Below are 57,671 nucleotides of genomic sequence, written 5' to 3' on the forward strand. Positions count from 1 at the left end.
GCGGCTTAATGTTAAGTTGCGCGTAGCCTATGCTACAAACTAATAATAAAATAACGAAAATATATTTGGAGGAAATAACAATGGCATTGAACATTGAAAATATTATTGCTGAAATTAAAGAAGCTTCAATCCTTGAATTGAACGATCTTGTAAAAGCTATCGAAGAAGAATTTGGTGTAACTGCAGCTGCTCCTGTAGCTGTAGCTGCTGCTGGCGCTGGTGAAGCTGCTGCTGCAAAAGATTCATTTGACGTGGAATTGACTGCAGCAGGCGACAAGAAAGTTGGCGTTATCAAAGCTGTTCGTGAAATCACAGGTCTTGGTCTTAAAGAAGCTAAAGAACTTGTTGATGGAGCACCAACTGTTGTTAAAGAAGGTGTTGCAACTGCAGAAGCTGAAGAAATCAAAACGAAATTGGAAGAAGCTGGAGCTTCAGTTACTCTTAAATAAGAAGCACATAGCAATTTGAGAGCGGAATCCCGATTTACCAGTCTTTTAGAGCTCATAGCGATTTGAAGAAACTGATAAATTGATTCGGTTTCCTGCCAAAAATCCTGCCAAAAAAATCTTTGGCAAGATTTTTGTTTTTTGAAGAATGATTTATCTCAAGCGAGAACCATAAAAATAGTTCTCGCTTTTTTTATTTTCAGGAGGAAACGATGCAAAAGAAAGAACAATCATCACGATAAATTGTGATGTGTCATCTCATACTTGTTATGGGAATTAATGTTGATGAAGCAAATCAGCTAGTTGCTGAAATGGAACAGGCAGGTCTGATCTAATTTGAACAATCAGGAAATTTAGGTGTTTTAATGTTGGAGGGATAATTATGAAACGCATTACCGCAAATCAATACCAAACGTCCGAGCGTTATTATAAGCTCCCTAAACTCTTATTTGAGAGTGAGCGCTATAAGGATATGAAGTTGGAAGTTAAGGTGGCCTACGCTGTCTTAAAAGACCGATTGGAATTGTCTCTGAGTAAGGGCTGGATTGATGAGGATGGGGCTATCTATTTGATTTATTCTAACTCTAAATTGATGGCTTTGCTTGGTTGTTCTAAGTCCAAGCTCTTGTCTATAAAGAAGACATTGAGAGAATATGGTCTCATTGATGAAGTTCAACAGTCTTCCAGTGAAAAAGGTCGCCTGGCCAATAAGATTTATTTAGGGGAATTGGAACATGACATGACCCTAGTGTTAAATTCAGCCGGGGGTGGTGTTCAAAAAACACCAGGGGAGTCTCAAAATCATCCGGGGCCAGTCTTAAATTCAGCCCCTAGTGAGACTGAAGAGAGTGAGACTCATATTAGTGAAACTGAAAAGAGTGATTTAATCGCTGAGGACGAGGAGGAGAAAGAGAGGCAAGAAGAACAAGAGAAAGAAGTTTTACATCGCAAAGTGGACAAAGCGATGTTCGCTTGTTATCAGAGCAGGAAGAGGAAGTATCTGACAAAATAGAAGAAAGTCAAGAAACAATTCAAAAAAATAGAAAGATTATTTCCTTTTCGAAAGAATACAACAACATAGAGAAAGAGAATATTCCGATTTATAATTTTGATTGATGATAAAAGGAGGAAACATGGATCAAATAAATGAGAAATTTCAACAGTTCTTATCTGGGAAAAAACTTCGTTTTAAAGAAACAGGAAACAGATCATTCGTGGATCTATCAAGGGAAGTTACAAATAACTGAATTTCACATGGTGGATTTTGCTATTCAGTTAGATAAAGAGGATAATCAAATACATTTGCCTCTGTTCAAAATTCAGTGGCTCCAACTAATTTGGGTTACAGATCAAAAGTTCCGTTTTCAAATGTTCAATCAGTGGGATCTAAGTTTACCTCTGTTGGAACTGCGAATACTAAATTACCAAAAACAGGCACTAAAGAATTTCCATTCTTGCCTTTAATAGGCTTAGTCGGTCTAGCGTCTTCAGCTACTTTAATTGGTAAGTCATGGAAGAGAAAGGAAGAATAAAATGTAAATGTATTGTTAAGTTATCTCCTTTAGAAATGGGATGGGAATACTCCCATCTCATTTTCTTTTATAAATAGACAAGGTAAGGGTGTTCTATTTTATAAGATTTTAGAATTATAAAAGTATAAATTCTATTTTCAAATGGTCACTCGGAAATTTTAAAATTTACCTCTGTTAGTTTAACTATCTTAACTGCCATGATTGGCAACTATGGAAAAGAATGACTCTATGTATTGATAGTTTTTTAGTGAGTGGGATAAAAACATTTTTGTTCAGCTCACTCATTTTTATAAAAATAGGAAGTAGTGATTTAACTATCTCTTACTAAAAGATGAAAAGTAGGTACCTTTTAAGAGTAGTTTTTTCATTGTTATGGAGAGGTTTTGGAAGTGGAAAATGTTGATATCATGTTAAAAAAGATTGAACTAATTATCGAATTACTGCGTGCTAAGAAAATCTCAGCTTACAGAATGTGTAAAGAAACGAATTACTTAGTTTCTCAAACTAGCTTATTTTATCTTAGAGATGGTAAAGTAAAGGTACAGAGTATTAAATTTACAACAGCGCAGGCCTTATTAGAATGGTTTGATGCAAATTATGATAGATATAAATAATATAATAATAGTTCAAACTAGTATTTAAATCGTGGTTCAAAAATTGATAAACAGTAATTATAGAAAAACAATTACTTACAGGTTGGTTAAGCTTGAAAGCCAAGTTTTAAAGTCTGATGTTAATTGTTGAGGCGATAAAAAGTGAGGGACAATTATCGCTCTCCATCCCCTATTAAGATTTGTCTTAGTAGGGGTTTTTGTTTTCTTGAGAATTCCCTTTATTCATGATAAAATAAAAAAGATAATGCTAGTACTTGGAGAGAAAATGAACTATTATAATGTTGGAAAGATTGTGAATACGCAAGGTTTGCAAGGTGAAATGCGTGTACTATCGGTGACGGATTTTGCAGAGGAACGTTTTAAAAAGGGAAGTATGTTGGCCCTTTTCGATAAGAAAGATAATTTTGTCATGAATGTGGAAATTTCCAGTCATCGTAAGATGAAAAATTTTGATATTATCAAATTCAAAGGAATGTACCATATCAATGACATTGAAAAATATCGTGATTTTACTTTGAAAGTGGCTGAAGAAGATTTATCGGATTTAGATGAAGGCGAATTTTACTATCATGAAATTATTGGCTTGAATGTTTATGAACAGGATATTTTGATTGGAACAATTAAAGAAATTTTGCAGCCCGGTGCTAATGATGTCTGGGTGGTAAAGCGCAAAGGCAAGCGTGATTTACTGTTGCCTTATATTCCGCCTGTTGTATTGAATATTGATCTTGAAAATAGTCGAGTAGATGTGGAAATTCCGGAAGGACTGGACGATGAAGATTGATATTTTGACCCTATTTCCGGAGATGTTTGCCCCTTTAGAGCATTCAATAGTTGGCAAGGCGCGCGAAAAAGGATTACTAGAGATTCACTATCATAATTTTCGAGAAAATGCAGAGAAATCGAGACACGTTGATGACGAGCCTTATGGGGGCGGTCAAGGAATGCTGCTCAGAGCGCAACCAATTTTTGATGCTTATGATGCGATTGAAAAAAAGCAGCCACGAGTCGTTTTGTTGGATCCTGCTGGTCGAACATTTAATCAAGCCTATGCGGAAGAACTTTCTCAAGAAGAAGAATTAATCTTTATCTGCGGGCATTATGAAGGTTATGATGAGCGGATTAAAAGTTTGGTGACAGACGAGGTTTCTCTTGGAGATTATGTTTTGACCGGTGGAGAGTTGGCTGCTATGACGATGATCGATGCAACGGTACGACTGATTCCTGAAGTTCTTGGTAAGGAAGTTAGTCATACTGATGACAGTTTTTCATCAGGTCTTTTAGAATATCCTCAATATACGCGCCCTTATGAGTTTCGTGGAATGGTTGTGCCAGATATTTTGATGAGCGGTCATCATGAGAATATTCGAAAATGGCGTCTGTATGAGAGTTTGAAAAAGACTTATGAACGTCGTCCAGATTTATTAGAAAAATATGAATTAACAGCCGAAGAAGAAGGAATGCTAGAAGAGATTCATAGAGAAAAGAGCAATGATATAAAAGATTAAAAGTTTTCTAATTTAGAGGGCTTTTTCTTATTGTGATAAATTGCAAGAATAAGTGCAACATTTACTCTAACTCATCCACTAGAGCTTCATAAGCCGTTCTGTAAGCTAAACATTTTCGTGGTCGGTGATTGATATCATATAAGGCCTTGTTCAAAGCCTCATCAGAGATAGCAGCTAAATCTGTTTTCTTTGGGAAATATTCTCTTAGTAAGCCATTTGCGTTTTCATTACTTCCTCTCTGCCAAGATGAATAGGCGTCCGCAAAGAAAAAGGAAATTCCTAAATTCTCTACTAGAGGATAGCAGGCGAACTCTTTTCCCCTGTCTGAAGTGAAGGTTTTAAGAGTCTCTTTTGGAAATAGCCTACAAAGTTGTTCGATGGCTGAAAACATGGCTTTGGCTGTTCTATCTGGTATCTTGAAAGCTAAGTAAAAACGAGTTTTTCGCTCTAGAAAAGTCGCTAAACACCCCTTGCTTTTGCCTCTGGAAGACACTACAGTATCAAGCTCCCAGTGGCCAAAAGTTTCACGATTCCGAACCTCTTTAGGACGTTTGGCAATCGGCGTGCCAATCCTAAATGTCCCACGTGTTTCTTTGGGTTGTCGAGTTCTTCCTTTACGACGGAGGACGCTTAAATCCAGATCAATCAAACCAGCATAGAGCCAGTTATAGATGGTTTTAAAAGCTACCATTGGCTTTTGTTCAAGCTGATAGCGCCCACAAATCTGTTCAGGCGACCAGGAGGATTTTAAACCGTTCTCAATTTCCTTTTTCAACTTTGGTGTTAAACAAGACTTCCGACCTTTTTGCTTAGCCCTGTGGTCGTACTGTTCCTGTGCTAAGACTGCGGAATAACCATTTTGACATCGTCTTAACTCTCTTGAAATGGTAGACTTATGGACGCCAAGTTTACTTGCAATTTGGCAAGGTTTTAAACCTAATTCCAAGTAGGTTTCTATCTTTATTCGGTCGGTTATGGTAAGATGGGAGTAGCTCATAGTTTTTCCTCGGGTTCTGTTTGTGTGGTTACTTACAGTTTACACCAATGAAACGCTATGAGTTTTTTGGTTGAACTATATTTTACAATTTATCTTGTTAAAAAAATAGATAAAAAATTCTTGACAGTTAATTTCTATCGTGGTATCATATTAACCGGTTAATAAACTGGTTAAGGAGTGGTTTATGAAATTAAAGAAATATTTATTTTCTATTTTTGTGGTAGGATTGACTTTGTTGTTGACGGCGTGTGGAACAAGTACAAAAAAACAGAGTAAAGGTCTGAAAATTGTAACAAGTTTTTATCCGATTTATGCTATGGTCAAAGAAGTATCAGGCGATTTAAATGATGTTCGGATGATTCAATCAAGTAGCGGTATTCATTCCTTTGAACCATCAGCCAACGATGTAGCAGCTATCTATGATGCAGATGTCTTTGTTTATCATTCTCATACGTTAGAATCTTGGGCTGGAAGTTTAGATCCGAGTTTGAAAAAATCTAAAGTGAAGGTACTTGAAGCTTCAGAAGGGATGAAGCTGGAGCGTGTGCCGGGATTAGAAGATGTAGCTGCTGGTGAAGGAGTGGATGAAAAGACTCTTTACGATCCACACACGTGGTTAGACCCAGAAAAAGTGGCAGAAGAAGCACAGATTATCGCTGATAAACTTTCGAAGATTGATAGTAAAAATAAAGAAACCTATCAAAAAAACGCGAAAGAGCTGGCAGGTAAGGCAAAAGAATTGACTAAAAAATATCAACCGATTTTCAAAGCTGCAAGGCAAAAAACATTTGTGACTCAGCATACTGCCTTTTCTTATTTGGCGAAGCGATTTGGATTGAAGCAGTTGGGGATTGCCGGGATTTCTCCAGAGCAGGAACCAAGTCCGCGCCAATTGACGGAAATTGAAGAATTTGTCAAAACTTATAAAGTTAAAACCATTTTTGTGGAAAGTAATGCTTCATCAAAAGTTGCGAAAACTTTGGTCAAATCTACAGGCGTTAAACTAAAACAATTAAACCCTTTGGAAGCTGATCCGCAAAATAATAATACTTATCTTGAAAATCTAGAAGCCAATCTAGCGACATTGGCAAAAGAATTGAAAAAATGAGGAGAATCATGAAGAAAAAATATCTTATCGGTTCTGTTGCAGTTGTTGTCCTAAGTTTGTGTAGCTATGAGCTGGGGCGTCATCAGACAGTATCTAGCAAGGAAAATAACCGTGTTGCTTATGTAAATGGAAAATCTAAAGCAAACAAGGGCAAGCAAGCAGAGAATTTGTCGCCTGATGAAGTGAGCGCGAAAGAAGGGATCAATGCGGAACAGATTGTTGTCAAAATTACAGACCAAGGTTACGTAACTTCTCACGGTGATCATTATCATTATTATAATGGGAAAGTCCCTTATGATGCGATTATCAGTGAAGAGCTGATTATGCGGGATCCAAACTATACCTTGCAGCAGTCTGATATTATCAACGAAGTGAAAGATGGCTACATTATCAAGGTAAATGGGAAATATTACCTTTACTTGAAAGATCCAAATCATACCAGTAATGTTCGTACAAAAGAAGAAATTGCTCGCCAAAGGGCAGAATATAGCGGCAAAGGTCATAAGGGAGCGAAAGGTGGTGCTGTAACAACAGCTGTCAAAGAAGCTCGTGCACAAGGTCGTTATACGACGGATGACGGCTATGTTTTCAATCCGACAGATGTGATAGAAGATACTGGAGATGGCTTCATCGTACCGCATGGTAATCATTTCCATTATATTCCAAAGAAAGATTTGTCTCCTAGTGAGTTAGCTGCTGCTCAGAGCTATTGGGACAACAAACACAAATCTGGCGGTACGCCATCAACTCCGAGTCCAAGTCCAACGCCATCAAGACCATCAAATGGCGGAACTACACTACCTTCTATCCATTACCAACCATCAACGCCGGGAACACAGACTCATCAGGGCAATAATCATCATGCGCAGCCATCACAACCAAGTCATCAGAATACTCCATCTGCTCATCAAGAAATCATCAATCTGTTAAAACAACTGTACTTGATGCCGTTAAACCAACGTCATGTGGAATCTGATGGTTTGATATTTGACCCGGCACAGATTACTAAAAAATCTTCTAGTGGGGTGGCAGTGCCACATGGTAATCATTATCATTTCATTTACTATAGTCAAATGTCGCCACTAGAAGAAAAAATTTCGCGGATGATTGTTCCTGGTACGGACTATTCAGAAGCGAAAAAGCTAGCTGGTCAAAGTAATCAACAGACAAACCCAAGTAAACCGAACCAAGATACGGGCAAGGACCAAACACAGCCAAACAAACCTAATGATGGCAAGCAAACTGAGCCAAGCAAAGAGCCTGAAAAGCCAAAAGAAGAACCATCTGAGACAGAAGTGACGGATGAACAGATTCAAACCTTTATCAATAAGGCTGAAAGTTTGATGAGTAAGGTGACAAATGCTAGTCAAAAGGCAAACTTTGAAGAGCAACTCGCTGGTATCAAATCTGGCTTCACTCTTGGAACAGAAGAAAAAGCAACAGTGCTTCAAAAAGTGAAAGATTTGTTGTCTGAAATCGTCAAGGCGGTTGATCCGAAAACACAAGCGGGACTGACAAAGAAAAATGCTGAAATCGTTGCTGCTTTCAAGAAAGTCTTAACACCAATTCGTCAAACGCTTGAAAGCAAAGGGGATAAAGCACAACTGGCAATGGTTGAAAACCTCATGCAACAGGCTGCCAATCCGAATGTGGATAAGCTTGCCTTATTGGATAAGGTTTTGAAATTGTCAAGTGAGGTACAGCACCCTGACCGCGCAGGCAAAGCAAATTCGCAAATTGTTTATACGGCTGATGAAGTAGCATTAGCTAAAGCTGCAGGTCGTTATGCAACATCAGACGGCTATATCTTTGATCCACATGATTTGACGGAAGACCAAGGCGATGGCTATACAGCTCCGCACATGAATCACAGTCATTATATTCCTAAGAGCGATTTGTCCAAGTCAGAAAGACAGGCGGCAGAAGCTTATATGAAGAATAAAAAGCCTCAAAAATCTGAAGATAACCAAACGAATCCAAATAAGGAAACAGCTTTGTCTATTTACAATCGTGTAACCCCAGCTAAAAAGGTGCCGGTTGAAGCGATGCCTTATAACACAGCCTATGTTGTAGACATGAAAAACGGTCAGCTCATTATTCCGCATCATGACCATTATCATAATATCTCTCTTTCTTGGTTTGATCAGGGACTTTACAAAGCACCTGACGGCTACAGTATGGAAGATTTCCTTGCGACCGTGAAATATTACGTCACTCATCCAGAAGACCGTCCGCATTCTGACAATGGTTTTGGTAATTCTAGTCAGCATGGTAAGAAAAATCAATCAGATAACGGAAAGAACTATGCACCAAATGAAGAGCCAAAAGAGAACGAAGGCAAGTCTGCAAATAAAGAATCGGATGCTCAAAAGGAAAAATCTGAGGAAACAGAAGAGCGGCCAACTGTTGATCCTGAAGAAGCGGCAGAAGAAGCAAGAGCAAAAAGCTACGGTTTATCAGTACAAGAATTTAAAAAGAAACTGATTAAAATTGCTTTCAAATATAATGTTAGCTTAGAAAATCTCAGCTATCAACCAGCCAATAAAACAGTTAGCTTTACAGATGCTTCAGGTACAACAAAAGTTGTCAATATCCTCACAGCTGAAGTGGTTTCTTAATATGCACCCCTCAAGAGTTGAAAACTTGTTTTTCAGCTCTTTTGCTTATTCTATGTTTATAGAGGGAGATTTTATCGTGTCCGTTGGGCAGCTAGGATAAATTAAAAGCGATTCATTCCGTCCGAGGGTCAGCTTGTTTCAACTAAAAGTGATTCGCTCCATCCGAGGGTCGGACGATCTTCTATAAATTGACAAATCTATCATTTTTGAGGAATTACTTTACTGGTGGTATAATAGGTCATAGAGAAAGAAAAAAAGGGATACATGCAATGAAAGATAGACCAGATTTTACAACGATGAAAACCTATCAAGAGTTTTCACACTATTATTGGTATCGTACAGAATTAGCAGATATTTGTAAACAATTGGGATTGGAGTATTCAGGTATCAAAACAGAGCTAGAAGAGGAAATCAAACAGTATTTTGCAGGGAATGTTGTTCAGAAGAAAGTTCCTTTAAAAACCAAGAAAAAGCAAGGTATAGAGCTTACTTTAGACACGCCCTTGTTATCCTGTGGTTTTGCCTTTAATACCCGCTTTCGGGAGTTTTTCGCCCAGCAGACAGGTGTTAGTTCATTCAAGTTTACAGCGGACATGGCGGCAGCTTGGCGGAAGGTCAAAGCAGAAAAGGATGTCGAGTTTACACTGCGAGATATGTTAGCAATTTATCAAGGTCAATCAACTTACGCTAAGTATGACAATACCAGCTGTCAATGGAATCAATTTGTCAAAGATTTCTGTGCTGATAAAAATAATGCTGCTTTCCAACAAAAACTTAAAGTTGCAGCTATTCTTTGGCAGAAAGTGAAACATTCAACTGCTTCTAAAGTCTATCACCAGCAGCTAGTAAAGAACTATTGGGATGATATTTTTATGTATCTGAAAGGGAAATAGGAGGTAGTACTTGTCCATTTGCGAAAAAACAGTCACGAGGCTGTTTTTTTGGTATAATAGAGAGTATGAATCAATCAGAAAAAATTTCAAATTATCAATTACTTTTAGCACAGCTTGAAGCATTACTTGAGGGTGAAAGCAATGCTTTAGCTAATCTGTCAAACAGCTCTGCTTTGCTAAATCAAACCTTGCCACATTCCGTTTTTACCGGCTTTTATCTTTATGACGGAAATGAGTTGGTTTTAGGACCTTTTCAAGGTGGTGTATCCTGTGTGCACATTGCGCTAGGAAAAGGAGTCTGCGGAGAAGCTGCCGCCAAACGGCAGACGGTGATCGTTGAAGATGTTACTCAGTATGGTAACTACATTTCTTGTGATAGCAGGGCACGTAGTGAGATTGTGGTGCCTATGGTAAAGGATGGTCGCTTAGTAGGAGTTTTAGATTTGGATTCTCATCTGCTGGGGGACTATGATGAGATTGATCGGGAATATTTAGAAAATTTTGTAGCCGTCTTGCTAGAGAAAACAAATTGGAATTTTGAGATGTTTGGAGACAAAGCCTAATGTATCAAGCTTTATATCGGAAATACAGAAGTCAAACTTTCGGTCAGTTAGTTGGGCAGAAAGTTGTAGCAACAACTTTACGGCAGGCAGTTGAACAGGATAAAATCAGCCATGCTTATCTCTTTTCAGGTCCTAGAGGAACAGGAAAGACCAGCGTAGCCAAGATTTTTGCCAAAGCTATGAATTGCCCTCATCGAAAGAATGGTGAACCTTGTAATGAGTGCTATATTTGTCAAGCTATAACAGAAGGAAGTCTAGAGGATGTTATTGAGATTGATGCGGCTTCCAATAATGGTGTGGATGAAATCCGAGATATTCGAGACAAATCTACTTATGCTCCTAGTCTAGCAAAACATAAAGTTTATATCATTGACGAGGTTCATATGCTCTCAACTGGAGCTTTTAACGCTCTTCTCAAGACTTTGGAAGAACCGACAGAAAACGTGGTCTTTATCTTAGCAACGACAGAATTGCACAAGATACCAGCTACTATTCTGTCACGGGTGCAACGCTTTGAGTTCAAGTCAATTAAGACCAAGGATATTGTTGCTCATATTGAATGGATTTTGCAGCAGGAAAATATTGGATTTGAAAATGATGCGGTGCAGATTATCGCTAGGCGGGCAGAAGGTGGGATGCGGGATGCCTTATCTATCTTGGATCAAGCTCTCAGTCTCACTCAAGACAATCAGCTGACAACAGCTATTTCAGAAGAAATTACTGGCTCTATTAGTCTAGGTGCACTGGATGCTTATGTGACAGCTGTGTTGATGCATGATACATCAGCAGCATTAGAAAACCTTGATGTGATTTTTGATAGTGGCAAAAATATGGCTCGTTTTGTCACTGACCTGTTACAATATCTTAGAGATTTGCTCATTGTTAAAACAGGTGGTGGAAATACGCATACGAGCGAAAGTTTTTTAGACAATCTCAATACACCACAGGAGAGATTGTTCGACTTGATTGAGATTGCAACGAGAAGTCTTGCGGAAATTAAGAATAGCTTGCAACCCAAGATTTACACAGAAATGATGACCATTCGACTGGCAGAAGGGCAAGAAAAAGCAGAATTACCATCCAATCTAGTAAGCGAGATAGAAACACTAAAAGATGAAATTAGCCAGCTTAAGGGTCAATTGGTAAGTTTACAGTCAAGTTCTGCACCTAGCAATCCGGTACAGGGAACACAATCAGCCAAAACAAGCAAAGGATACCGAGTAGATCGTCATAAAGTAAATGCGATTCTGCAAGAGGCAGTTGAAAATCCTAGTCTGGCTCGGAGTAATTTAACTAAGTTGCAAAATGCTTGGGGAGAAATTATTGAAAGTTTAGCTGGTGCAGATAAGGCACTTTTAGTTGGTTCGCAACCTGTTGCGGCTAATGAAAACCATGCAATTCTTGCATTTGAGTCGAGCTTTAATGCAGAACAAACCATGAAACGGGAAAATCTCAATACAATGTTTGGGAATTTACTCAGCAATGTGGCTGGATTTTCTCCGGATATCTTAGCTATTTCGATGACCGACTGGACAGAGATTCGGGCTGAATTTTCCGCTAAGGCGCGTGGAGAAAATGTCAATCCAACAGAAGAGACAAAGGAAACCATCATTCCAGAAGGTTTTGCTTTCTTAGCAGAAAAAATTAGCATTCAAGAGGACTGAATTTAGATTTTTCTATTTTTTCATGCTATAATAGAATTATGACAAGACAACAATTTCTTACAACAGCTTTTTTCACAGCAATTGAAACCTATTTTTTTAACGAGGCAATGATGTCAGGACACTATTTATTTGCTGTTTTTTGGGCATTTCTAGTCATTCGCAATTTACAAGTGAGCTACGTCATGGGAAAAATAGTAGACGAAATCGATAAACATATCAAACGAAAAAAATAAGCAGAAAGGTTGTGACAAAAATCCTCAACCTTTTTTCTTTTGTTTGATTTAAAAAATCTGCACATGGTAGAATAAAAGGAATTGATTTTGTGCTGAAAAAAAGAAGGAGAAAGTTGATGGTTACTCAACCTTCTCCTTCTTTTATTTACCAACTTGTTAAAGAAACTTCACCGCTGTTTAGCCACATTTCTTGTCCGGTATCTAATTGGATCAATAGCTGCCCGGTATCTGATATTTCCTTGGCAACTCCTTTGTATTCTTTGTCATTCTGGCAAAAAGTGATTGTCCGACCTAAGATAAGAGAATGCTGTTTGTAAAGGTAAATCAGCTCGTCTGGATCACATTCATAAAAATCTTTCCAAATTTCAGCAATGAGTTCATTGCGTGTGATAGGTTGCTTTTCGTGGAAGAGAGAGGCAGCACTATTTTTTAACTCTTTCGGAAAATCAGAGATTGCGAAATTGATGCCCACTCCAATAATCACATCAGTGACTAAGCCCGTCTCGACAGAAGTAATAGCTTCGGTTAAAATGCCGGCTATTTTCTTGCCCTTGTAGTAAATGTCATTGACCCATTTAATGTCCATTTCCATTAAAGTGAGGTCTTTAATAGCCTTATAAATGGCTCCAGCAGTCAGGATAGTATAGGCGGGAATTTGTTGAAAAGGGAGATTGGGTTTCAGATGAAGGGACATATAAATCCCGCCTTGATCTGGAGCAAAATAATTTCTGCCAAAGCGTCCACGACCAGCTGATTGATAGGAAGCAAGATAGAGCGTATTGGCAGGCTTAACAGCTTCAATACCAGCTTTGGCATCTAACTGAGTGGATTGGCAGTTTGGATTGAAGGAAACGTGGATGGGAGCAGCTTCTTCTATTTTTTTAGTAATCAGCAAGTCACCAGAGATGAGTTTATAACCTTTATTTTTTATGGATTCAATACGAATCCCTTCTTTTTCCAAACGCTGAATAGCTTTCCAGATAGAAGTGCGTGAAATTCCTAACTCCTGTGCTAATTTTTCACCGCTGATATAGTCAGATTCTCGACTTAAAATGTCGAATAAAATTTCGTATGTTTTCATTTCTATAAGCTGCTCTTTCTAAGGGTTAGTTTGGTGGCAAGTGTTACCATACGTGGAATGGTCGAGCCAGGATGTTGAAATTCCTCGTGCAGCAGTTGAAAGCCTTGTCTGCCCATTTCCTCTGTAAAGACAGTAACCGTGCTGAGTGGCGGATAGACGTACTTGGCAATAGACGTATCGTTAAAAGCAATTACATTAACACGATCTGGCACAGGAATATCTGCTTCTTGCAGTGCTCGAAGTGCACCCACAGCTAAAGCATCACTTGCTATGAAAAATGCAGTCGGAAGTTGTTTGCCTAAATTTTCAATCAATTCTTTCATCATAGAATAACCTGATTCAGATGAAAAGTTTCCTATTTTGACATATTTTTCTTGATAGAGTTGTTTTTCAGTTAGAAAATTTTTAAAGGTTACTAAGCGTGGATCAGATAGGATAGTGGTTTTGTCAGAAGTCTGTTCTTGCCCAATCAGCAGTCCAATTTGTTGGTGTTGCTTTTCTAAAAAGTGATTAAGAACAGCTATAACAGAATTTTCAAAGTCAGCCATCACACAGCTATGTCCATAGGCAAGTGTATTGCTATCAATAAAAACAAGGTGTTTTGTATAGAGTTCTAGTTCTTTAATTTTTTGAGTGCTAAATTTTCCAATCGCGATGATGCCGTCAACTTGATCGAGATGATTTAATTCTTCATTATTGAAAAAGCGCATAACATCATAGGCCAATTCTTGAGCTTTTTTCTCTACCCCAAGACGAATGGCATAGTAGTAGAGGTCGTCTAGTTCCTCCTCTTCTGTGTACCATTCTACAATCGCAATTCTGCGGTTTTGGGAATTTCGCTTGCTTCCTCTTTTTGTTTTTTTATATTCTAATTCTTCTGCAATGTCAAATATCTTTTGGCGAGTCTCGTCACTCACAGACATGGATTGGTCGTGATTTAAAACGCGTGATACAGTTGCTGGAGAGACACCAGCACTTTTTGCAATATCTTTAATTGTTGCCATGATTGTTTCCTAATTTCTTTAAAGAATATGTCTATTATATCTTAAAAATTAGTAAAATACAAAAATATTTAGTAAATTTCCTAAAGTTTAGTATGAAAGATTGATGAGTATTATTTTTTACAACTTGATTGATAAAATGTTGGTAAAATTTTACTAAAATACTTGAAATTTTACTAATGATATTTTATAATAAAGATAATAAAACGGTTACAAGACCTAACAAAACAAAAGGAGACTTTTTATGTCAACAACTCTTTCTATTCAACAATTGCGTTCAAACTTTGCAACAATTTTTGGGGCAGAAGCAGATCACACATTCTTTTCACCGGGACGCATTAACCTGATTGGTGAACATACAGATTACAATGGTGGTCACGTCTTTCCGGCAGCTATTTCGCTAGGAACTTATGGAGCTGCGCGCAAACGTGACGATAATTTACTTCGTTTTTACTCAGCAAACTTTGAAGACAAAGGAATTATTGAGGTGCCACTAGAAAATCTTCGTTTTGAAAAAACGCATAATTGGACAAATTATCCAAAAGGGGTACTTCATTTCTTACAAAAGGCAGGGCATGTCATTGATAAAGGAATGGATATCTATGTCTCTGGGAATATTCCAAATGGTTCAGGTCTCTCTTCATCAGCTTCATTGGAACTATTGACAGGAATTATTGTAGAGAAACTGTTTGATTTAAAATTGGAACGTTTAGATTTAGTAAAAATCGGTAAACAAACGGAAAATGAATTTATTGGTGTGAATTCAGGAATCATGGATCAGTTTGCTATTGGCATGGGAGCAGATCAACGAGCGATTTATCTAGATACCAATACACTTGAATATGACTTAGTACCTCTTGAACTTAAGGATAATATGGTTGTTATCATGAATACAAATAAGCGCCGTGAACTAGCAGATTCCAAATATAATGAACGCCGTGCTGAGTGTGAAAAAGCTGTTGAAGAACTTAACCGTAAGCTGTCTATCGCAACCTTAGGCGAGTTGGATGAGTGGTCCTTTGACGAGTATAGCTATCTGATAGAGGACGAAAATCGTCTCAAACGGGCTCGTCATGCCGTCTTGGAAAATCAACGTACTTTGCAAGCGCGGGCAGCTTTGCAAGCAGGCGATCTTGACAAGTTTGGTCGTCTGATGAATGCTTCTCATGTTTCGTTAGAGCATGACTATGAGGTGACTGGTTTGGAGTTGGATACGTTGGTTCACACGGCCTGGGAGCAAGAAGGTGTTCTGGGGGCTCGTATGACCGGAGCAGGCTTCGGTGGCTGCGCCATTGCTTTAGTTGGTAAGGATGCGGTGGAATCTTTCAAAGAAAATGTCGATCATAAGTATCAAGAAGTCATCGGCTATGCCCCTAGCTTTTACATCGCAGAAGTAGCCGGCGGTAGCTGTCTATTGGATTAAGTAAATGTGTTACGTAATAGCAAAGAGGTGCCGATGATTCTATGAAAGAAAGGAAAAACAATGGCAGGAAATTTACTAGATGACTTTGTAACAGAGGTCATAGCAAATAGTTCTTTTACAGAAATGGATCGAACCTATTTGATAAATCGTGTCATGGCTCTAATTGGGGAAGAGGCTGAGAAACAGAAAACATCAGCAAGTGGTTTAATTGATCTCAAAGATGATTTACTAAAAATTGCTTTAGCAACTGGGAATGTTGGTTCGACTCATGCAGAACAGGATATTCTTGGGGCAAAGTTGATGGATTTAGTCACCCCAGCTCCTAGTCAGCTAAATCAACAATTTTGGCAGACCTACGAACAAACTCCTGAGCAGGCCATTGCTAATTTTTATGAGCTCAGCAAGTGCAACGATTATATTAAATTGAAAGCCATTGCTAAAAATATTGTCTATCAAACAGCTACTGAATATGGCGATTTGGAGATTACCATCAATCTTTCTAAACCAGAAAAAGATCCCAAAGAGATTGCAGCAGCTAAGAAGGCCAAAACGAGCCATTATCCAGCCTGTCAGCTTTGTTTTGAAAATGAAGGGTATCAAGGTCGACTAGATCATCCAGCACGATCTAATCATAGAATTATCCGTTTTGACTTAGTCGGACAAGAATGGGGCTTTCAGTATTCGCCCTATGCTTATTTTAATGAGCATTGCATTTTTTTAGATAGCAAGCATACTCCTATGACTATCAGTCGTGCTACTTTTGAGCGCCTTTTGGACATTGTAGAAATTTTTCCGAGCTATTTTGCGGGTTCTAATGCTGACCTTCCTATCGTGGGAGGATCTATTCTCACACATGATCATTATCAAGGGGGAAGGCATACTTTTCCTATGGAAAAAGCAAATCTGGACAAAGTTTTCACCTTTGTAGGATTTGAAACCGTAGAGGCTGGTATTGTCAACTGGCCTATGTCGGTTTTGCGGTTGAAATCAACTGATAAAGCTGCATTGATAGAGTTGTCGGATACGATTTTACAGAAATGGCGTGCATACTCTGATCCGACTGTTCAGATTTTAGCTGAGTCAAATGGTGAACAACATCACACTATTACTCCTATTGCTCGGCGAAAAAAGGGCAAGTTTGAATTAGATTTGGTTCTTCGAGATAATCAAACATCCAAAGAGCATCCGGATGGTATTTATCATCCTCATCAAGATGTTCAGCATATCAAGAAAGAAAACATTGGTTTGATTGAGGTCATGGGCTTAGCGATTCTTCCACCTCGTTTGAAAAATGAATTAAAAGAAGTTGAAGAATTTCTTTTGGGACAAAGAGAAGAAGTGGCTCCTTATCATCAGGCATGGGCTGACCAGTTAAAAGCTCATCATCCAGATGCAACACTAGAATCAGCGCAAACAATCGTGCGCGCTTCAGTCGGTCGGATTTTTAAACGCGTCTTGGAAGATGCGGGTGTTTACAAGCGAACAAAAGAGGGGCAAGCGGCTTTTATGCGCTTCATTGAGTCTATAGGTCTTGTGAAATAATGCTCATTTTATGATAAAATATAAAAATTTAGGGTAAGTTGGCTTATGTTAAGATAATGATAGAAACAACTTGAAAACAGTCTTTGACAATCCTGATAGTTACAATGTTTGATACTAAAATCCAGTAGGAAGTTTGCTGGATTTTTCTTTGCGGAAATTTGCAATTGAAATGCATTCTTTTCAGCTAGCATTTGAAAAACTCTCATCTTCATGTTACAATTAAGAGAGCAAATTAAATACATAGAGGTAATATTGTGGCTTTTGGTGATAATGGACAACGGAAAAAAACAGGATTCGAAAAATTGACTTTGATTGTAGTTGTTATCATGTTGTTGGTAACTGTTGGAGCGATCTTTGCAAGTGCGCTTGGTGCTTTGAGTAATTTCTAGTCCTCGAACGCTTGAAAGAGCGTTTTTTTAAAGTGAAAATCGAGAAAAGAGAAAAATATGAGTATGTTTTTAGATACAGCTAAGATTAAAGTCAAGGCTGGGAATGGCGGTGATGGTATGGTAGCATTTCGCCGTGAAAAGTATGTCCCCAATGGCGGTCCTTGGGGTGGCGATGGCGGTCGTGGCGGCAACGTCATTTTTGTCGTAGATGAAGGGCTTCGTACCCTGATGGATTTTCGTTATAATCGTCATTTTAAAGCTCAGTCTGGTGAGAAAGGAATGACCAAAGGAATGCACGGTCGTGGTGCGGAAGATTTGATGGTTCATGTGCCGCAAGGGACGACGGTTCGTGACGCCGAAACAGGAAAAATCCTAACAGATTTGATTGAAAATGGTCAAAAATTTATCGTGGCGCACGGCGGTCGCGGCGGTCGCGGCAATATCCGCTTTGCAACACCTAAAAACCCAGCACCAGAAATTTCTGAAAATGGTGAACCAGGTCAAGAACGTGAGCTACAGTTGGAGTTAAAAATTCTAGCAGATGTTGGTTTAGTTGGCTTCCCGTCTGTTGGGAAATCAACTCTGCTAAGTGTTATCACATCCGCTAAACCGAAAATTGGAGCGTATCATTTCACGACAATTGTACCTAATCTTGGAATGGTTCGAACGCAATCTGGTGAATCATTTGCTGTGGCAGATTTGCCTGGATTGATTGAAGGTGCAAGTCAAGGAGTGGGATTGGGGACACAGTTTCTTCGCCATATTGAACGAACGCGTGTCATCTTGCACGTCATTGATATGTCAGCTAGTGAAGGGCGTAATCCTTACGAAGATTATCTTGCAATTAATAAGGAATTGGAATCGTACAATCTTCGTTTGATGGAGCGTCCGCAGATTATTGTCGCTAATAAAATGGACATGCCTGATAGTGCAGAAAATTTGAAGACATTTAAGAAAAAATTAGCAGAAAATTATGATGAATTGCCACAGATTTTTCCAATTTCAAGTTTGACCAAACAAGGATTATCAATGCTGTTAGATGCGACTGCAGAATTACTAGATAAAACTCCTGAATTTTTACTTTATGATGAGTCTGAAATGGAAGAGGAAGCTTATTATGGCTTTGATGAGGATGCTCCTGCCTTTGACATCTCACGTGATGACGATGCAGCTTGGGTACTTTCAGGTGATAAATTAGAAAAACTTTTTGTTATGACGAACTTTGACCGTGAGGAAGCAGTCATGAAATTTGCCCGTCAATTGCGTGGTATGGGTGTAGATGAAGCCTTGCGAGCTCGTGGCGCAAAAGATGGGGACCTGGTTCGTATCGGCAACTTTGAATTTGAATTTGTGGATTAGAAAGGAGTGATACTGTGGGTGATAAACCGATATCCTTTCGTGATGAAAATGGTAATTTTGTTTCTGCAGCAGATGTATGGAATGAAGAAAAGCTCGAAAAACTTTTTAACAAACTCAATCCGAACCGAAAGTTTCGTTTGGAGCGTGAGAAATTAGCACAAAAGAAAAAAGAATAGGACTTGCTCATTTTTGAGCTAAGTCCTATTTTTCAGTTTGTAGCAATTTCATTCAATAAATCTTGTGCAGTTGTTGTCGGATTGACGCGAATACGGTTGAGGGTCAAAAGTCCGTCATTAAGAGAAGCCAGTCCGTTGTTGGTTGTCAATCCCATTTTATAACCAAGGCTTTCAGCAATCTGTGTCGTTGTTTGAGTATAACGCCCTGAAGGATATGCAACCGTTGTCGTATTTTGTGAAAGGTTATTGTCTAGGTATTGTTTGGAAGCTTGTAATTCTGTCGTTTGTGTCTCTGTACTTGCAAGGGATAAATCTGGATGGTTAACCGTATGATCTTCAAAAGACATTCCCTTTTTTTTCATTTCTCTGATTTGCTGCAGAGTTAGCATATCTTCGCGCCCATTTTCGACAAAGCCAGTAATGACATTGTTTGTTGCTTTCATTTGATATTTTTGAAGCAATGGAAAGGCGTTTGTATAGAAATCCCTCAGACTATCATCGAAAGTCAACCAAACGACTTTTTTATTTTCCGGAAGGACATTTTCAGTCAAAACTTTATATGCTTCTTCTGGAGTAAGAGTATAATAACCAGCATCTTTTAAGGCTTTTAAATGACTTTCAAATGTTTCTGGTGAGACAATTAAACCTGCATTTGCTGCTTCAGAAGGATCCATATTATGAATCGCATGATACATCAGAATAGGAAATTTAACCGGTTGATCCTGTTTCACCCATTTGATTTTAGTCTTTTTGTGACTAGAGTCCATTGTCTTTTTAGCTGTTGATTGTGAGGAAGAAGATTTATTTACTGTTGAATCAGCAGATTTTGTTTGGTTATTAGCGAGGTTTACTCCAGAGTGTTTCCACATGAATGTCCCTGCGATTACTAGAATGACCAATAAGATGAGACTAATAATAGTGCGCCGTTGTCTCCTTTTACGAATACGATTTCTTGCAGAACGATTACCAGAATGTTTTCCCATTGTAAAACTCCTTTGATTATTAAATCACTAATTTTATTGTATCATAATTCTTAGCGTCAGTTTATAAAATTTTAAAGAATAATTTATTATTTTTATAAAAAATATAAGAATTTGCTCAGTAGAAAAAAATAAGTTTATTTGCTATAATGAAAAACATAAAAATCGCAAGGAGTGCCTATGTCTATTAAAATTGCTTTACTTGGTTTTGGAACAGTTGCTAGTGGTGTTCCATTTTTATTAAAAGAAAATAATGAGAAGATTGTGCAAGCAGCTCATTCAGAAATTGAAATCACGAAAGTATTGGTGAAAGATATTGCTGAAAAAGAGCGCTTGGTAGCAGCTGGGAATCATTTTAATTTTGTTACGACAATTGACGAAATTTTAAATGATAAGGAAGTAAGTATTGTTGTTGAGTTGATGGGGCGTATCGAACCAGCAAAAAACTTTATTACACGTGCATTAGAGGCGGGTAAGCATGTTGTTACTGCAAATAAAGATTTGTTAGCAGTTCATGGTGCGGAGTTGCTTGAAATTGCTAATAAAAATAAGGTGGCTCTTTACTATGAAGCAGCGGTAGCAGGAGGAATTCCGATTTTACGCACACTTGTTAATTCTTTAGCATCTGATAAAATTACGCGTATTCTCGGTGTGGTCAATGGGACATCTAACTTCATGCTGACTAAAATGCTAGAAGAAGGTTGGTCTTATGAAGCAGCGTTATCTGAAGCGCAACAACTTGGATTTGCAGAAAGTGATCCAACTAATGATGTCGATGGCATTGATGCTGCTTATAAAATGACTATTTTGAGTCAATTCGCCTTTGGCATGACAGTTAAATTTGAAGATGTTGCTCATCAAGGCATTCGCAAGATTACACCAGAGGATGTAACAGTTGCGCAGCAATTAGGCTATGTTGTCAAATTAGTTGGTTCTATTGAAGAAACAAAATCAGGTCTTGCTGCAGAAGTCACACCGACTTTTTTACCAAAATCTCATCCTCTTGCTAGTGTGAATGGTGTGATGAACGCAGTCTTTGTGGAATCTATCGGGATTGGTGAGTCGATGTATTATGGTCCAGGTGCTGGACAAAAACCTACAGCAACAAGTGTCGTAGCAGATATCATTCGGATTGTTCGGCGCATCAATGAAGGAACTGTTGGAAAAGCCTTTAATGAATTTCAACGTGAACTGGTTCTTGCTAAACGAGAAGATATTAAGAGTTCTTACTACTTTTCAATATTGACACCGGATTCGAAAGGTCAAGTTTTACGTTTGGCAGAAATTTTTAATACTGAGGATGTTTCCTTGCAGCAAATCTTACAGCAAGGAACAGACGGAAATACTGCACGCGTTGTGATTATCACCCATGCTATCAACAAAACACAACTAGAAAATGTCACTCGAAAGTTGCAGGCAACTTCTGGTTTTAAATTATTGAATACGTTCAAAGTACTAGGAGAGTAGAATGAAAATTATTGTACCTGCAACGAGTGCTAATATTGGACCGGGATTTGATTCGGTTGGTGTAGCTGTCAGTAAATATCTGATCATTGAAGTTTTAGGAAAAAGTGATCAGTGGATTATTGAGCACGATTTAGGGCGGCGCATTCCTTCAAATGAACGGAATTTGTTGATTAAAGTAGCGCGTCGAATTGCTCCAGCCATCCGACCTCATCATTTAAAAATGACGACTAATATCCCTTTGGCGCGTGGTTTGGGATCTTCTAGTTCTGTTATTGTTGCAGGGATTGAACTAGCCAATCAATTAGTGAATTTACAGTTATCAAATACGGAAAAGTTAAATCTTGCGACGAAAATTGAAGGGCATCCAGATAATGTGGCACCTGCTATTTATGGTAATTTGACGATTTCTAGTTATGTAAACGGAGAAGTTTCAACAGTTGTGACGAAATTTCCAGAAGTAAGCCTTATTGCCTACATCCCAAATTATGAATTGCGCACAAAAGATAGCCGTGGCGTTCTTCCAAAAGAGTTATCTTATCAAGAAGCTGTTGCTGCAAGCTCGATAGCAAATGTGGCAATTGCTGCTTTAATGAAGGGAGACATGGTAGTAGCGGGACAAGCTATTGAGTCCGATCGTTTCCATGAGCACTTTCGCCAAGGCTTGATTAAGGAATTTCCCAAAATCAAGATGATGGCAAAAGAAAATGGTGCGTATGCGACTTATCTATCAGGAGCAGGACCTACTGTGATGATTCTAGTACCAAAAGAGCGCTCGAATACACTAAAAGAGAAGATAGAAGAGCAACAATTTAAAGGACAAGTTTTTGAACTTCAGGTTGATTGCAAAGGCGTTCGAGTAGAAAAATAAGAAAAGGTAAAGAGTTGACATGACCTGCATCCCAAAAAGTTGGACAGAAACTTTAACGATTGGGGGTGCAGGTTAACATTAGTGCAACTCTTTTTATATTTCTACAACTAATTTCCTCTTGTCTAATTATTTAAAATTATGCTATAATAAAATTAGAATATATAAAGGGGTGTAATTATGAATAAACTTGATTTGCAGGCACTTGCGGATGAGTTGGGATTGCAGTTTGATGAAACATCAACCGTTATTTTTGGACAGAAAGATGGTTATACTTTCTATATTGAACAAATGAATCAAAAAAATCAATACCGTATTTGTTGTTCGGTAAAAAATGGCGAAGCGTTGCCTTCTTTGGAAGAATTTAAAGAGTTGACGAAGTCTTCTAAGGCATTGAAAACCTATCAAGTTAATTTGTATAAATCAAGCTTTGATATTAAAGTAGGTATGACCAAAGGAAAAACACGTGAGCATATTCGTCAGGGTTTACAAGATATTATCTCTTTTTTGAAAGAAAGAAATTTTACAAATGTGTGCGAGCAGACAGGAAAAGCAGGACAAGTGGATGTTTATCAGGTAGGAGGAAATTTGTTGCTTCTTTCACCAGAAGCCTTTCAGGAATTAAGTTCGGATTTGTCTATCGCCAATCAAGCTTATGATCATCAAAAAGAAAGTATCTTAGCAGGTACAGTAGGGGCATTTCTGGGAAGCTTGATAGGGGGAATTGTTACCTTAGTGATTGCTCAACTTGGTTATGTAGCTGTTGTCTCAGGAATTGTCATGGGAGTTTGTACAGTAAAAGGGTACGAATTGTTAGGTAAAAAGTTGTCTAAAGTTGGTATCGCGATTAGTGTTGTTTTTATGCTTATCATGATGTTGGTTGCGCACCAATTTGACTATGCAATTCAGCTTGCAAAAGCAGAAAGAGCAGATGTTTTTACCGCTTTTACTTATCTGACAAATTATATCTTAAATGGCAATGAAGTACATATCTCTTATTGGACAAATCTTGGTTTGCTATTATTGTTCACAGGTGCTGGGGCTGTGGGAACGATTATCAGTGCTCTTTCCGCACAATCACAGAAATATCTTACAAGAAAATTAGGGTAAGTTTAAATATTTTAAGGCTTGGATTTTTATCTGAGCCTTTTTAGATTTAACTTACAAACTATTGAATATTTGCTATGGTTATTCGTCAAAATATTTAGCATGTTATTTTTACTTAGTCTAATTGAATTGTCGTCTCAACTATGCTACAATCAAGCTATGATCTTCAATAAATTAGGTAGAAAAAAATTTGTAAATCAATATTTACTGAAAAAGATGATTGCTTTTCGACGGAATAGTTTTATTAAAATTACGCAAAAAACCTTGGTATCACTATTTCCTTTTTTCTTGCTAACAACGACAACAATGGTTTTGTCAGAGTCGGTTTTTTCAGTAAATGGTTATATTAACAACCTATTCAACGTTCGCTCTTGGTTTCCGTATTTTTCGACAATTGGATTGGTTTTGACAAACTGTACTGCTTTGATAGGTGGGCTGTCGGGCCCGTTAGCGACTTATTTTAGCGCGAAATATACGGCTGGTCACTATGGACGTAGCACAGGAACGGCAGGAATTACTGCTTTTATTTTTAGCTTGTTAATTCATTCGCGAAAGTTATTCTCCGCACTTTTAAAAGATGGTGCCTTGATGAGAATTAGCCTTCCTGTCAATATCAATTTAATAGTTGCCATATTGATGGGTTATATAGTAGGGCAAATCTTTCGCTTTTCGAGTCCAAGTGATGATCAAATTGTGGATAAATATTTTGTTTATCGTCCAAAAACAGTTCGTCCCATTCTTTCTTCTTTGTCTCTAGCACTTATTTACAGTTTCTTTCTGTTCCTAGGTAATCGTTATAATGTATTTTCGACCATTTCTAATTTTTTCTCAAACTTAATTGTTAATCGAAATAATATCTTCGTGATTGAAATGAACACTGCCTTACGGACTTTTAGTGCTTGGATTGGAAATAGCAATCTCTTTAACAATATTCCTTTTGTCAATGATTCGTTTGCATTAGATAATCTTAATTATGCTTTAAAACAACATACGACGAGAGGAATTCCTTATCCCTTTTCCTCAACAAATCTTTATGATGCCTATGGTATCTTTGCAGGACTTGGTGGAGGATTAGCACTCTTAGTTGCTATTTTATGGAAATCTCGTAGCGACAAAGATCGTGATGTTAGTTTGAAAAGTATTTTCCCTTCTCTTTTTAATCATGGCGCTGCCTTCATGGTTGGCATTCCTATATTTTTCAACTTTCTTTTTTTGATTCCTTTTATTCTTGTACCCATGATAAATGTCTTTATAGCCAGTATTTTTCTTTATTTCAGACTAATGCCACCAGCTGTGTATCCAGTTCCTAGCGGAGCACCAAGTGTACTATATGCTTTCATTGGGACAGGAGGAAGTTTGCGAGCTCTAGCAGTTGGTATTTTCATTTTTATCATTGATGTTATGATATATCTTCCATTTGTTACATTTAATGATCAGATTCATGATGAACTTCGTCGAGTAGATCCAAAAGGAGGTAAGCATGACTAAACAAGTAAAACTTGTTTTGCTAACGGTTTTAATTTTCCTCATTGTTTTAGCAGTCCCCTCTTATAGTTGGACAAGAAAAAATATCGATGAAATTGCTAAATTTTATAATGCTCGTTTGTCGCCAATCATTATGATACCGGGAAGTTCTGCTACAGAAAATCGATTCGATAGTTTGGTTCAAAAACTAAATCAAAGGCGTCGTGGGGTTAAGCATAGTTTACTTAAAGTGAAAGTATGGAACGATGGACGGATTACTTATAGCGGTTCGATTGCTGCTAATGACAATGAACCGATTATTGTTATTGGATTTGAAAATAATAAAGATGGTTATAGTAATATCAAAAAGCAAGCTAAAATGGTTAATGCTGCGTTTGAGGACTTGCAAGGAAAATATAATTTCAATAATTTTAAAGGATTGGGGCATTCTAATGGCGGTTTGATTTATACAGCATTTATCGAGAATTATCTTGGAGATTATGATGTGAATCTAAAAAAGTTAATGACAATCGGAACGCCTTATAATTTTACTGAAACAAATATTAATAACAAAACAGAAATGTTAGCTGACTTTATTAAGAATCGTAAAAATATTCCTAGGACCTTAGCGATGTACTCCGTAGCAGGGACTATTACTTATGATTCGGATGAATTGGTTCCTGATACAAGTGTAAGTGCTGGTAAGTATATCTATCAGGGACAAGCAGCTCACTATACAGAAACTACCGTCACAGGAGAAGATGCACAACACTCTGACTTGCCAACCAATGATGAAGTTGTGTCGTTAATCCAAGAATGCCTTATAGACAAACAAACTAAGAGGAACCAAAAAAATTAGTGGTTTAATGGCAATATCAACTTTTGGGGGTCAGTACAGCTTCGTTCTCTTTTTGGAGAATTGAGTGCTTTTAGACTGTTTTATCGCAATATTCCATCAAATATCTTTTTGCTCTCCTCAAACATGTGCTTTTCGGCGTAAAGTCTCAGTCCTTTCTTAACAATTACCTGAGATGTTTTTTAATACTTTTTGAGTAGCTAACCTCATTTTAGAACTTTCAGTGGAGAGAATAGAGAATGCGTCAAAACTATTGCCTAAAATCTCTTGACAAATCTTTCAATCTATTTTATACTTAATGCAATTAAATACAACTTTAATCATGTCCTGTGAGGCATAAAAGTAATCATTAAAATGGATTAGTGCGCTAATCTGCTATTTTACTGTAAACTTTTGGCTCGGGATTTCCTGAGCTTTTTGATTTATAGGCTGTATTCAATTAATAAATGTAGTCTGTGAGCTACAATTAAGGAGGATGTGCATGTCTTTAGACAAAAATAATAAGCGAGCACTGGTTGCTGCGATTGTTGCATCAGGAACGGACGATTTAAACGTCATGTTCTTAGCTTTTTCGATGTCATCTATTATTTCAGAATTAGGTGTTACTGGAGCGCAAGGAGGCTGGATTGCAACAATTACCAATCTGGGAATGTTGGTTGGAGGTTTGCTTTTTGGCTTATTGGCTGACCGCTATCACAAGTTCAAGGTCTTCAAATGGACGATTGTTATTTTTTCATTAGCAACAGGGTTGATTTACTTTACACAAAATATTTATTATCTATATCTCATGCGTTTTATCGCTGGGATAGGCGTTGGTGGAGAGTATGGAGTTGCCATCGCGATTATGGCAGGTATTGTTCCTATTGGAAAAATGGGGCGCATTTCATCTTTGAATGGAATTGCAGGGCAAGTCGGTTCTATTACTTCAGCACTTTTAGCAGGTTGGTTAGCTCCAGCACTTGGTTGGAAAGGGCTGTTCCTCTTTGGACTTGCGCCTATTGCCTTGGTTTTGTGGATGATGTTAGCGATTGATGATGATCATATCCGAGATAATGGCAATGTGACATTAAAAGCAGAAGGGCGCCAGTCTGTTAAAATGAGTGAATTGTTTAAAACACCATCTCTAACGGCTCAGACAGTAGCGCTTATGGTCATGACAACAGTACAAATTGCGGGTTACTTTGGTATGATGAACTGGCTTCCAACCATTATCCAAACAAGTTTGCATATTTCTGTGAAAGATTCCTCACTTTGGATGGTCTCAACGATTTTAGGGATGTGTCTGGGAATGCTCACCTTCGGTCAAATCCTTGATAAATGGGGCCCGAGATTCGTTTATTCAATCTTTCTTCTAGCATCCTCCATGTGTGTTTACCTCTTCCAATTTGCCAATTCAATGCCTGCCATGATTATCGGGGGTGCGATTGTTGGTTTCTTTGTCAATGGTATGTTTGCGGGTTATGGCGCGATGATTACGAGATTGTATCCAGCTCATATTCGCTCCACGGCTAATAATGTCATCTTAAATGTTGGCCGAGCAATTGGAGGATTTTCATCTGTGATTATTGGGAAAATTTTAGATATCTCGAGCGTTTCAATGGTCATGATTTTCCTAGCAAGCCTTTATTTGATTAGCTTTGCTGCCTTGTGGACGATTAAGAATTTAAAAGCAGAACGTTACTCACTGTTAGGAGAAGAATTGGTTGCAGAAGAAGTATAACAATAATATTAGCATAATTAGGAGACTGAGCTTAGGTTCGGTCTCTTTTTTCGGGCAAGCAAAATATATGGAAGTAGTTATTGAGTAGTATTTTGCTCATTTTTTAAGAAAGGCTGTAATGTGCAAACATTACAGCCTTTCAACGTTTTTTCCTGCTATTGCTATTTCACGATATAATAAAATCAAGTAAGTACAGAAGGAAATGGAATGAATTTTAAGCAGCTATCTTATTTGGCTCTGTAATTTCTGTAGTGGGTAAAACTACTTTAGGAATTATGGAACCGATTTTGATGATTCATTTATCAAATTGAACTTCATTCAACAGATACTCAATGAATTTATCCCCCATTTTGGATAAGCTAGCTTTTTCATGTTTAATATAAACCAGCTCAATAGGGTCATCAATATCTAGTGGAATAGAAACGATATTGTCACCATTGAGATTACTATTTAGAATACCAGTTGCAATAGTGTAGCCATCAAGACCAATCAAAAGATTAAAAAGAGTTGCTCGGTCGCTGACGACGATGGACTTTTTATGGTGTTCTTGCGATAGGATTTCTTCTGAAAAGTAAAAGGAATTGTGGGTTCCTTGATCGTAGCTGAGGTAAGGAAAATCTTCCAAATCTGATAATTGGATCAGTTTCTTCTTTGCTAGAGGATTGCTCTTGCTAACAAAAATATGTGGCTGGGCAGTAAAGAGATGTGTGGCAAGCAAGTGATTATCATCTAGCATTTTAGAGAGAACATCGCGGTTGTAACTGTTGAGAAAGAGAACGCCAATCTCGCTGCGGAAATTTTTGACGTCATCAATGATTTCCCAAGTTCGTGTTTCGCGCAAGAAAAGCTCATACTTTTCCATATCACTTTTTTTGAGCAGAGAAACGAAAGCATTGACTACAAAGGCGTAGTGTTGAGAAGAGACGCTGAAAAGCTCTCGATTGGCAACTGGATTTTTGTAACGTTCTTCTAATAACTGAGTCTGTTCTACCACTTGACGAGCATAGGAGAGAAATTCCATGCCGTCCTTGGTCAGCGTAATACCTTTGGGATTGCGGATGAAAATCTCAATGCCCATTTCATTTTCCAAATCGCGCACTGCATTGGACAGACTAGGCTGGGTAATAAAGAGTTGCTTGGCAGCTTCGTTCATGCTGCCAGTCTCGACGATTTTAATCATATAGTGCAATTGTTGAATTCTCATAAGCTTATTTTATCATATTGGAATTGACAAAACACATTTGAAGTTGTAAAATAGATTAAATTTAACCTTTAAGAAAGTCCAGCGAGGCTTCCAAGGTTTCGGGTGAAGGAAGAGTGAGAAAACCGACTCTTTATTTTCGTGAGGCCTTGTGTATATGCAAGGTCTTTTTTAATAAAGAAATGAGGTAGAAATGACAAGCAGCTCATGCAAGAAGAGACTCGGAAAAATCATGTTGGAAAAGATGACTATTGTGCACCAAGAGAAAATTGCTCCACGAATTTTTGCTATGGATTTACTAGGAGAAATGGTTGGCCAGATGCAGGTTGGACAATTTCTGCATATCCGAGTTCCAGATGATACAAAGCTTCTACGTCGTCCTATTTCGATTTCAGAGATTAACAGAGAACGGAAAATCTGTCGGATTATTTACAGGATAGAGGGAGCAGGTACAGAATTCTTCTCTCAGCTGGAAAAAGGTTTTCAGTTAGACGTCATGGGGTCTCAGGGAAATGGTTTTGATTTATCTGGTTTAGGTATTGCAGATACAGCTCTAATTATAGGAGGTGGGATTGGTGTTCCCCCCTTGCTACAAGTGGCAAAAGAATTACATAGCAAGGGAGTGAAGGTCACTTCAGTTCTTGGATTTGCAACAAAAGCAGTTGTCATTTTGGAAGAAGAAATGAGAAAATACAGTCGTGTCCTGATAACAACAGATGATGGTTCTTATGGCCGCAAAGGCTATGTTTCCTCCATTGTGAATGAGCTGTCAGAAGATTTTACTGCGGTATATGCTTGCGGAGCTCCTAGTATGCTCAGATATGTGAATGAAACATTTTGCAGTCATCCGCGAGCTTACATTTCTATGGAATCACGAATGGCGTGTGGAATGGGGGCTTGTTATGCTTGTGTACTTCATGTTGCTGGTGAGGACCAAGCAGTCAATAAGCGGGTTTGTGAAGACGGTCCAGTTTTTGAGACTGGTACAATCGTGATGTAGGAGGTTGATATGTCTAACAGTTGTTTAGCAATTTCTCTTCCTGGTTTGGAACTGAAAAATCCAATTATTCCAGCTTCGGGGTGTTTTGGTTTTGGTCAGGAATATGCCAAATATTATGATCTCAATGTACTTGGCTCCATAATGATTAAGGCGACCACGCAGTACCCTCGTTTTGGCAATCCGACGCCACGAGTGGCAGAAACACCAGCTGGTATGCTCAATGCTATTGGACTACAAAACCCTGGGGTAGATGTGGTGTTGACAGAAAAACTTCCTTGGCTGGCTCACCATTATCCTAATCTTCCGATTATTGCTAATGTTGCGGGATTTTCTAACGAAGAATATGCTTTTGTTGCAGAAAAAATATCTAAAGCTCCAAACGTCAAGGCTATTGAACTTAATATTTCCTGCCCCAATGTGGATCATGGTAATGGGGGCTTGCTAATTGGTCAGGTGCCAGATTTAGCATATCAGGCTGCTAAGGCAGCGGTAGACGTGTCGGAAGTGCCAGTCTATGTAAAATTGACACCTAGTGTAGCAGATATTACACAAATAGCGAAAGCAGTTGAAGATGCAGGAGTTTCTGGTTTAACCATGATTAACACTTTAGTTGGAATGCGATTTGATTCAAAGAGCAGAAAGCCGATTATTGCAAACGGAACAGGTGGCATGTCGGGGCCGGCAATTTTTCCAGTTGCCTTGAAGTTGATTCGTCAGGTAGCACAATCTAGTAGTTTACCAATCATTGGTATGGGTGGAGTAAACTCAGCAGAAGCAGCCATTGAAATGTTTATTGCGGGAGCATCAGCGATTGGTGTTGGGACAGCAAATTTTACAAACCCTTATGCGTGTCCTAATATTATTGAGGATCTACCTAAAGTCATGGATAAATACGGTATTGAAAGTTTGGAAAGCTTGCGAACAGAAATTAGAAAAAACTTGTTGTAGCCTCATTTTTTGCTTGACAATAGACGGAGTAAATTATAAAATAATTGAAATGGAACCTTTAAAGAAGTCCAGAGAGGCTACTAAGGCTGATACGGTTTAAAGCGGCAGTAAACTGTCAATTTTCGTGTAACCTTGCCTCAGGCAAGGTTTTTCTATAGCTTTTGAGAAGTTTGTACGAAGTGTGCTTAAAAGTTTCGAAAGGGATTTAAGATGATGGGTAAAGCTTTCGTTAGGAAGTGTCAGTGACTTTACTTCTATTGAAATCAAGCGGTCAGGATTAGCAAACGAAACCGTAGTACAGACAGTATTTCAAGTTATTAAGAGCCTGTGTCCAAAGATTAAAACGACAAACTGCCTATAAATTAATAAGGAGATGAACCTATGCGTGAAGAACGTCCTATTATTGCTCTTGATTTTCCCTCTTTTGATGATGTTAAAACCTTTCTGGAACATTTTCCAAAAGATGAAAAGCTTTATGTCAAAATTGGTATGGAATTTTTTTATGCTATTGGTCCAGAAATCGTTCACTATTTGAAAGGTTTGGAACACAGCATTTTCCTAGATTTGAAATTGCATGACATTCCCAATACGGTGCGCTCGGCTATGTCTGTTTTAGGAACTTTTGGAGTAGATATGGTCACTTTGCATGCAGCAGGTGGTGTCGAGATGATGCGGGAAGCTAAAAAAGTTTTGGGAGATAAAGCAAAATTAGTGGCTGTAACTCAGTTGACTTCTACTAGCGAAGCCGATATGCGAGACTGCCAAAATATCCAAACAACTGTTTCAGAATCGGTTGTCAATTATGCTTGCAAAGCTAAAGAGGCCGGCTTGGACGGAGTTGTGTGTTCAGCTCAGGAAGTTAAGCTGATTAAAGCGGCGACGTCAGAAGATTTTCTGTGCGTTACTCCAGGTATTCGACCAGCTGGTTCTGAAATTGGGGACCAAAAACGGGTCATGACACCGCAAGAAGCACATCAAATTGGTAGTGACTATATTGTGGTTGGACGTCCCATTACACGAGCTGCAGATCCAGTAGCTGCTTATCGCGCTATTAAGACGGAATGGATAGATGGCTAGAAAAGTATATCAAGCAATCATTGACAGACCCATCGGTTATCAAGATAGTTTTGGAAATCGTTATCCTATCAATTATGGTTATATTCCGAATTTGTTTGCTGAGGATGGCGAAGAGCAAGATGTTTACATTGTGTCGGAAAAGGTACGAGAACCGTTAGAATACTTTGAAGGAGAATTGGTTGCTGTTATTCATCGACAAGATGATGTTGAAGATAAATGGGTGTTAACTTTATCTAGCGAGATCGTCACTTTAGAAGACATAAAAGAAAAGACTTATTTTTTGGAATAATATTTTGATTCCACTATTGAATTATTATAAAGGAGAAATCATGACTTTAGCAAAAGATATTGCGCGTGACTTACTGAAAATTGAGGCTGTTTACTTGAAGCCGGAAGAGCCTTTCACTTGGGCTAGTGGCATCAAGTCTCCAATCTACACAGATAATCGTGTGACCTTGGCCTATCCAGAAACGCGGACTTTGATTGAAAAAGGTTTTGTTGAGAAAATCAAAGCTGAATTTCCAGAAGTAGAAGTGATTGCTGGGACAGCAACAGCAGGTATTCCTCATGGAGCCATCATTGCTGACAAGATGACTTTACCATTTGCTTATATTCGTAGCAAACCAAAAGATCATGGTGCTGGAAATCAAATTGAAGGTCGAGTAAAAACAGGTCAGAAAATGGTCGTGATTGAGGATTTGATTTCAACTGGAGGGTCGGTTCTGGATGCGGTGGCTGCTGCTAAGCGTGAGGGGGCTGACGTCCTTGGAGTGGTAGCTATTTTTACTTATGAATTGCCTAGGGCAGAAAAGAATTTCTCAGATGCGGGTGTTCGATTGGTAACGTTATCGAACTACACTGAATTAATCAAGCTGGCGGAACAAGAAGGCTATGTTTCGGCAGAAGGCTTAGCTCTACTTGAGAAATTTAAACATGATCAAGAAAATTGGCAGGGATATTGATGAGGAAGTCCTTTCCCACGAAATGAGAGACTATTAACTTTTTCGTCAAATAAATTTGCAGCGAGATTTAATTTCTAAACTTATTTTTCTTCTTTTAACGATATTTGTTTATACACCACTCATGAGCTTTGGTATTTTAATTGACTTTTTTGTTCTGAGGATTCTGGGTCCAATTAGAGGTTAAGCAGCAATCTGATGATTGTTGTTTTTTAAATAGAGAAACAAATTAGATTTTGATATAATGGTCCTATGCTAAAAATGTACTCTTTTTTCTTTGGAATCTTGCGAAAAATCATGTTCATTGTGGGCTTGCATTGGTTTTTTACTGCTATTATTCATCTAGGGACAATTTCTAGCCTTGCTTTGATTGGAGCAGTCATACTAGTATTTCTAGCTTATCGTTATCTAGAAAATTTAAAAAAATGCTACCACTACATGATGAGACACAAAGTTGCTATTATGATAGCAGTGATTGTATTTCAGTTGGCAATGCTTTTGTCTGCTCAGTTGCTGATTCGGCGAGATGCAGCAGTTGTTTTCAATGGTGCTTTCAAGTACTCAAAAGAGACTTCTATTTCCAGTTATTTGACACGCAATCCTAATAACTTGTTTCTCTTTTTGTATGAGCGCTTTTTTTATAATATCTTTGGAAGCTCAGCTTTATGGATTTTGCAGGGATTAAATATATTTTATGCCGATATAACGGCACTCATTTTGTACAAGGGAATGAAAAAATATGTGAGTGAGTCTGCTGCTGATGTGACATTTAGTTTGTATGTCTTGCTAGTTGGCTTTTCACCTTATTTTTATTCGATGTACACGGATATATGGCCTCTTCCGCTCATTGCTTTACAAATATTCTTACTTTTTGATTTACTTGGGCTTCGATGGCAGGATAAGAGGGTACTCTTCATAAAGACAATCAGATTAGGTTTGATAAGTGGGCTTGCAGTGCTGATACGACCAACTGTGTTGATTGTTATTATGGCAGGTTTTATTTTGCTGTTGTTCAAAAAGGAATGGAAGAAATTTATCCTAATCTTTTTCACCTTTCTCCTATCGTTTGGCGTAACTTCTATCGGCGGAAACTATCTGAAAGCGACGCAAACAGAAGTGACATTGATACAAGAGAAAGGATTGTCTAAAAGTCCTCTGCTCTTTATTGACTTAGGGTTGACTTTTATTGGACACGATCAAGAAGACATGAAAGAGGGCTTGCTTCAATACATTGATGTGGATCAGAGAGAACAGTATAATAATGGAATGTTTAAGCAAGAAAATGTAAAAAAAGAAATCAAACGACGCTTAAAAGAATATTCGTTTTTGGGATTTCTCAATCATCTTTACTATAAGCATTCATTAACTGTTTCAGAAGGAACTTTAGGTTGGTTATATCGAGATGTGGAATATGAAAAAACGCCTTATATCTCCCCTCTTTATCCTTATACAAAAAAGAATCTTGTGGCACAGTTTATCAGAACTTATTTTTTGAGTGTGGATAAGAGTGAGTATCGCTATTATGAGATTGTGAAGCAAGTTGTTTGGATTGTGATGAGTGTAGGGATTATTTTTGCCTTATGGAAATATCATGCAGATGATAAATTGAATGGTATCAGTCTTGCAGTTTTTGGAGGTTTGTTGTTTTTGCTAATTTTTGAAGGTGGAAAGACGCGGTATTTGATACAATTTTTACCCCAAATCATCATGTTATCTGCATTAGGTTTGACTGAATATTTACCGGATTGGTTAAAAAGCAAGAAAGGAGAAAAGATAAAATGAGAAAATCGTTTTACACTTGGTTGATGACAGAGCGCAATCCTAAAAGTACAGCGCCGAAGGCAATACTAGCCGATTTAGTTTTTCATGAATCAACTTTTCCTAAGCATACGGATGATTTTGATGAAATTAGCCGCTATTTAGAAGAACATGCTGATTTTTCCTTTAATCTTAGTGATTTTGATGCAATCTGGGAAGAATATCAAGCACATTAGTTCGGGAAAAAGATAGAATTTTCCGAGTTACTTTGCTATAATAAAGTAAATAATGTGAAGAAAGAGGTTCTTTGTTTGCAAGAACATTCAGTAGAAATCATCTTACAGCATCCAGATGATATATTTCATCTTTTTGGTTCTAATGAACGTCATTTGCGTTTAATGGAACAGGAGTTGCGGGTGACGATTCATGCGCGGACAGAAATTGTCCAGATTATTGGTGAGGAGATGGCCTGTGAAGAAGCCCGTCAGGTTATTCAGGCTCTGCTAGTCTTAGTTAACCGTGGAATGACGATTGGAACGCCAGATGTAGTGACAGCTATTACAATGGTCAAAAATGGTGAAATTGATAAGTTTGTGGCTCTATATGAAGAAGAGATTATTAAAGATTCTTATGGTAAACCCATTCGAGTTAAGACTTTAGGGCAGAAAATTTATGTTGATAGCATTAAGAACCATGATGTTGTCTTTGGGATTGGACCAGCAGGAACAGGTAAGACTTTTCTTGCCGTAACTTTGGCTGTGACAGCGCTGAAGCGAGGGCAGGTCAAACGGATTATATTGACCCGACCGGCGGTTGAAGCTGGTGAGAGTCTAGGATTTTTACCGGGGGATCTAAAAGAAAAAGTAGACCCTTATCTACGACCGGTTTACGATGCATTGTATCAGATTTTAGGTAAGGATCAAACAGCGCGCCTTATGGAGCGAGAAATCATTGAGATAGCCCCTTTAGCTTATATGCGTGGACGAACATTGGATGACGCCTTTGTCATCTTAGATGAAGCGCAAAATACGACCATTATGCAGATGAAGATGTTCCTGACTCGACTTGGTTTTAATTCCAAGATGATTGTCAATGGGGATATTAGCCAGATTGACTTGCCAAAGAATAGTAAATCAGGTCTCATTGATGCGACAGAGAAATTGAAAAATATCAAGCAGATTGATTTTGTTTACCTGTCAGCCAAGGACGTTGTTCGTCATCCTGTGGTTGCAGAGATTATCCAAGCCTATGAACATTCTACTGAAGTGGCGCATCATCATTTTTCTAAAGAAGAAAATTCTAGTTTAGTTAGTCACGAAATCGTCAGCGAGCCAGTCAAGGAGTCGGAAGATGATGAAGGAATATCTCTTGACTAATCTGGACAAGTTTCACACAACTGATCTTGGGAAAGTCCGTCTGCAAAAGCATCTGCTTTTGAGAGAGGAAAATCCAGTTTTATGGGCTAAGGGTTTTATCCAAAGATCTGAGACAAAGATTAGTCATAAAAAAAAAGAACTTCTATGTGTCTGATAATTATATTGTGTTGGCCATCAATACATCGTCCTATACTATCATTACAGGACACAAAGAGTAGGGATTTTAAAAGATGATTGAACAACTATCTAGGCATTATAGCTGTAGGATACTAGCAGAAAAGGATATTCCAAGTATTTTATCTTTATATGAAAGCAATCCTCTGTATTTTCAGCATTGTCCACCAGCTCCAAATTTGGAAAGTGTAAAAGAAGATATGTTTCGTCTACCTGAAGGCAAGGCTAAGGTTGATAAATTTTATGTTGGCTTTTGGGATAGCTATAACCTTGTAGCTGTTATAGATTTTGTTTATGCCTATCCTGATGAGGAGACAGTTTTTATTGGTCTATTTATGGTTAATCAGACCTATCAAGGGAAAGGTATTGGCAGCCAGATTGTGACAGAAGCGCTAGCCTATTTTGCTAAAAACTTTCGAAAAGCACGTTTGGCTTATGTCAAGGGGAATCCGCAATCTCAGCATTTTTGGAAAAAGCAGGGCTTCAAACCAATTGGAAGTGAGGTCAAACAAGAACTCTATACGGTTGTTATCGTTGAACAGAGCTTAAGAGGTTAGAAATGGCATCAAGTAAAAACTATTTGGAATTTGTTTTGGAGCAATTATCAGGATTAGATGATGTGACTTACCGTTCTATGATGGGAGAGTATATTCTTTACTTCCGTGGTAAGATTATTGGTGGTATTTATGATAATCGCTTTTTAGTTAAGCCAGTTCAAGCAGTCTTAGATAAGATTGCCCAACCCTCGTATGAGTTTCCATACGAAGGCGCCAAAGAAATGATTTTAGTGGAAGACCTTGAAAATAAGGTGTTTCTAGAAGATTTAATTTTAGCCATGTATGATCAATTGCCGCTACCTAAACCTAAAAAGAAAAAATAAATGGAATGAAGCAAAGAGGTGGATTTGAAAGCTCTTTTCTTATAGTTATACGACTTAAAATGATAAGTAAAAAAGAGTCTGGGACAATAGCGTCTCAGACTCAAATTATTTTTATAATAAATGAGCAGTGTAGTAGGTGATTGTTCAAAAAAACTGCTTAAAAGGTGGTGTATAGGACCTGCGAAGCAAGTTGGCATATCCTTTTATTTTCAAAACTTATACTAAATCAGCGATATCAGTGTAGTCACGATTGAGCCCTTCTGCAACTGGTCGGCTAGTGAGATAACCTTTATAAGTAGTCACTCCTTGTTGTAGCCCCCAATCATCTGTAATAGCTTGTTCAAACCCTTTGTCCGCCAAAGCTTCAATGTAAGGAAGTGTTACATTTGTCAAAGCAAGAGTTGATGTGCGAGCAACAGCACCAGGTATGTTGGCAACGGCATAGTGAAGTACACCATGTTTTTCATAGACAGGTTCATCGTGAGTAGTTACACGATCAGCAGTTGCAACAACCCCACCTTGGTCAACGGCTACGTCAACGATGACAGAACCAGGTCGCATTTTACTGACCATTTCATCAGTAACGAGTTTGGGAGCTTTGGCACCAGGGATTAATACTGCTCCAATCACTACATCGGCCTCTTTGACACTTTCAGCAATATTGAAAGAATTAGACATAAGGGTCTGGATTTGATGACCAAAAAGGTCTTCTAGTTCTGACAGTCGTTTAGCGCTGATATCAAGAATAGTGACATGCGCTCCCAGTCCTAAAGCGATGCGAGCTGCGTGTGTTCCAACAACGCCCCCTCCAATGATAGTGACTTTTCCTTTAGGAACACCTGGAACACCGCCCAGTAGTATACCAGAACCACCTTCTTGTTTGGTTAGAAAGTGAGCTCCAATCTGTACAGCCATACGTCCTGCCACTTCACTCATAGGCACAAGTAAGGGGAGATTCCCCTCTTGGTCACGAACGGTTTCGTAAGCAATTCCTATTGTCTTACTGATTGTCATAGCATCAGCTAATTCAGGTGCAGCAGCCATATGCAGATAAGTGAAAAGCAAGAGATCATCACGTAAGAAGCTATATTCAGTAACTAAGGGTTCTTTTACTTTGACAACTAGATCAGCTGCCCAAGCTTCCGCTGCAGTTGCAACAATTGTCGCTCCCTGTGCCTCATAGTCAGCGTCTATAAATCCAGAACCAAGCCCAGCTTTAGTTTCAACTAAAACCTGATGACCTTTTTGGACGATACTGTGAACACCAGCTGGTGTTAAAGCAACACGATTTTCATTGTTTTTAATTTCTTTTGGGATACCAATTAACATAGACTTCCTCCTTTTTTGGGATGTTTTTATTGTATATGAAAACGCTTTAAAAATCAAGATAAAATCAGAAAACATTGATTTCGGTGAATATTTATGTTATGCTATGAGGCAAAATAGGAGATTCGTACAAAATGGAAAGTATTTATCTAAGGCTAGCTGAAAATTGAATTTTGGAAACAGAACGCTTGCTCTTGCGACCTGTGACATTAGATGATGCTGAAGATATGTTTGAATATTCCTCTGATGAAGAAAATACTCGCTATACTTTTTTACCTAACAAAGACTTGGAAGAAACTAAAAATGTTATTGCGCGTTTGTTTATGGGGCGGGCACTTGGAAATTGGGGAATTGAACTGAAGGAAAGGGATAAACTGATTGGCAGCATTGACCTGCACAAGCTGGATCCGCTCCTTAAAAAGGCAGCCATTGGTTATGTCATCAATAAAAAATATTGGAATCAAGGCTTAGCAACGGAAGCATTAAAAGCCATACTTCAAATGGCTTTTGAAAGTTTGGATATGAATATGTTGGTTGCTCTCCATGATGTAGAAAATCCAGCTTCAGGACGGGTTATGGAAAAGGCTGGTATGAAGTTTTCCCATATTGACCCATACGCAGCACTCGATGAGCATGAGGAAGGCCGAATTTCTCAGAGAGCTTATTATCGTTTGACAAAGAAAGATTATTTTGAAAAATACTGATGTGAATGTGAGATTTATAGGAAATTTTAATGGTGACTAGGTTCTTTTCTGGAACCTTCTAGCAAAATTTTTCTCTTTTAATGAAAACATTTTTCAAATCTATTGACAAGTACCTCTCTGCATGATATAGTAGATAGGGACTGCTGATTTAGCTCAGTTGGCAGAGCGCATCCATGGTAAGGATGAGGTCGCCGGTTCGATCCCGGCAATTAGCATGAAGAACAGGAAAAAGCCCAATTTTAATGGGCTTTTTTGCATTATAAAAGCAGAAATCAATATTGTTATTGTTTTCACATTCTAATAGAATAATCAAGAAACATCAATGATTTCTTTGTTGAAAGAGTATTTTAAAGCTAATCATATCAACGCTTTTAATTTGTATCTTAATCCTATGATGTTGCAGCAATACAATCAATACTGGATGCACATTGGTGACGATATTAAGACATCAAATTCACCAGCTATTATGGGTGATGGTATTCTCTTAGGTCAAAGCGTTGGTACAGACCTAGTCGGTTTGGACTTCTATCAAATAATGCTGGTATCTGACCCGATTACAGGCGCCTCCGGCTAACTTCATCATGGTCAATACTTAAGGAAAACGTTTTGTAGATGAGTACGGTAGTCGGGATAAATGAGTTCAGGCAGCAATTGACAATGGTGGTTTTTTCTATCTGATTGTAGACGATAATATGAAAGAAACAGCTTATAATACAGTCAAGAAAAGATTGATGCACAGGTAGCACATGGAATGATTTACCGATCAGATAGTTTGGAAGAGTTGGCTTAACAGCTACAAATGGATCCACAGGTCTTTACCAAGACGATCACAGCTTATAATATTTATGTTGATGCAGGATATGGTCCTGAATTTGAAAAAAGAGCTTTCGACCTCAAGGTTGAAAAGTCACCATTTTATGCCACTCCTTGAAAACCAGTCGTTCACCATACTATGAGCGGTCTTAAGATTGATACGAAAACGTATGTTATCAATAAGCGAGGACAAGTTATCCGAAGTTTCTACGCAGCTTGAAAGTAGCTGGCGAATTGCATGTTGGAAACCGTTTGGGTGGTAATTTCCTTACTGATATTTTTACTTTTGGACGTATTGCAGCCGAAATTGCTATTACAAAGAATTGTTAATCTTGATTTTAAGGCAGAAAATTCATTCAGTTTTGGGAGGATTTTTTGTAAATATTCTTGACAAGCATTTCTTTTAATGTTAAAGTATTAACTAATTAAAAGTAGAAAGGAGAATGTATCATGAATAATGTAAAACAAAACAGTACTCAGGTATATCATACGACAGAACTCCTTTCTAGCACAGCACTGTAATTTATTTTTGATGAAAAAATAAATAAAAACAAGTAAGCTCAGGACAGGTTTATTCTGTCTTGAGCTTTTTTGTGTGTTTAGGAAAGGTTTAGGATGATTAAAAGTTTATTTGGATATATAAAAGAACATAAATGGTTATATTTGTCCATTGCTCTGGTTTTACTATTGTATGATTTTACAATGTTGATTCCAACACAGGTAATTCAGCGTTTAGTAGATCATCTTTCGCATCATAGTTTGACACAGCAGAATTTAATTAGAGATGTTAGTTTGTTGGCTCTGGTGACGATTTGTAACTATCTTTCAGCTTACTATTGGCATTTAAAGATATTTCAATCGTCCATTGATTATAAATTTCTCATTCAAAGAAGAGCTTTTGAAAAATTGGTAGCTATGAGAATGCCTTTCTACGAAAAATTTCGTTCTGGTGATATTCTAACGCGTTTTTCAACAGATGTTGAAGGAATGATGGAGATGGCTGGTTATGGAATTGTAATTCTCTTATATGCTGGAGGTATGATTGTCTTTGTCATTCCGACCATGTTTTTTATCTCATGGGGAATTAGCTTACTGGCTATGATTCCGCTTATGACATTGATGATCTGGATTTATTTTCTTGGTAAAAAACAAGATAAACTAGTCGAAAATAATCGTGAAGCAGTGGCATCTTTGAATGATGAGGTGCTGGAAACAATAGAGGGAGTCCGAGTTGCGCGTGCTTATAGCAAGAAGACAACTCAGAAAGAACAGTTCCAATTGCGCACAAAAGCTTTATCTAAGGTTGGTGATCAAATTGCCAGCATTCAATATCTTTACGCGCCTCTCTCCTCTGTCTTTATCGCTTTATCAACAATTATTGTGCTTCTTATTGGGGCTATTTTTATAAAAATGGGACAATTAACAATTGGGCAAGTGATCGCTCTTCAATTGTATATGATTAGCCTTATTGAACCTTTTTGGATGTTGTCGGACTTTATCTTGGTCTATCAAACAGGGAAAACGTCTTTTAAAAAGGTCACAGAATTGATTGAAACGACAGATGATATGAAAATGAGTGGCAAAGAGGAGTTAAAACATCTTATCTCTATTCGTTTTCAGAATTATCATTTCACTTATCCACAAACAAAAAGACCTAGCTTGCGTAACATAGCTTGGCAAATTGAAGCAGGAAAGACGTATGGTATTGTTGGAAAAACAGGATCTGGTAAAACAACCTTAGTTCGTCAGCTTTTTCAGCAATATCCTGTTGGACGAGGTACATTTCAGATAAATGGAAAATCCGTCAGTCACTATTCACGTCCATCGATTGAAGCAATGATTGGCTATGTCCCTCAGGAGCATATTTTGTTCTCAAAATCTGTCAAAGACAATATTGCCTTTGGTAAGAGAAATGCGACATTAAGCGATATTGAGAAAGCTATTAAAACAGCAGCATTTTCAGAAGATTTAAAACGAATGCCAGACGGACTGGAAACTCTTATTGGTGAGAGAGGAGTGTCAATATCTGGCGGTCAAAAACAAAGAATTTCTTTAGCACGCGCCTTTATTAGACAACCAGAAGTCCTCATTTTGGATGATTCTTTGTCAGCAGTTGACGCTCAAACAGAGCGTCGAATTATCAAAAATCTTCAGGATATGCGAGCTAATCAGACAACGATCATTGTGACACACCGTTTGTCAGCTATCCAGCAGGCAGACTGGGTTCTTGTCTTAGAAGATGGACAAATTGTTGAAGAAGGGACACCGAACCAGTTGCTAAATAAAGGAGGCTGGTATGCCGAACAATATCAGCGGCAGCAACATCAGAGAGGAGGGAGCAAATGAGTATCATTAGTCGTTTATTAAAAGAACTAAGAGTTGTTCGAACTGCATTCTTTTTTGCGGTTGGAATTGCTGTTTTAGCAACGGTGACTAGCCAACTGTCTCCTCTCTGTTTGAGAAATATGATAGACGGACCGCTTACACAGATTGGAAGCGGAAAAGATCGTCAGGTTCAGCTTTTGCAATTAGCTGGATTATACATAATTGTTGTAGTTTTGGGGAGCATACTGACTTACTTAGGTGATCGCCTTTTAGCGCATTGTGGAAACAAAGTAGCAGAACATCTGAGGAATGAAGCTTATCAGGTTATGCAAAATTTGCCGATTTCTTACTTTGATGATAAACCAGCAGGTAAGATTGCAACCAGAATTGTAAATGATACGGAAACCTTACGAAGACAATTTTATGCTAGTTTGGTTAGTGTTTTGATTCAAGTTCTTCGGATTGTTTTTACCTACGCTCTATTGTTTTACCTTAGTCCGCTTGCTGCCTCGATACTTTTGCTATTGCTTCCTGCTTTTTATGGGATACAAGTATTTTATAAAAAACTAACAGACAAGCCGATGAAAGACTTTTATGATTCACGGAGTGATATCAATAATCAAGTGAATGAATTGATGCATGGAGCCAGCTTGATACAGTTATATCATCAGGAAAAAACAGTTCTTTCAGAATTTAATGCAACTGCTCGAAAAATGAGCCAAGCTGATAAACAAATTGTATGGGTAAGTGCTCTTTCGTCTTGGCCATTAACGGAATTTTTAAAAAATACAGTGCTTACTGTCATTTTGACGATAGTTGGTCAGCAATTTTTAGGCGGTCGCAATGTCATTACCGCTGGTGTACTGTTTATCTATCTCAATTATATTATCAATTTATTTGAGATGATGGGTTTTCTGGTTCGGCTTTTCCCAAATGTACAACGATCATTGGAAACAGGGAAACGAGTTTTAGAATTGTTAGATCAACCTCAGGAAGAGGATGTAAAATCACAGTTGGCAGTTGTTAAAGGACAAGTTACATTTGAACATGTGAGCTTTGCATATGAGAAAGGCAAGACAGTTCTGCACAATATTAGTTTTAAAGCAAAGAAAGGAGAGACGGTTGCTTTGGTAGGACATACCGGCTCTGGAAAATCTTCTATCATGAACCTACTTTATCGTTTCTACGATCCTCAAAAAGGGAAAATCTATGTTGATCAACAAGATATTCAACAATATTCTCGTGAAAGTCTTCGTAGTCACATGGGGATTGTTTTGCAAGATCCTTATCTATTCACAGGAACACTAGCAACTAATGTAGCTATGAGCCATTCAGGTATCAATCGTGAAAAAGTTTTGGAATCTTTAGAAAAAGTCGGTGCAGGGGACTTGCTGGCTCGTTGTAAAGAAGGAATTGATGAGCCTGTAAAGGATAAAGGGGCAGCATTTTCGAGTGGTGAACGTCAACTGATTTCATTTGCTCGAGCTCTCTATGCTAATCCTCAAATTTTAATATTGGATGAAGCAACTTCTCATATTGATACAGAAACCGAAGAACTGATTCAAAAAGCAATGGCTGTTGTAAAGGAAGGGAGAACAACTTTTATCATTGCTCATCGTTTATCAACCATTCAAGAGGCAGATCAAATCCTGGTTATTTCTGAAGGAAAGATTGTAGAGCGAGGGCAACACGACACATTGGTAAAACAAAATGGGATCTATGCTCAAATGAGCCGTCTCCAGCAACAAGTATAAGTTTTGAAAGAAAAAATGTGCAATAAAGAGCAGAACTAAATAGGAAATGATTTATAAATCAGCCATCCCTAATTGAAATATGGTATAATGAAAATGATACTAATAAAGTGGGTGCATGATGTATATTGAAATCATAGATGAAACAAATCAAGTTTCGGAAAAAATGATAAAGCAAACGCAGGAAATTTTGCAGTTTGCTGCGAAGAAGATTGGGAAAGAAAATAAGGAAATGGCTGTAACGTTTGTTACAAATGAGCGTAGTCATGAGCTGAATTTAGAATATCGAGATACGGACCGTCCGACAGATGTTATTAGTTTGGAGTACAAGCCTGAGCTGGACATTGCCATTGATGAGGAGGACTTATTAAAAAATCCTGAGTTGGCAGAAATGTTAGAGGACTTTGATGCTTATATCGGAGAACTTTTTATTTCCATAGATAAGGCGCGCGAGCAAGCAGAAGAGTATGGTCACAGTTTTGAGCGAGAGATGGGGTTTCTTGCAGTGCATGGTTTTTTGCATATCAATGGATACGATCACTATACGCCAGAAGAAGAGGCGGAAATGTTTGGTTTACAGGAAGAAATTTTGACTGCTTATGGACTTACAAGACAATAAAAAAAACAAGCGCAAATGGAAGAATCGGGATGTCATTTCGAGTTTAGAATTTGCTCTGACAGGGATTTTTACGGCAATCAAAGAAGAACGTAATATGCGTAATCATGCCGTTTCAGCAGTTGTAGTGGTGCTTGCAGGCTTCCTTTTTCAGGTATCTGCGATAGAATGGCTTTTCCTTTTTTTGAGCATTTTTTTGGTTATCGCTTTTGAGATTATGAATTCGGCTATTGAAAATGTGGTGGATTTAGCTAGTGATTATCACTTCTCCATACGAGCTAAAAATGCCAAGGATATGGCAGCTGGTGCAGTTTTAGTAGTTTCTGGATTTGCAGTTGTGACAGGTTTGGTTATTTTCATTCCTAAAATTTGGAATTTGATTTTTTAAAGATTTGGAAATCGGGGGAGACTGCCGATTTTCTGTTATTTAGTGAAATAGAGGTGAAATAATGACTTTTAAATCTGGTTTTGTAGCCATTTTAGGACGTCCTAATGTTGGGAAGTCAACTTTTCTGAATTATGTCATGGGACAAAAGATTGCTATTATGAGTGATAAGGCTCAGACAACTCGTAACAAGATTATGGGGATTTATACGACAGACATGGAGCAAATTGTCTTTATTGATACGCCGGGAATTCATAAGCCTAAAACAGCGCTCGGTGATTTTATGGTAGAGTCTGCTTATTCAACGTTACGGGAGGTAGAGACAGTCCTGTTTATGGTTCCTGCTGATGAAAAGCGTGGTAGGGGTGATGATATGATTATGGAACGGCTCAAGGCAGCAAAAATTCCTGTCATTCTCGTTATCAATAAAATTGACAAAGTGCACCCAGACCAGTTGCTGGAGCAGATTGATGATTTTCGGACACAAATGGAATTTAAGGAAATTGTGCCCATTTCTGCCCTGCAAGGCAATAATGTCCCTCGTCTGATGGAATTGCTGAAAGAAAACTTGGAAGAAGGCTTTCAATACTTTCCAGAGGATCAAATTACCGATCACCCGGAACGCTTTTTGGTTTCTGAGATGATTCGAGAGAAAATTTTGAAATTAACGGAGCAAGAAGTACCGCATTCAGTGGCTGTAGTTATTGAATCTATGAAACGTGATGAGGAGACGGACAAGGTACATATTCGTGCTACCATCATGGTGGAGCGTGATAGTCAAAAGGGGATTATCATTGGCAAGCAAGGGGCTCTGCTCAAGAAAATTGGTAAAATGGCACGCCGTGACATTGAAATCATGCTAGGCGACAAAGTCTATCTCGAAACTTGGGTTAAAGTCAAGAAAAACTGGCGGGACAAGAAATTGGATTTGGCAGATTTTGGCTATAATGAGAAGGAGTATTGAGGACGGCTTTTAGGAAGAAAAAATCTAACGTGGGAGAAGGAGAAGAAAGTGATTTATTCAATTGGGATTACCAGTTTAGATAAGGAAATAAAGGACGGCTTGCTTTGTAATCGTTATAAAGAGGATGAAGTAAGGTCTATCTACCATCAGTACTTAGAATTGAAAAAGCAACGGTACAAGGGATTCAAGACAGCTGGCATGACATTAGTAGTTGTTTTTGTCTTAATGCCGTTGCTGGCGATATTTAGTGGTAGAGCAAATATAATTTTCCTCATAGTACAATTATTCTTGTTGCCAATATTCGCTTTATTATGTCTTGGTCTGGCTTATTATTTTATGTTTGGGATGTTTAGCCAGCAATTGAGGAAAGCTATGAAAGTCCATTATGGTCATATTATAGAAGAAATGGATCATCAGAAATAGACAAAGCAATCAGAAAATAGAGTTGGTGGACTTTAGGTGGAAAGAGAAGGAGTATTAAACATGACTCAAGATTACATTTCCTATATCCGATCAAAAGTTGGGCATAACAAGGTCATTCTGACTTTTGCTGGGGGCATTTTGACGGATAAGGATGGACGCGTACTTTTGCAATTACGCGGTGATAAGAAAACATGGGCAATTCCAGGTGGTGCAATGGAGCTTGGGGAGTCCACGCTTGATACGGCTAAGCGTGAGTTTTTCGAAGAAACGGGAATTAAAGTACAAGCAACACGTTTTCTCAATGTTTATAGTAATTTTGAGGAAGTCTATCCTAATGGTGACAAGGTGCAGACGGTTGTCTTCATCTATGAGCTGGCGGCTGTTTCACCAGTAAATATTGCGAATTTTCACAATGAAGAAACCTTGCACCTGCGTTTCTTTTCTAAGGAAGAAATTGAGAAGCTGGATTCTGTAAGTGATAAACACCGTTTGATGTTAACGGAATATTTTGCAGACAGCTTTGCTCTAGGGCATTGAATAAATAATAATGATGAGATAAGATTTTATGAAACATATCGGGACACAAAGATTGTTAACAGAACGGTTGCTGCTTCGCCCTTTTGTAGCTAAAGATTACCTTGCCATGTATCGTAACTGGGCCTCTGAACCAGACAATCTTCGTCATATAACTTGGTCTACTCATGAGAATACTGACGTTACCAAACAATCAGTGGCTCAGTGGGTTTAACAATATCAAGATCTGGATTTTTATAAATGGGCGATTTGTCTGAAAGAAAATTCTGATGAAGTGATTGGCGATATTAGTGTGGTGGACATAGATGAAGATATTAATGCTTGCGAAGTTGGTTATGTCCTGAGTAAAAGATATTGGGGACGAGGTTTGATGACTGAGGCACTCCAAGAGGTGCTTTCTTATCTTTTGAAAGAAGCAGACTTTAATTGTGTCACAGCAGACTTTGTTACTGACAATCCTGCTTCAGGACGTGTTATGGCCAAGGCCGGAATGATATACGAGGCAACCTTTCGCAAAGCAGTATTTCATAAAGGGAAAATCAAGGATTTTTCCTCTTATGGAATTTTAAAATCAGATTTGCAGTGATAATAGATGTATTTTAGTGTTTGATACAGTTTAATAAAGGAGGCGGGACAATGGAATTTGTAGAACTTTTAGTGGAAAATGTAGAACGAGCTCAGGAGCGTTTTTTGTCTGTATTGGAAGGTTTGTCTTTAGAAGAGGTGAACGCTTTTCCACTTGTAGATACTGCCCCATCTATTAAGTCTATCACTTGGCTGACTTGGCATACGGCGCGGGAGTTGGATTTCCAGATTGCTGATTTAGCAAAGACTAATCCAGTCTGGTTTTCTAAAGGTTGGAAGAAAAAATTTGCTTTGGATTTGCCAGATGATACGGAAGATTGGCATCACACTCCTCAAGAAGCGCATAAAGTTGTGGTGACAGATATTGATTTTCTTAAAGGTTATCTGTCTGATGCGGTTGCGGCAACAATTGCTTATTTATCAAAGGTAAATGAAGATAGTCTGGATGATGTTGTCGATGAGAATTGGATTCCAGCTGTTAAACGTGGAAATCGTTTAGTATCTATCATTGACGATGCGGCTATGCATTCAGGTCAGACAGTATACGCACGCCGTTTACTAGGAAGAGAAGATTGAAAGAAATAATCATGATAGGAGAAATCCGAGAGGTAGAAAAATCTCAGCTAGCTGATTGGGCTTACTTTGCTCATTTAGCTTGGAAGATAGAGAAAAAGAAATTATTAGTAGCGTTTTCTGAAGGGAAATTTCCTAATGAATTTTTGTACTACATAGAAGGAGAAGCCGTTGCTTGGGTCAGCTTATCTATGCGTTCGGAGTATGTGGAAGGAGCAGAGCAACTTCCTGTTGCATATATTGAAGGCATAGCGGTAGTACCTGTTTTTCAAAGACATGGTATCGCTACTCAGCTTCTTGACTTTGCTCAGTCGTGGGCGACAGAAAAAGGAGTGTCTCAGCTAGCTTCAGATTGTGATATAGACAATGCAGTCAGTCAAGCTTTTCATAAGAAGGCAGGATTTAAAGAAATAAGTCGAACAGTCCATTACACGTTAAATTTGGATAAGAAAGGATAAAAATTTCATGCCTGAATTACCAGAAGTAGAAACGGTACGCCGTGGTTTGGAGCGGCTGGTTAAAGGAAAAGAGATTGAAAAGGTAGATGTCCGTTATACCAAGATGATTGGGACAGGGGTAGATACTTTTGTCTTAGATTTACCGAGACAAAGTATTGATGCTGTTGAGCGTCGGGGCAAATATCTGATTTTTTATTTGACAAATTGGGTGCTGATTTCGCATTTGCGCATGGAAGGAAAGTATCTTTTCTACCCTGAAGAGGCCCAATTGACTAAGCATTCTCATGTAATTTTTCATTTCACAGATGGCAGCAACCTCGTTTATCAGGATGTTCGGAAATTTGGTACAATGGAATTGTTGAAAAAAGAACAGCTGGATAGCTATTTTCTCTCTAAAAAGTTAGGACCAGAACCGACCGAATTAGACTTTCATTTACTACCATTTGCAACAGCTCTAAGAAAGTCTAAGAAACTGATTAAACCTTACCTATTGGATCAAACCTTAGTAGCGGGTCTTGGTAATATCTATGTGGATGAAGTTTTATGGCGGGCACAGATTCACCCAGCAAGAGCAGCCCAAAGCCTGAATAGAGCAGAAATGAAGCATCTGCGAGAACAAATTATTGCGGTCTTGCAGTTAGGAATTGAAAAGGGAGGATCGACCATTCGCACTTATCGCAATGCTTTAGGAGAAGACGGCACAATGCAAGATTTCTTGCAAGTCTATGGAAAAACAAGGCAACCTTGCACTAGATGTGGTCATGAAATTGAAAAAATCAAACTAGCTGGTCGTGGAACTCACCTTTGTCCACATTGTCAAAAAATGAGGTAGGACATGGCAAAAATAATTGGAATTACAGGCGGAATTGCCTCTGGAAAATCAGTTGTGACAGACTTCCTGCGCTCTCAGGGCTATCAAGTAATTGATGCGGATCAGGTGGTTCATGAATTGCAGAAACCGAGAGGTCGACTTTATCAAGCTCTATTGTCAGAATTTGGAACAGAAATTTTATTGGCAGACGGTCAATTGGATCGAAAAAAGCTTGGTGCTCTTCTCTTTAGTCGTCCCGATTTGCTAGAGAAGTCCAGTCGCTTACAAAATGATATTATTCGAGAAGAATTAGCTTTAAAACGTGAGCAATTGGCAGCAACTGAGGAGCTTTTCTTTATGGATATTCCACTATTATTTGAGCAGGGCTATGAAGATTGGTTTGATAAAATTTGGCTAGTAGATGTGAGCAAAGGCACTCAGCTAGAACGTTTGATGGCTCGAAACAATCTTAGTCAAGAAGAGGCTCAACAACGCATAGCAGCTCAGCTTTCTTTGGCAGAAAAAAGACAAAGAGCTGAGATTGTGATTGATAATAACGGTGCGCTTTCGAATACTTTAAAACAGTTGCAGGCGCTTTTAGACAAAGAAAGAAGATGATTTTATTAAGAATCAAGTGAAATGGAAACGGAATTTATGGATTGCTTGGCTGGGTAACTTTTTTATAGGTGCTAGCTTGTCACTAGTTGTTCCCTTTATGTCTTTGTACGTGGAAGAATTAGGCGCCAGAGGCTCTATGGTTGAATTTTATTCAGGCTTGGCGGTTTCGAGTACAGCTTTGACAGCCGCACTTTTGTCGCCTGTCTGGGGAAGTTTAGCTGATAGGTACGGTCGCAAACCAATGATGATTCGGGCAGCTTTTGCAATGACCTTTACGATGGGAGGCTTGGCTTTTGTACCGAATGTATTTTGGCTCATTGTATTGAGACTGTTAAATGGGGTGTTTTCTGGTTATGTACCGAATAGCACGGCTTTGATTGCTAGTCAAGCTCCTAAAAAACACTCTGGTTATGCCTTGGGAACATTGTCAACAGGTGTCGTAGCGGGGACTCTGATGGGACCGCTCTTAGGAGGAATGATAGCTCAAAGTTTGGGAATGAGAAATGTTTTCCTTTTGGTTGGATTTTTCTTGTTTGTCGTTACTTTGTGGACAATTTTTGGGATAAAAGAAGATTTTCATCCTGTCTCTAAAGGAAAAGAAGTTTCGACCAAGCAACTATTTCAACAAATTCCTCAAAAATCAATGCTTTTTGGCTTGTTTATTACTAGCATGGTGATTCAGATGATTGGACAGTCCATTTCCCCTATTTTGACACTTTATATCCGCTCTTTAGGGCAAAAAGAAAATTTGTTATTGGTATCTGGTGCAATCGTTTCAGCAATGGGCATTTCAAGCATATTTTCATCTGGTTGGCTGGGAAAATTAGGAGATAAAATAGGAAATCACCGTTTGCTCTTACTGGCTCTTTTGTATAGTTTTGTTATTTATATTTTCTGTGCGAGGGCTGGTACACCACTTGAATTGGGAATTTATCGCTTTCTATTTGGATTGGGCACTGGAGCTCTTCTGCCTGGAGTTAGCTCTCTCCTCAATAAAATCACACCAAAAGAAGGTATTTCACGGATTTTCAGTTACAATCAAACTTTCTTTTATATCGGTGGTGTTATTGGGCCGTTAATGGGGTCAGCTATTTCTGTTCATTTTGGCTATCATTGGGTTTTCTATAGCACAGCAGGTTTAGCGTTATTGAACTTCTTCTTTTTATTGTTTAGTTTTAGAAAATATTTAGGAGTAAAGGAAATCAGTGCGAGTAAAAATTAATTTAAAGTGTTCTTCTTGCGGCAGTCAGAATTATTTAACGAGTAAAAATATGAAAACACATCCAGAAAAGGTTGAGGTATTAAAATACTGTCCCAAAGAAAGAAAAGTGACCTTACATCTTGAATCAAAATAAGTTTTATGGTAAAATGAATGAGATTTTAAGGAGTTTGATATGTATAATTTATTATTAACCATTTTATTGATTTTATCAGTATTTATTTTAATCGCAATTTTTATGCAACCTACAAAAAATCAATCAAGTAATGTATTTGACGCAAGTGCAGGAGATTTGTTTGAACGACCAAAAGCAAGAGGCTTTGAAGCAGTTATGCAGCGTTTGACAGGAGTGATGGTTTTCTTTTGGTTGTTGATTGCACTAATGCTGACAATCTTATCTAGTAAATAAAATGGGCTCTGACTTTGTCTTTGCCTATTTTTTCTGTATTAGGTGAGGAAAAAGTAACTTAAAGTTTAGAGAATATAAGAAAAAAGGAAAGAATGAAAGAAGAAATTTTAAACTATTTAAGAGAAAAGAAAGAAGCTAGTATGGATGAGCTGGCACAAAGATTAGGAAAAGAAAAAGCAAAAGACTTTAGAAATTTAGTTCAGACGATTTCTGAAATGGAGCGAAAACGTCAATTGACCTTTAGCAATGCTGGGAAAATCCAACTTCGTAAAGAAAAGCAGCTGCTTACTTTGAAAGGGACCTTTCACGCCCATAAAAATGGCTTTGGCTTTGTTACCTTAAATGAAGAAGAGGATGATCTTTTTATTGGTCGCAATGATGTTAACTATGCGATTGATGGTGATACGGTAGAAGTTGCAATCACTAAGGTTGCAGATCGCAGCAAGGGAACGTCTGCTGAAGCGAAGGTTATTGATGTTTTGGAACACAGCTTAAAAACAGCAGTGGGTCAGCTCATCTTGGATGAAGAAAAGCCTAAGTATGCTGGTTATATTCGGTCAAAAAATCAGAAAATATCTCAACCTATTTATATCAAGAAACCAGCTTTGGTTTTGGATGGGACAGAGATTTTAAAAGTAGAGATTGATAAGTACCCGACTAAAAAACATGATTTTTTTGTAGCTACTATTTTGGATGTAGTGGGTCACAAGGATGATCCGGGTATTGATGTTCTGGAAGTTTTGGAGTCCATGGACATTGTGTCTGAGTTTCCAGAGAGAGTTTTGAAAGAAGCGTCAGCAATTCCGGATATGCCATCTAAAAAGGATTTTGAAGGTCGTTTAGATCTGCGTAATGAAATTACCTTTACTATTGATGGGGCGGATGCTAAAGATTTGGACGATGCAGTTCATATCAAGAAACTATCAAATGGACATTTTGAACTGGGAGTTCATATTGCAGATGTTTCTTACTATGTTCAAGAAGGTTCTGAATTGGACAAGGAAGCGCTCAATCGAGCAACATCTGTTTATGTGACGGATCGAGTAGTACCTATGCTGCCTGAGCGTCTGTCAAATGGCATCTGTTCACTCAATCCTAATGTAGATCGGCTGACGCAATCAGCTATCATGGAGATTGATCAAAAAGGGCGAGTTGTCAAACATACCATTACACAAACAATCATTAAAACTACTTTTCGTATGACCTATAGCGATGTGAATGACATGATTGCGGGAGACGAGAAAAAACGAGCTGCTTTTAAAGCGATTGTGCCAAGTATAGAGCAAATGGTAGAGCTTCATGCTATCTTAGAAACGATGCGTTTCAAGCGAGGAGCCCTTAATTTTGATACGAAAGAGGCTAAAATTTTGGTCAATAAGGCTGGACGTCCAGTAGATATTATTTTACGTCAGCGTGGCCTTGCGGAGCGTATGATTGAGTCTTTTATGTTGGTCGCAAATGAAACGGTGGCAGAGCATTTTGCTAAACTAAAGCTGCCCTTTATCTATCGGATTCACGAAGAACCTAAAGCTGAAAAAGTGCAGAAGTTTATTGACTTTGCTTCTACCTTTGGAGTTCGAGTATATGGAACGGCTAATTCTATAAGTCAATCTGCTCTTCAAGATATTATGAAAGCGGTGCATGGTCAGCCCTATGAAGAAGTGCTATCTATGATGCTTTTGCGCTCCATGCAGCAGGCTCGTTACTCAGAGCATAACTACGGTCATTATGGTTTGGCAGCCGAGTTTTACACTCACTTCACCAGTCCAATCCGCCGTTATCCAGACCTTTTGGTTCATCGCATGGTGCGTGATTACGGGCGTTCTAAGGAAATAGCAGAGCATTTTGAGCAAGTCATTCCAGATATTGCTAGTCAGTCTTCCAGCAGGGAACGGCGAGCTATTGAAGCAGAGCGAGAAGTAGAAGCTATGAAAAAGGCTGAGTTTATGGAAGAATTTGTGGGAGAAGAATTTGATGGTATTGTGTCGAGTGTAGTCAAATTCGGTCTATTTGTCGAACTTTCAAACACAGTTGAAGGTTTGATTCATGTAGCTAACTTGCCAGAGTTTTTCCACTATAATGAACGTAATCTAACTTTGCAGGGTGAAAAATCCAGTGTTGTTTTTCGAGTCGGTCAACAGATTCGCATTAAGTTAGTTCGATCGGATAAGGCGACTGGTGAGATTGACTTTGAATACCTACCTAGTGAATATGATGTAATTGAAAAGAAAAAGCACTCCAAGTTCAAGCAAGACGGACGTCAACAGTCTTATCGCGGTGACGGAGAGCGAAAGAGCAAATCTTCAAAAGGAATCATTTCTAGGGATAAGAAATCAAAGAAAAGCAAAGGGAAGAAACCATTTTATAAAGAAATGACTAAGAAAGGAAGTAAGAATGGCAAAAGGAGAGGGAAAGGTCGTCGCTCAAAATAAGAAAGCACGTCACGACTATACTATTGTTGATACGATTGAAGCGGGCATGGTTTTAACTGGAACTGAAATTAAAAGCGTACGCGCTGCACGAATTAACCTAAAAGATGGCTTTGCTCAAATCAAAAATGGAGAAGTCTGGCTCAGTAATGTCCATATAGCTCCTTATGAAGAAGGAAATATTTGGAATCAAGACCCTGAACGTAGGAGAAAATTGCTGTTGCATAGAAAGCAAATTAAAAAATTAGAGCAGGAAACCAAAGGAACTGGGATGACTTTAGTTCCTCTCAAAGTTTATCTTAAAGATGGTTATGCTAAGTTGCTTTTAGGATTGGCTAAAGGGAAACATGACTATGATAAGCGCGAATCTATTAAACGTCGTGAGCAAAATAGAGATATTGCTCGGACTATGAAGACTTATAATATACGATAATATCCATTATATTACTCTCATTTTTTAATAGGGTGAAGTGTTTCATTGGTTAATCCTTATCAAAATTCTTTTTCTAATATCGCAAAAGCTGAAAAATTTTTTCAGCTTTTTTATTTATTTTACGAATAAACAGATAAAGTAAATTTTCATTCAGTTTAGGAGGAAAAATGTTAGAGGTAATCATCACAAAAATAAAAGAGTATAAAATTTTAGTTGGTTTAAGCCTGATTGGTTTGATCATAGCAGGATTTTTTCTGATGACTAGTAAATCTGCTAGACAATCTAATGTGGGAGATATTGCACAAGAGGCCACAAATGCAAAACTAGAACGGAAAGAAACTTCAACTGAAACGAAGAAAAAACAACAGAAAGAAGAAACAGAATCTCAAAAGAATTTAGCGAGTGAAGAATTGGAATTTTTAACTGTAGATGTTAAAGGTGCTGTTAAAAATCCAGGTATTTATCAATTAAAAAAAACAAGCCGAATAAATGATGCTATCCAAAAAGCGGGTGGACTAACGACAGACGCTGACAGCAAATCTATCAATTTGGCTCAAAAACTAACAGATGAGGCTGTGATTTATGTGGCAACTATGGGTGAAAATGTAACAAATGCTGCAAGTAATAATGGACAAACTTTAACGACAGATACCGATGGAACTGCGGCACAAAAAGGGAATAAGGTCAATCTAAATAAGGCTAATTTGTCTGATTTACAGTCTATTTCTGGTATTGGACAAAAGCGCGCCCAAGATATTTTAGATTATCGTGAGGCAAATGGAAAATTTAATTCTGTTGATGATCTTAAAAATATATCAGGAGTTGGTGCTAAAACATTAGAGAAATTGAAAGAATATGTCACAGTGGATTAAGATATTTCCGATTAAACCAATTTACATTGCTTTCTTACTTGTCTGGCTATATTTTGCAATCTATCAAAGTAGCTGGTTGGCTTGGTTTTGTTTTATTTTTCTAATAATCCGTCTTTTTGTCCTTTATTCACCGAAAAAATGTTTCACAACTTTAATGTTTCTCGCTTGTTTTGCTGCTTTTTTCTTTGTTCGTAGAGAAATGGCAGAGTGGCAAACAAAAGCAGAACCTTCTTCTGTAAGACAAGTAGCAGTTCTACCTGACACGATTAAGGTAAATGGAGATTCGCTTTCTTTTCGCGGCAAAGCAAATGGGCAGACTTATCAAATTTACTACAAATTGAAATCAAAAGAAGAACAGTTGGCTTTTCAAAATCTATCCAGTCTTGTCACATTAACTGTTGAGGGGGAATTTGAATCTCCTGAAAAGCAACGCAATTTTTCTGGTTTTGATTATCAAGCCTATCTAAAAACGCAAGGGATTTATCGGATTTTAAAGGTGGATCAAATTTTGTCTAGTCAAGATAGGGTTAGCTTCCAACCGTTTGAGTGGTTGTCTAACTGGCGAAGAAAGGCATTGGTTTTCATTAAGAGAAATTTTCCAAATCCGATGAATCATTACATGACAGGGCTCTTATTTGGCGCATTAGAGACAGATTTTGATGAAATGAGTGATCTTTATTCTAGCTTGGGAATTATTCATTTATTTGCGTTATCTGGCATGCAAGTTGGCTTTTTTATGGAAGGATTTCGTAAGTTGCTTTTGAAGCTGGGACTTACGAAGGAAATGGTTCATAAATGCCAATATCCGTTTTCTTTCTTTTATGCAGGAATGACTGGATTTTCAGTATCCGTTGTACGGAGTTTAATTCAGAAATTATTGTCGCAACATGGTATCACTAAATTAGATAATTTTGCTTTAACAATAATGGTGTTGTCCTTGCTTATGCCATCTTTTCTTTTAACGGCAGGAGGAGTTCTCTCCTGTGCCTATGCTTTTGTTATTAGTGTTATAGATTTTGAAAGTCTGACTTCTTGGAGAAAAGTTGTGGTAGAGAGTAGTATCATTTCACTTGGTGTTTTACCGATTCTAATCTTTTATTTTGGAGAATTTCAACCTTGGTCTATTTTATTGACATTTGTTTTTTCACTAATTTTTGATATAGTGATGCTACCGGGTTTAACACTGATTTTTCTCATTTCACCTTTCATAAAGCTCATTCAAGTAAATTTTCTTTTTGAAGGCTTAGAAAATAGTATTCGTTGGATAGCAAATGTCTTTGGCAGACCAATCGTTTTTGGGCAACCTAGCTCGCTTTTATTAGTTGTTATGCTGCTTGTACTGGCTATTTTGTATGATGTTAGAAAAAATAAAAAATGGGTGATATTGCTCAGCTTGTGTCTTGCTATACTATTTTTTATAACTAAATTTCCTTTTCAAAATGAGATCACAATGGTTGATGTTGGACGGGGAGATAGTCTTTTTTTGAGAGACTGGAAAGGTAGAAATGTATTGATTGACGTTGGAGGACGTGAAGAAATTAGAACAAAAGAATCTTGGCAAAAACGAACAACTAAATCAAATGCGGAGAAAACTTTGATTCCTTACCTAAAAAGTCGTGGTATAGATACGATTGATACTCTAATCTTAACAAATCCTAATGCAGATTATGCGGGAGATGTAATAAAAGTGGTTAAAAAGTTTGCGGTAAAGAAAATTTTTATTTCCAGAAGTAGTTTGAATGATGCAGACTTTTTAAATAAATTAAAGGAGACAAGAGCATTTGTTCATGTCGTAAAACAAGGAGACAAACTTCCTATTTTTGATCATCATTTGCAAGTTCTTTCTGGTACGAATAAGAATGATCAATCGCTAGTTTTATATGGTCAATTTTTTCGTACAAGGTTTTTATTTATGAGCAATTTAACAGAAGAGGATGAAGTAAAGCTAATGCAACTTTATCCAAAGCTAAAAACAGATGTCTTGAAGGTTGGGCAACATGGAGCTAAAAATTCATCACATTCAAAATTTTTACAGCAAATAGAACCGGCAGTTGCACTCATTTCTGTTGGGAAAAATAACCAATCCAAATCTCCGAATCAAGAAATGATAGAGCGATTGAATCGCTTAAATGCGAAGATTTATCGAACAGATGAACGAGGGGCGATCAAGTTTTCAGGATGGACAAAATGGCAATTAGAAACTGTTCAATAGTCAGAGTTCTAAAATTGAAATTCCGTTGATTTAGTAGGAAGAGTATGATATTTAAAAATAAAAACTGAGGAGATTTATTATGTTTACAGCTTATAAAAAGTTTTGGACTCATTATGCTGATTTTGAAGGAAAATCAACAAGACCTGAGTATTGGTGGTCTGTTTTGTGCAATGTTTTGATTACACTGCCATTTGGTATGATAGCTTTTGGGTCGATTTTAACTGCAATTTTC

General features: G+C 38.0%; 59 protein-coding genes, 1 tRNA gene and 4 pseudogenes (2 of these 64 cut by a window edge). 58 read left to right on the plus strand and 6 right to left on the minus strand.

All coding sequences use genetic code 11. The features are described 5' to 3' along the window. The 7 genes and pseudogenes from rplJ to trmD all read left to right on the plus strand — a co-directional run. Window positions 1-9, plus strand: partial view of a 50S ribosomal protein L10 gene (rplJ, locus tag SCSC_RS03690; RefSeq protein ID WP_003029380.1) — the end only. It extends 492 nt beyond the left edge of the window; the window shows 9 of its 501 coding nt (coding positions 493-501); its start codon lies beyond the left edge, outside the window; the stop codon is at window positions 7-9. A 71-nt stretch (window positions 10-80) separates the two neighbouring features. Further along, window positions 81-449 (plus strand): 50S ribosomal protein L7/L12, encoded by a 369-nt coding sequence (gene rplL / locus SCSC_RS03695; RefSeq protein ID WP_003024225.1) that lies wholly within the window; start codon window positions 81-83, stop codon window positions 447-449. Window positions 450-828: 379 nt separating this feature from the next. After that, window positions 829-1,404, plus strand: a pseudogene (locus tag SCSC_RS03700) (replication initiator protein A); the annotation flags it as partial. A 421-nt stretch (window positions 1,405-1,825) separates the two neighbouring features. Further along, window positions 1,826-1,978, plus strand: a complete 153-nt coding sequence (locus SCSC_RS09515; protein ID WP_006270545.1) for an LPXTG cell wall anchor domain-containing protein — start codon at window positions 1,826-1,828, stop codon at window positions 1,976-1,978. A gap of 389 nt (window positions 1,979-2,367) precedes the next feature. After that, window positions 2,368-2,592, plus strand: coding sequence for a hypothetical protein (locus SCSC_RS03705; protein ID WP_232008015.1), 225 nt, complete (start codon window positions 2,368-2,370; stop codon window positions 2,590-2,592). 265 nt (window positions 2,593-2,857) lie between these two features. Continuing rightward, a complete protein-coding gene (rimM, locus tag SCSC_RS03710) occupies window positions 2,858-3,376 on the plus strand; it encodes a ribosome maturation factor RimM (protein WP_003031189.1) in 519 nt (172 codons plus the stop codon). After that, the gene (gene trmD, locus SCSC_RS03715) at window positions 3,366-4,100 is read left to right on the plus strand and encodes a tRNA (guanosine(37)-N1)-methyltransferase TrmD (protein WP_006270533.1); all 735 of its coding nucleotides are present in this window, start codon (window positions 3,366-3,368) and stop codon (window positions 4,098-4,100) included. Before rimM ends, trmD begins: the two co-directional genes overlap by 11 nt. 61 nt (window positions 4,101-4,161) lie before the next feature. On the opposite strand, the gene SCSC_RS03720 is transcribed toward trmD, so the two are convergent. Further along, entirely contained in the window at window positions 4,162-5,097 is a 936-nt protein-coding gene (locus SCSC_RS03720) for an IS30 family transposase (protein WP_006269888.1), read from the minus strand. A gap of 184 nt (window positions 5,098-5,281) precedes the next feature. Between SCSC_RS03720 and SCSC_RS03725 the strand changes: the two genes are divergently transcribed. The 6 genes from SCSC_RS03725 (at window position 5,282) to SCSC_RS03750 (ending at window position 12,176) form a co-directional block, all read left to right on the plus strand. Beyond that, window positions 5,282-6,205: a metal ABC transporter solute-binding protein, Zn/Mn family gene (locus SCSC_RS03725; protein ID WP_006269578.1), complete on the plus strand. Its 924-nt coding sequence runs from the start codon at window positions 5,282-5,284 to the stop codon at window positions 6,203-6,205. Between the two features lie 8 nt (window positions 6,206-6,213). Beyond that, window positions 6,214-8,823 carry a pneumococcal-type histidine triad protein gene (locus SCSC_RS03730; RefSeq protein ID WP_006269509.1) on the plus strand — a complete coding sequence of 870 codons (2,610 nt, stop codon included), beginning with the start codon at window positions 6,214-6,216 and terminating at the stop codon, window positions 8,821-8,823. Window positions 8,824-9,092: 269 nt separating this feature from the next. Continuing rightward, window positions 9,093-9,716, plus strand: coding sequence for an SAP domain-containing protein (locus SCSC_RS03735; protein ID WP_003069454.1), 624 nt, complete (start codon window positions 9,093-9,095; stop codon window positions 9,714-9,716). Window positions 9,717-9,781: 65 nt separating this feature from the next. Then, window positions 9,782-10,279 carry a GAF domain-containing protein gene (locus tag SCSC_RS03740; RefSeq protein ID WP_006269496.1) on the plus strand — a complete coding sequence of 166 codons (498 nt, stop codon included), beginning with the start codon at window positions 9,782-9,784 and terminating at the stop codon, window positions 10,277-10,279. Beyond that, window positions 10,279-11,943: a DNA polymerase III subunit gamma/tau gene (dnaX, locus tag SCSC_RS03745; RefSeq protein WP_006269570.1), complete on the plus strand. Its 1,665-nt coding sequence runs from the start codon at window positions 10,279-10,281 to the stop codon at window positions 11,941-11,943. The genes SCSC_RS03740 and dnaX overlap by 1 nt, the downstream gene beginning before the upstream one ends. Before the next feature lie 38 nt (window positions 11,944-11,981). Then, window positions 11,982-12,176 carry a DUF3272 family protein gene (locus SCSC_RS03750; RefSeq protein ID WP_020997743.1) on the plus strand — a complete coding sequence of 65 codons (195 nt, stop codon included), beginning with the start codon at window positions 11,982-11,984 and terminating at the stop codon, window positions 12,174-12,176. A gap of 145 nt (window positions 12,177-12,321) precedes the next feature. Here the strand turns inward: SCSC_RS03750 and birA are convergent, their stop codons facing one another. Together birA and SCSC_RS03760 are read right to left on the minus strand one after the other, a co-directional pair. Further along, a complete protein-coding gene (gene birA / locus SCSC_RS03755) occupies window positions 12,322-13,257 on the minus strand; it encodes a bifunctional biotin--[acetyl-CoA-carboxylase] ligase/biotin operon repressor BirA (RefSeq protein WP_006269546.1) in 936 nt (311 codons plus the stop codon). 2 nt (window positions 13,258-13,259) lie between these two features. After that, window positions 13,260-14,261 (minus strand): LacI family DNA-binding transcriptional regulator, encoded by a 1,002-nt coding sequence (locus SCSC_RS03760; protein WP_006269594.1) that lies wholly within the window; start codon window positions 14,259-14,261, stop codon window positions 13,260-13,262. Between the two features lie 241 nt (window positions 14,262-14,502). On the opposite strand from SCSC_RS03760, the gene SCSC_RS03765 reads away from it, so the two are divergent. The 5 genes from SCSC_RS03765 (at window position 14,503) to SCSC_RS03785 (ending at window position 19,147) form a co-directional block, all read left to right on the plus strand. Continuing rightward, complete coding sequence (locus SCSC_RS03765; protein WP_006269507.1) at window positions 14,503-15,681, plus strand: galactokinase; 1,179 nt, start codon at window positions 14,503-14,505, stop codon at window positions 15,679-15,681. Between the two features lie 60 nt (window positions 15,682-15,741). Next, window positions 15,742-17,223 (plus strand): UDP-glucose--hexose-1-phosphate uridylyltransferase, encoded by a 1,482-nt coding sequence (gene galT, locus SCSC_RS03770; protein ID WP_006269591.1) that lies wholly within the window; start codon window positions 15,742-15,744, stop codon window positions 17,221-17,223. Window positions 17,224-17,477: 254 nt separating this feature from the next. Then, window positions 17,478-17,612 (plus strand): DUF4044 domain-containing protein, encoded by a 135-nt coding sequence (locus SCSC_RS03775; protein WP_003024272.1) that lies wholly within the window; start codon window positions 17,478-17,480, stop codon window positions 17,610-17,612. A 57-nt stretch (window positions 17,613-17,669) separates the two neighbouring features. Further along, window positions 17,670-18,971 carry a GTPase ObgE gene (gene obgE, locus SCSC_RS03780; RefSeq protein WP_006269560.1) on the plus strand — a complete coding sequence of 434 codons (1,302 nt, stop codon included), beginning with the start codon at window positions 17,670-17,672 and terminating at the stop codon, window positions 18,969-18,971. A gap of 14 nt (window positions 18,972-18,985) precedes the next feature. Next, window positions 18,986-19,147 carry a hypothetical protein gene (locus tag SCSC_RS03785; protein WP_006269581.1) on the plus strand — a complete coding sequence of 54 codons (162 nt, stop codon included), beginning with the start codon at window positions 18,986-18,988 and terminating at the stop codon, window positions 19,145-19,147. A gap of 32 nt (window positions 19,148-19,179) precedes the next feature. On the opposite strand, the gene SCSC_RS03790 is transcribed toward SCSC_RS03785, so the two are convergent. Continuing rightward, window positions 19,180-20,130, minus strand: a complete 951-nt coding sequence (locus SCSC_RS03790; protein ID WP_006269565.1) for a polysaccharide deacetylase family protein — start codon at window positions 20,128-20,130, stop codon at window positions 19,180-19,182. Between the two features lie 177 nt (window positions 20,131-20,307). Between SCSC_RS03790 and SCSC_RS03795 the strand changes: the two genes are divergently transcribed. The 6 genes from SCSC_RS03795 to SCSC_RS03820 all read left to right on the plus strand — a co-directional run bounded on the left by SCSC_RS03795 (window position 20,308) and on the right by SCSC_RS03820 (window position 27,606). Then, complete coding sequence (locus tag SCSC_RS03795) at window positions 20,308-21,594, plus strand: homoserine dehydrogenase (RefSeq protein WP_006269478.1); 1,287 nt, start codon at window positions 20,308-20,310, stop codon at window positions 21,592-21,594. Between the two features lies 1 nt (window position 21,595). Beyond that, on the plus strand, window positions 21,596-22,462 hold the full coding sequence (gene thrB / locus SCSC_RS03800) for a homoserine kinase (RefSeq protein ID WP_006269491.1): 867 nt from the start codon (window positions 21,596-21,598) through the stop codon (window positions 22,460-22,462). Between the two features lie 177 nt (window positions 22,463-22,639). Further along, on the plus strand, window positions 22,640-23,569 hold the full coding sequence (locus SCSC_RS03805; protein ID WP_003024283.1) for a hypothetical protein: 930 nt from the start codon (window positions 22,640-22,642) through the stop codon (window positions 23,567-23,569). A 156-nt stretch (window positions 23,570-23,725) separates the two neighbouring features. Continuing rightward, window positions 23,726-25,054, plus strand: coding sequence for a PTS sugar transporter subunit IIC (locus tag SCSC_RS03810; RefSeq protein ID WP_006269532.1), 1,329 nt, complete (start codon window positions 23,726-23,728; stop codon window positions 25,052-25,054). Next, window positions 25,047-25,889, plus strand: coding sequence for an alpha/beta hydrolase (locus SCSC_RS03815; RefSeq protein ID WP_006269584.1), 843 nt, complete (start codon window positions 25,047-25,049; stop codon window positions 25,887-25,889). Before SCSC_RS03810 ends, SCSC_RS03815 begins: the two co-directional genes overlap by 8 nt. Before the next feature lie 478 nt (window positions 25,890-26,367). Continuing rightward, entirely contained in the window at window positions 26,368-27,606 is a 1,239-nt protein-coding gene (locus tag SCSC_RS03820; RefSeq protein WP_006269529.1) for an MFS transporter, read from the plus strand. 295 nt (window positions 27,607-27,901) lie between these two features. On the opposite strand, the gene SCSC_RS03825 is transcribed toward SCSC_RS03820, so the two are convergent. Beyond that, the gene (locus SCSC_RS03825) at window positions 27,902-28,810 is read right to left on the minus strand and encodes a LysR family transcriptional regulator (protein ID WP_006269583.1); all 909 of its coding nucleotides are present in this window, start codon (window positions 28,808-28,810) and stop codon (window positions 27,902-27,904) included. A 190-nt stretch (window positions 28,811-29,000) separates the two neighbouring features. On the opposite strand from SCSC_RS03825, the gene SCSC_RS03830 reads away from it, so the two are divergent. From SCSC_RS03830 to SCSC_RS03875, 11 genes are all read left to right on the plus strand, one after another. Beyond that, a complete protein-coding gene (locus SCSC_RS03830; RefSeq protein WP_037565584.1) occupies window positions 29,001-29,807 on the plus strand; it encodes a dihydroorotate dehydrogenase electron transfer subunit in 807 nt (268 codons plus the stop codon). Between the two features lie 9 nt (window positions 29,808-29,816). After that, window positions 29,817-30,755: a dihydroorotate dehydrogenase gene (locus SCSC_RS03835; protein ID WP_006269483.1), complete on the plus strand. Its 939-nt coding sequence runs from the start codon at window positions 29,817-29,819 to the stop codon at window positions 30,753-30,755. A gap of 381 nt (window positions 30,756-31,136) precedes the next feature. Then, window positions 31,137-31,832 carry an orotidine-5'-phosphate decarboxylase gene (pyrF, locus tag SCSC_RS03840; RefSeq protein ID WP_003069422.1) on the plus strand — a complete coding sequence of 232 codons (696 nt, stop codon included), beginning with the start codon at window positions 31,137-31,139 and terminating at the stop codon, window positions 31,830-31,832. Continuing rightward, window positions 31,825-32,121 (plus strand): inorganic diphosphatase, encoded by a 297-nt coding sequence (locus SCSC_RS03845; protein WP_003069419.1) that lies wholly within the window; start codon window positions 31,825-31,827, stop codon window positions 32,119-32,121. The genes pyrF and SCSC_RS03845 overlap by 8 nt, the downstream gene beginning before the upstream one ends. Before the next feature lie 40 nt (window positions 32,122-32,161). Then, window positions 32,162-32,794 carry an orotate phosphoribosyltransferase gene (gene pyrE, locus SCSC_RS03850; RefSeq protein ID WP_003069418.1) on the plus strand — a complete coding sequence of 211 codons (633 nt, stop codon included), beginning with the start codon at window positions 32,162-32,164 and terminating at the stop codon, window positions 32,792-32,794. Window positions 32,795-33,043: 249 nt separating this feature from the next. Further along, window positions 33,044-34,573 carry a glycosyltransferase family protein gene (locus tag SCSC_RS03855; protein ID WP_037565582.1) on the plus strand — a complete coding sequence of 510 codons (1,530 nt, stop codon included), beginning with the start codon at window positions 33,044-33,046 and terminating at the stop codon, window positions 34,571-34,573. After that, window positions 34,570-34,785 carry a YozE family protein gene (locus SCSC_RS03860; protein ID WP_003072551.1) on the plus strand — a complete coding sequence of 72 codons (216 nt, stop codon included), beginning with the start codon at window positions 34,570-34,572 and terminating at the stop codon, window positions 34,783-34,785. Before SCSC_RS03855 ends, SCSC_RS03860 begins: the two co-directional genes overlap by 4 nt. 75 nt (window positions 34,786-34,860) lie before the next feature. Continuing rightward, window positions 34,861-35,925: a PhoH family protein gene (locus tag SCSC_RS03865; RefSeq protein WP_115342913.1), complete on the plus strand. Its 1,065-nt coding sequence runs from the start codon at window positions 34,861-34,863 to the stop codon at window positions 35,923-35,925. A gap of 146 nt (window positions 35,926-36,071) precedes the next feature. Further along, on the plus strand, window positions 36,072-36,143 hold the full coding sequence (locus SCSC_RS09580; protein WP_247927340.1) for a hypothetical protein: 72 nt from the start codon (window positions 36,072-36,074) through the stop codon (window positions 36,141-36,143). Window positions 36,144-36,155: 12 nt separating this feature from the next. Further along, complete coding sequence (locus tag SCSC_RS03870) at window positions 36,156-36,656, plus strand: GNAT family N-acetyltransferase (RefSeq protein WP_006269579.1); 501 nt, start codon at window positions 36,156-36,158, stop codon at window positions 36,654-36,656. Window positions 36,657-36,658: 2 nt separating this feature from the next. Continuing rightward, a complete protein-coding gene (locus SCSC_RS03875; protein ID WP_003069408.1) occupies window positions 36,659-36,979 on the plus strand; it encodes a TfoX/Sxy family protein in 321 nt (106 codons plus the stop codon). A 216-nt stretch (window positions 36,980-37,195) separates the two neighbouring features. On the opposite strand, the gene ald is transcribed toward SCSC_RS03875, so the two are convergent. After that, the gene (gene ald, locus SCSC_RS03880) at window positions 37,196-38,308 is read right to left on the minus strand and encodes an alanine dehydrogenase (RefSeq protein WP_006269541.1); all 1,113 of its coding nucleotides are present in this window, start codon (window positions 38,306-38,308) and stop codon (window positions 37,196-37,198) included. Between the two features lie 167 nt (window positions 38,309-38,475). On the opposite strand from ald, the gene SCSC_RS03885 reads away from it, so the two are divergent. The 23 genes and pseudogenes from SCSC_RS03885 to SCSC_RS03995 all read left to right on the plus strand — a co-directional run. Beyond that, window positions 38,476-39,009 carry a GNAT family N-acetyltransferase gene (locus SCSC_RS03885; protein ID WP_232565271.1) on the plus strand — a complete coding sequence of 178 codons (534 nt, stop codon included), beginning with the start codon at window positions 38,476-38,478 and terminating at the stop codon, window positions 39,007-39,009. 142 nt (window positions 39,010-39,151) lie between these two features. Beyond that, window positions 39,152-39,224, plus strand: a tRNA-Thr gene (locus tag SCSC_RS03890). 170 nt (window positions 39,225-39,394) lie between these two features. After that, window positions 39,395-40,152, plus strand: a pseudogene (locus SCSC_RS03895) (FAD-binding protein); the annotation flags it as partial. Between the two features lie 285 nt (window positions 40,153-40,437). After that, window positions 40,438-42,168 (plus strand): ABC transporter ATP-binding protein, encoded by a 1,731-nt coding sequence (locus SCSC_RS03900; protein WP_006269522.1) that lies wholly within the window; start codon window positions 40,438-40,440, stop codon window positions 42,166-42,168. After that, on the plus strand, window positions 42,165-43,901 hold the full coding sequence (locus SCSC_RS03905) for an ABC transporter ATP-binding protein (protein ID WP_006269487.1): 1,737 nt from the start codon (window positions 42,165-42,167) through the stop codon (window positions 43,899-43,901). The genes SCSC_RS03900 and SCSC_RS03905 overlap by 4 nt, the downstream gene beginning before the upstream one ends. Before the next feature lie 118 nt (window positions 43,902-44,019). Continuing rightward, entirely contained in the window at window positions 44,020-44,517 is a 498-nt protein-coding gene (gene ybeY, locus SCSC_RS03910; protein WP_003069388.1) for an rRNA maturation RNase YbeY, read from the plus strand. Beyond that, window positions 44,498-44,902: a diacylglycerol kinase family protein gene (locus SCSC_RS03915; RefSeq protein ID WP_006269472.1), complete on the plus strand. Its 405-nt coding sequence runs from the start codon at window positions 44,498-44,500 to the stop codon at window positions 44,900-44,902. The genes ybeY and SCSC_RS03915 overlap by 20 nt, the downstream gene beginning before the upstream one ends. A gap of 61 nt (window positions 44,903-44,963) precedes the next feature. Continuing rightward, a complete protein-coding gene (era, locus tag SCSC_RS03920) occupies window positions 44,964-45,863 on the plus strand; it encodes a GTPase Era (protein ID WP_006269512.1) in 900 nt (299 codons plus the stop codon). A gap of 48 nt (window positions 45,864-45,911) precedes the next feature. Next, a complete protein-coding gene (locus SCSC_RS03925) occupies window positions 45,912-46,286 on the plus strand; it encodes a ComEC/Rec2 family competence protein (protein WP_006269497.1) in 375 nt (124 codons plus the stop codon). Window positions 46,287-46,346: 60 nt separating this feature from the next. Beyond that, a complete protein-coding gene (locus tag SCSC_RS03930) occupies window positions 46,347-46,823 on the plus strand; it encodes an NUDIX hydrolase (protein WP_006269563.1) in 477 nt (158 codons plus the stop codon). Between the two features lie 28 nt (window positions 46,824-46,851). Then, window positions 46,852-47,406: pseudogene (locus tag SCSC_RS03935) on the plus strand (GNAT family N-acetyltransferase). 50 nt (window positions 47,407-47,456) lie between these two features. Continuing rightward, window positions 47,457-47,981 (plus strand): mycothiol transferase, encoded by a 525-nt coding sequence (locus SCSC_RS03940; RefSeq protein WP_003069237.1) that lies wholly within the window; start codon window positions 47,457-47,459, stop codon window positions 47,979-47,981. Window positions 47,982-47,992: 11 nt separating this feature from the next. Then, the gene (locus SCSC_RS03945) at window positions 47,993-48,436 is read left to right on the plus strand and encodes a GNAT family N-acetyltransferase (RefSeq protein WP_037565592.1); all 444 of its coding nucleotides are present in this window, start codon (window positions 47,993-47,995) and stop codon (window positions 48,434-48,436) included. Window positions 48,437-48,443: 7 nt separating this feature from the next. Then, complete coding sequence (gene mutM / locus SCSC_RS03950) at window positions 48,444-49,268, plus strand: DNA-formamidopyrimidine glycosylase (RefSeq protein ID WP_006269523.1); 825 nt, start codon at window positions 48,444-48,446, stop codon at window positions 49,266-49,268. A 3-nt stretch (window positions 49,269-49,271) separates the two neighbouring features. Continuing rightward, window positions 49,272-49,865, plus strand: coding sequence for a dephospho-CoA kinase (gene coaE, locus SCSC_RS03955; protein ID WP_006269573.1), 594 nt, complete (start codon window positions 49,272-49,274; stop codon window positions 49,863-49,865). A gap of 16 nt (window positions 49,866-49,881) precedes the next feature. Continuing rightward, a complete protein-coding gene (locus SCSC_RS03960; RefSeq protein ID WP_171004446.1) occupies window positions 49,882-51,087 on the plus strand; it encodes a multidrug efflux MFS transporter in 1,206 nt (401 codons plus the stop codon). After that, entirely contained in the window at window positions 51,071-51,220 is a 150-nt protein-coding gene (gene rpmG / locus SCSC_RS03965; RefSeq protein ID WP_003024746.1) for a 50S ribosomal protein L33, read from the plus strand. Before SCSC_RS03960 ends, rpmG begins: the two co-directional genes overlap by 17 nt. 39 nt (window positions 51,221-51,259) lie before the next feature. Further along, window positions 51,260-51,493, plus strand: a complete 234-nt coding sequence (secG, locus tag SCSC_RS03970; RefSeq protein ID WP_003024744.1) for a preprotein translocase subunit SecG — start codon at window positions 51,260-51,262, stop codon at window positions 51,491-51,493. A gap of 92 nt (window positions 51,494-51,585) precedes the next feature. Beyond that, a pseudogene (rnr, locus tag SCSC_RS03975) lies at window positions 51,586-53,722 on the plus strand (ribonuclease R); the annotation flags it as partial. Window positions 53,723-53,887: 165 nt separating this feature from the next. Further along, window positions 53,888-54,355 carry an SsrA-binding protein SmpB gene (gene smpB / locus SCSC_RS03980; protein WP_003034458.1) on the plus strand — a complete coding sequence of 156 codons (468 nt, stop codon included), beginning with the start codon at window positions 53,888-53,890 and terminating at the stop codon, window positions 54,353-54,355. A 167-nt stretch (window positions 54,356-54,522) separates the two neighbouring features. Next, window positions 54,523-55,227 carry a helix-hairpin-helix domain-containing protein gene (locus tag SCSC_RS03985; protein ID WP_006269533.1) on the plus strand — a complete coding sequence of 235 codons (705 nt, stop codon included), beginning with the start codon at window positions 54,523-54,525 and terminating at the stop codon, window positions 55,225-55,227. Next, entirely contained in the window at window positions 55,211-57,439 is a 2,229-nt protein-coding gene (locus tag SCSC_RS03990; RefSeq protein WP_037565577.1) for a DNA internalization-related competence protein ComEC/Rec2, read from the plus strand. The genes SCSC_RS03985 and SCSC_RS03990 overlap by 17 nt, the downstream gene beginning before the upstream one ends. Window positions 57,440-57,518: 79 nt before the next feature. Further along, window positions 57,519-57,671 carry the beginning of a DUF805 domain-containing protein gene (locus tag SCSC_RS03995; RefSeq protein WP_006269494.1) on the plus strand. The gene runs 336 nt beyond the window's last position, so 153 of the gene's 489 nt are visible here — the first part of the coding sequence; it begins with the start codon at window positions 57,519-57,521; its stop codon lies off the right edge, out of view.

This window comes from Streptococcus constellatus subsp. constellatus (assembly GCF_023167545.1).
Taxonomy (GTDB): Bacteria; Bacillota; Bacilli; order Lactobacillales; family Streptococcaceae; genus Streptococcus; species Streptococcus constellatus.

Coding starts and splice junctions, on each gene's coding strand:
- era (WP_006269512.1), top strand. CDS start 44,964: ATGACTTTTAAATCTGGTTTTGTAGCCATTTTAGGACGTCCTAATGTT.
- SCSC_RS03870 (WP_006269579.1), top strand. CDS start 36,156: ATGATTGAACAACTATCTAGGCATTATAGCTGTAGGATACTAGCAGAA.
- SCSC_RS03990 (WP_037565577.1), top strand. CDS start 55,211: ATGTCACAGTGGATTAAGATATTTCCGATTAAACCAATTTACATTGCT.
- rplL (WP_003024225.1), top strand. CDS start 81: ATGGCATTGAACATTGAAAATATTATTGCTGAAATTAAAGAAGCTTCA.
- SCSC_RS03815 (WP_006269584.1), top strand. CDS start 25,047: ATGACTAAACAAGTAAAACTTGTTTTGCTAACGGTTTTAATTTTCCTC.
- SCSC_RS03855 (WP_037565582.1), top strand. CDS start 33,044: ATGCTAAAAATGTACTCTTTTTTCTTTGGAATCTTGCGAAAAATCATG.
- SCSC_RS03845 (WP_003069419.1), top strand. CDS start 31,825: ATGGCTAGAAAAGTATATCAAGCAATCATTGACAGACCCATCGGTTAT.
- mutM (WP_006269523.1), top strand. CDS start 48,444: ATGCCTGAATTACCAGAAGTAGAAACGGTACGCCGTGGTTTGGAGCGG.
- pyrF (WP_003069422.1), top strand. CDS start 31,137: ATGCGTGAAGAACGTCCTATTATTGCTCTTGATTTTCCCTCTTTTGAT.
- SCSC_RS03820 (WP_006269529.1), top strand. CDS start 26,368: ATGTCTTTAGACAAAAATAATAAGCGAGCACTGGTTGCTGCGATTGTT.
- SCSC_RS03750 (WP_020997743.1), top strand. CDS start 11,982: ATGACAAGACAACAATTTCTTACAACAGCTTTTTTCACAGCAATTGAA.
- SCSC_RS03740 (WP_006269496.1), top strand. CDS start 9,782: ATGAATCAATCAGAAAAAATTTCAAATTATCAATTACTTTTAGCACAG.
- SCSC_RS03875 (WP_003069408.1), top strand. CDS start 36,659: ATGGCATCAAGTAAAAACTATTTGGAATTTGTTTTGGAGCAATTATCA.
- trmD (WP_006270533.1), top strand. CDS start 3,366: ATGAAGATTGATATTTTGACCCTATTTCCGGAGATGTTTGCCCCTTTA.
- SCSC_RS03805 (WP_003024283.1), top strand. CDS start 22,640: ATGAATAAACTTGATTTGCAGGCACTTGCGGATGAGTTGGGATTGCAG.
- rimM (WP_003031189.1), top strand. CDS start 2,858: ATGAACTATTATAATGTTGGAAAGATTGTGAATACGCAAGGTTTGCAA.
- SCSC_RS03720 (WP_006269888.1), bottom strand. CDS start 5,097: ATGAGCTACTCCCATCTTACCATAACCGACCGAATAAAGATAGAAACC.
- ybeY (WP_003069388.1), top strand. CDS start 44,020: ATGTATATTGAAATCATAGATGAAACAAATCAAGTTTCGGAAAAAATG.
- SCSC_RS03915 (WP_006269472.1), top strand. CDS start 44,498: ATGGACTTACAAGACAATAAAAAAAACAAGCGCAAATGGAAGAATCGG.
- birA (WP_006269546.1), bottom strand. CDS start 13,257: ATGAAAACATACGAAATTTTATTCGACATTTTAAGTCGAGAATCTGAC.
- thrB (WP_006269491.1), top strand. CDS start 21,596: ATGAAAATTATTGTACCTGCAACGAGTGCTAATATTGGACCGGGATTT.
- SCSC_RS03765 (WP_006269507.1), top strand. CDS start 14,503: ATGTCAACAACTCTTTCTATTCAACAATTGCGTTCAAACTTTGCAACA.
- SCSC_RS03940 (WP_003069237.1), top strand. CDS start 47,457: ATGGAATTTGTAGAACTTTTAGTGGAAAATGTAGAACGAGCTCAGGAG.
- obgE (WP_006269560.1), top strand. CDS start 17,670: ATGAGTATGTTTTTAGATACAGCTAAGATTAAAGTCAAGGCTGGGAAT.
- SCSC_RS03725 (WP_006269578.1), top strand. CDS start 5,282: ATGAAATTAAAGAAATATTTATTTTCTATTTTTGTGGTAGGATTGACT.
- SCSC_RS03860 (WP_003072551.1), top strand. CDS start 34,570: ATGAGAAAATCGTTTTACACTTGGTTGATGACAGAGCGCAATCCTAAA.
- smpB (WP_003034458.1), top strand. CDS start 53,888: ATGGCAAAAGGAGAGGGAAAGGTCGTCGCTCAAAATAAGAAAGCACGT.
- SCSC_RS03930 (WP_006269563.1), top strand. CDS start 46,347: ATGACTCAAGATTACATTTCCTATATCCGATCAAAAGTTGGGCATAAC.
- SCSC_RS03985 (WP_006269533.1), top strand. CDS start 54,523: ATGTTAGAGGTAATCATCACAAAAATAAAAGAGTATAAAATTTTAGTT.
- SCSC_RS03760 (WP_006269594.1), bottom strand. CDS start 14,261: ATGGCAACAATTAAAGATATTGCAAAAAGTGCTGGTGTCTCTCCAGCA.
- coaE (WP_006269573.1), top strand. CDS start 49,272: ATGGCAAAAATAATTGGAATTACAGGCGGAATTGCCTCTGGAAAATCA.
- SCSC_RS03730 (WP_006269509.1), top strand. CDS start 6,214: ATGAAGAAAAAATATCTTATCGGTTCTGTTGCAGTTGTTGTCCTAAGT.
- secG (WP_003024744.1), top strand. CDS start 51,260: ATGTATAATTTATTATTAACCATTTTATTGATTTTATCAGTATTTATT.
- SCSC_RS03830 (WP_037565584.1), top strand. CDS start 29,001: ATGACAAGCAGCTCATGCAAGAAGAGACTCGGAAAAATCATGTTGGAA.
- SCSC_RS03825 (WP_006269583.1), bottom strand. CDS start 28,810: ATGAGAATTCAACAATTGCACTATATGATTAAAATCGTCGAGACTGGC.
- SCSC_RS03795 (WP_006269478.1), top strand. CDS start 20,308: ATGTCTATTAAAATTGCTTTACTTGGTTTTGGAACAGTTGCTAGTGGT.
- galT (WP_006269591.1), top strand. CDS start 15,742: ATGGCAGGAAATTTACTAGATGACTTTGTAACAGAGGTCATAGCAAAT.
- dnaX (WP_006269570.1), top strand. CDS start 10,279: ATGTATCAAGCTTTATATCGGAAATACAGAAGTCAAACTTTCGGTCAG.
- pyrE (WP_003069418.1), top strand. CDS start 32,162: ATGACTTTAGCAAAAGATATTGCGCGTGACTTACTGAAAATTGAGGCT.
- SCSC_RS03810 (WP_006269532.1), top strand. CDS start 23,726: ATGATCTTCAATAAATTAGGTAGAAAAAAATTTGTAAATCAATATTTA.
- SCSC_RS03735 (WP_003069454.1), top strand. CDS start 9,093: ATGAAAGATAGACCAGATTTTACAACGATGAAAACCTATCAAGAGTTT.
- SCSC_RS03790 (WP_006269565.1), bottom strand. CDS start 20,130: ATGGGAAAACATTCTGGTAATCGTTCTGCAAGAAATCGTATTCGTAAA.
- SCSC_RS03945 (WP_037565592.1), top strand. CDS start 47,993: ATGATAGGAGAAATCCGAGAGGTAGAAAAATCTCAGCTAGCTGATTGG.
- SCSC_RS03900 (WP_006269522.1), top strand. CDS start 40,438: ATGATTAAAAGTTTATTTGGATATATAAAAGAACATAAATGGTTATAT.
- ald (WP_006269541.1), bottom strand. CDS start 38,308: ATGTTAATTGGTATCCCAAAAGAAATTAAAAACAATGAAAATCGTGTT.
- SCSC_RS03905 (WP_006269487.1), top strand. CDS start 42,165: ATGAGTATCATTAGTCGTTTATTAAAAGAACTAAGAGTTGTTCGAACT.
- SCSC_RS03835 (WP_006269483.1), top strand. CDS start 29,817: ATGTCTAACAGTTGTTTAGCAATTTCTCTTCCTGGTTTGGAACTGAAA.